The organism is Arthrobacter sp. SIMBA_036 (assembly GCF_046535135.1).
GTDB lineage: Bacteria > Actinomycetota > Actinomycetes > Actinomycetales > Micrococcaceae > Arthrobacter.
The window spans coordinates 113,698-171,368 of record NZ_JAWRXG010000010.1 but is presented as its reverse complement, the minus strand read 5'-3'; the positions used below and the strand labels follow the sequence as shown (position 1 = coordinate 171,368).

The 57,671-nt window shown below is 61.3% G+C and carries 47 protein-coding genes (2 of these 47 only partly in view); 17 read left to right on the top strand and 30 right to left on the bottom strand.

The features are described from left to right. The 8 genes from SB659_RS14820 to SB659_RS14785 form a co-directional block, all read right to left on the bottom strand. Positions 1–309, bottom strand: partial view of an ABC transporter ATP-binding protein gene (locus SB659_RS14820; protein WP_284975447.1) — the beginning only. It extends 423 nt beyond the left edge of the window; the window shows 309 of its 732 coding nt (coding positions 1–309); the start codon lies at positions 307–309; its stop codon lies off the left edge, out of view. 37 nt (positions 310–346) lie between these two features. Next, positions 347–1,498, bottom strand: a complete 1,152-nt coding sequence (locus SB659_RS14815; RefSeq protein WP_410550897.1) for an ABC transporter substrate-binding protein — start codon at positions 1,496–1,498, stop codon at positions 347–349. Between the two features lie 203 nt (positions 1,499–1,701). Continuing rightward, a complete protein-coding gene (gene mmuM / locus SB659_RS14810; RefSeq protein WP_410550896.1) occupies positions 1,702–2,655 on the bottom strand; it encodes a homocysteine S-methyltransferase in 954 nt (317 codons plus the stop codon). A gap of 18 nt (positions 2,656–2,673) precedes the next feature. Then, on the bottom strand, positions 2,674–4,104 hold the full coding sequence (locus SB659_RS14805; RefSeq protein ID WP_410550895.1) for a sulfate adenylyltransferase subunit 1: 1,431 nt from the start codon (positions 4,102–4,104) through the stop codon (positions 2,674–2,676). Continuing rightward, on the bottom strand, positions 4,105–5,064 hold the full coding sequence (gene cysD, locus SB659_RS14800) for a sulfate adenylyltransferase subunit CysD (RefSeq protein ID WP_410550894.1): 960 nt from the start codon (positions 5,062–5,064) through the stop codon (positions 4,105–4,107). Continuing rightward, on the bottom strand, positions 5,061–5,807 hold the full coding sequence (locus SB659_RS14795) for a phosphoadenylyl-sulfate reductase (protein WP_410550893.1): 747 nt from the start codon (positions 5,805–5,807) through the stop codon (positions 5,061–5,063). The genes cysD and SB659_RS14795 overlap by 4 nt, the downstream gene beginning before the upstream one ends. After that, positions 5,804–7,546, bottom strand: a complete 1,743-nt coding sequence (locus SB659_RS14790) for a nitrite/sulfite reductase (protein WP_284975453.1) — start codon at positions 7,544–7,546, stop codon at positions 5,804–5,806. Before SB659_RS14790 ends, SB659_RS14795 begins: the two co-directional genes overlap by 4 nt. Before the next feature lie 100 nt (positions 7,547–7,646). Then, positions 7,647–8,408: a sirohydrochlorin chelatase gene (locus SB659_RS14785; RefSeq protein WP_410550922.1), complete on the bottom strand. Its 762-nt coding sequence runs from the start codon at positions 8,406–8,408 to the stop codon at positions 7,647–7,649. On the opposite strand from SB659_RS14785, the gene SB659_RS14780 reads away from it, so the two are divergent. Continuing rightward, positions 8,409–9,080: a trimeric intracellular cation channel family protein gene (locus tag SB659_RS14780; protein ID WP_284975454.1), complete on the top strand. Its 672-nt coding sequence runs from the start codon at positions 8,409–8,411 to the stop codon at positions 9,078–9,080. 13 nt (positions 9,081–9,093) lie between these two features. Beyond that, positions 9,094–9,516: a hypothetical protein gene (locus SB659_RS14775; RefSeq protein WP_284975455.1), complete on the top strand. Its 423-nt coding sequence runs from the start codon at positions 9,094–9,096 to the stop codon at positions 9,514–9,516. A gap of 181 nt (positions 9,517–9,697) precedes the next feature. Here SB659_RS14775 and SB659_RS14770 read toward each other — a convergent pair whose 3' ends face one another. The 4 genes from SB659_RS14770 to SB659_RS14755 all read right to left on the bottom strand — a co-directional run bounded on the left by SB659_RS14770 (position 9,698) and on the right by SB659_RS14755 (position 14,336). After that, positions 9,698–10,567: a type IV toxin-antitoxin system AbiEi family antitoxin domain-containing protein gene (locus tag SB659_RS14770; protein WP_410550892.1), complete on the bottom strand. Its 870-nt coding sequence runs from the start codon at positions 10,565–10,567 to the stop codon at positions 9,698–9,700. A gap of 522 nt (positions 10,568–11,089) precedes the next feature. Beyond that, positions 11,090–12,193: a polyprenyl synthetase family protein gene (locus SB659_RS14765; protein ID WP_284975457.1), complete on the bottom strand. Its 1,104-nt coding sequence runs from the start codon at positions 12,191–12,193 to the stop codon at positions 11,090–11,092. A 9-nt stretch (positions 12,194–12,202) separates the two neighbouring features. Then, positions 12,203–13,546, bottom strand: coding sequence for a geranylgeranyl reductase family protein (locus SB659_RS14760; protein WP_410550891.1), 1,344 nt, complete (start codon positions 13,544–13,546; stop codon positions 12,203–12,205). 28 nt (positions 13,547–13,574) lie between these two features. Beyond that, complete coding sequence (locus SB659_RS14755; protein WP_284975459.1) at positions 13,575–14,336, bottom strand: demethylmenaquinone methyltransferase; 762 nt, start codon at positions 14,334–14,336, stop codon at positions 13,575–13,577. A gap of 91 nt (positions 14,337–14,427) precedes the next feature. On the opposite strand from SB659_RS14755, the gene SB659_RS14750 reads away from it, so the two are divergent. The 4 genes from SB659_RS14750 (at position 14,428) to SB659_RS14735 (ending at position 18,686) form a co-directional block, all read left to right on the top strand. After that, on the top strand, positions 14,428–15,759 hold the full coding sequence (locus tag SB659_RS14750; protein WP_410550890.1) for an isochorismate synthase MenF: 1,332 nt from the start codon (positions 14,428–14,430) through the stop codon (positions 15,757–15,759). Between the two features lie 196 nt (positions 15,760–15,955). Further along, positions 15,956–16,909, top strand: coding sequence for an ABC transporter substrate-binding protein (locus SB659_RS14745; protein WP_410550889.1), 954 nt, complete (start codon positions 15,956–15,958; stop codon positions 16,907–16,909). A 35-nt stretch (positions 16,910–16,944) separates the two neighbouring features. Beyond that, complete coding sequence (locus SB659_RS14740) at positions 16,945–17,913, top strand: amino acid ABC transporter permease (protein ID WP_410550888.1); 969 nt, start codon at positions 16,945–16,947, stop codon at positions 17,911–17,913. Next, complete coding sequence (locus tag SB659_RS14735) at positions 17,910–18,686, top strand: amino acid ABC transporter ATP-binding protein (protein WP_284975463.1); 777 nt, start codon at positions 17,910–17,912, stop codon at positions 18,684–18,686. Before SB659_RS14740 ends, SB659_RS14735 begins: the two co-directional genes overlap by 4 nt. Before the next feature lie 13 nt (positions 18,687–18,699). Here SB659_RS14735 and menD read toward each other — a convergent pair whose 3' ends face one another. The 3 genes from menD to SB659_RS14720 form a co-directional block, all read right to left on the bottom strand. Then, positions 18,700–20,409, bottom strand: a complete 1,710-nt coding sequence (gene menD / locus SB659_RS14730; protein ID WP_410550887.1) for a 2-succinyl-5-enolpyruvyl-6-hydroxy-3-cyclohexene-1-carboxylic-acid synthase — start codon at positions 20,407–20,409, stop codon at positions 18,700–18,702. 21 nt (positions 20,410–20,430) lie between these two features. Continuing rightward, positions 20,431–21,453: an o-succinylbenzoate synthase gene (locus SB659_RS14725; protein WP_410550886.1), complete on the bottom strand. Its 1,023-nt coding sequence runs from the start codon at positions 21,451–21,453 to the stop codon at positions 20,431–20,433. 74 nt (positions 21,454–21,527) lie between these two features. Continuing rightward, positions 21,528–22,133, bottom strand: coding sequence for a hypothetical protein (locus SB659_RS14720; RefSeq protein WP_284980217.1), 606 nt, complete (start codon positions 22,131–22,133; stop codon positions 21,528–21,530). Positions 22,134–22,236: 103 nt separating this feature from the next. Between SB659_RS14720 and SB659_RS14715 the strand changes: the two genes are divergently transcribed. Together SB659_RS14715 and SB659_RS14710 are read left to right on the top strand one after the other, a co-directional pair. Further along, positions 22,237–22,938 (top strand): DUF2510 domain-containing protein, encoded by a 702-nt coding sequence (locus SB659_RS14715; RefSeq protein WP_410550885.1) that lies wholly within the window; start codon positions 22,237–22,239, stop codon positions 22,936–22,938. A 50-nt stretch (positions 22,939–22,988) separates the two neighbouring features. Next, entirely contained in the window at positions 22,989–23,900 is a 912-nt protein-coding gene (locus tag SB659_RS14710) for a phosphatase PAP2 family protein (RefSeq protein ID WP_284980215.1), read from the top strand. A gap of 48 nt (positions 23,901–23,948) precedes the next feature. Here the strand turns inward: SB659_RS14710 and SB659_RS14705 are convergent, their stop codons facing one another. The 3 genes from SB659_RS14705 to SB659_RS14695 form a co-directional block, all read right to left on the bottom strand. Beyond that, positions 23,949–26,744 (bottom strand): S8 family serine peptidase, encoded by a 2,796-nt coding sequence (locus SB659_RS14705; RefSeq protein WP_410550884.1) that lies wholly within the window; start codon positions 26,742–26,744, stop codon positions 23,949–23,951. 143 nt (positions 26,745–26,887) lie between these two features. Further along, complete coding sequence (locus tag SB659_RS14700) at positions 26,888–28,105, bottom strand: MFS transporter (RefSeq protein WP_410550883.1); 1,218 nt, start codon at positions 28,103–28,105, stop codon at positions 26,888–26,890. A gap of 97 nt (positions 28,106–28,202) precedes the next feature. Beyond that, on the bottom strand, positions 28,203–28,817 hold the full coding sequence (locus SB659_RS14695) for a hypothetical protein (protein ID WP_410550882.1): 615 nt from the start codon (positions 28,815–28,817) through the stop codon (positions 28,203–28,205). Between SB659_RS14695 and SB659_RS14690 the strand changes: the two genes are divergently transcribed. After that, the gene (locus SB659_RS14690; RefSeq protein WP_410550881.1) at positions 28,798–29,844 is read left to right on the top strand and encodes a hypothetical protein; all 1,047 of its coding nucleotides are present in this window, start codon (positions 28,798–28,800) and stop codon (positions 29,842–29,844) included. The two genes, SB659_RS14695 and SB659_RS14690, sit on opposite strands and share 20 nt — an antisense overlap. Positions 29,845–29,925: 81 nt before the next feature. Here SB659_RS14690 and SB659_RS14685 read toward each other — a convergent pair whose 3' ends face one another. The 3 genes from SB659_RS14685 to SB659_RS14675 all read right to left on the bottom strand — a co-directional run bounded on the left by SB659_RS14685 (position 29,926) and on the right by SB659_RS14675 (position 33,601). Continuing rightward, the gene (locus SB659_RS14685) at positions 29,926–31,008 is read right to left on the bottom strand and encodes a hypothetical protein (protein ID WP_410550880.1); all 1,083 of its coding nucleotides are present in this window, start codon (positions 31,006–31,008) and stop codon (positions 29,926–29,928) included. Positions 31,009–31,119: 111 nt separating this feature from the next. Further along, entirely contained in the window at positions 31,120–31,995 is an 876-nt protein-coding gene (locus tag SB659_RS14680; protein WP_284975474.1) for an MBL fold metallo-hydrolase, read from the bottom strand. 112 nt (positions 31,996–32,107) lie between these two features. Continuing rightward, complete coding sequence (locus SB659_RS14675; RefSeq protein WP_410550879.1) at positions 32,108–33,601, bottom strand: polysaccharide pyruvyl transferase family protein; 1,494 nt, start codon at positions 33,599–33,601, stop codon at positions 32,108–32,110. A gap of 141 nt (positions 33,602–33,742) precedes the next feature. On the opposite strand from SB659_RS14675, the gene SB659_RS14670 reads away from it, so the two are divergent. The 3 genes from SB659_RS14670 (at position 33,743) to SB659_RS14660 (ending at position 35,926) form a co-directional block, all read left to right on the top strand. Beyond that, on the top strand, positions 33,743–34,321 hold the full coding sequence (locus SB659_RS14670) for a copper resistance protein CopC (RefSeq protein ID WP_410550878.1): 579 nt from the start codon (positions 33,743–33,745) through the stop codon (positions 34,319–34,321). Between the two features lie 85 nt (positions 34,322–34,406). Beyond that, entirely contained in the window at positions 34,407–35,024 is a 618-nt protein-coding gene (locus SB659_RS14665; RefSeq protein ID WP_410550877.1) for a hypothetical protein, read from the top strand. Between the two features lie 110 nt (positions 35,025–35,134). Continuing rightward, the gene (locus SB659_RS14660) at positions 35,135–35,926 is read left to right on the top strand and encodes a YcnI family protein (protein ID WP_284980206.1); all 792 of its coding nucleotides are present in this window, start codon (positions 35,135–35,137) and stop codon (positions 35,924–35,926) included. 89 nt (positions 35,927–36,015) lie between these two features. Here SB659_RS14660 and SB659_RS14655 read toward each other — a convergent pair whose 3' ends face one another. From SB659_RS14655 to pdhA, 3 genes are read right to left on the bottom strand one after another with little or no spacing between them, the layout of a single operon-like run. Further along, positions 36,016–37,470 (bottom strand): dihydrolipoamide acetyltransferase family protein, encoded by a 1,455-nt coding sequence (locus SB659_RS14655; protein WP_410550876.1) that lies wholly within the window; start codon positions 37,468–37,470, stop codon positions 36,016–36,018. Positions 37,471–37,472: 2 nt separating this feature from the next. Continuing rightward, positions 37,473–38,573: an alpha-ketoacid dehydrogenase subunit beta gene (locus SB659_RS14650; RefSeq protein ID WP_410550875.1), complete on the bottom strand. Its 1,101-nt coding sequence runs from the start codon at positions 38,571–38,573 to the stop codon at positions 37,473–37,475. Further along, a complete protein-coding gene (gene pdhA, locus SB659_RS14645; protein ID WP_410550874.1) occupies positions 38,570–39,796 on the bottom strand; it encodes a pyruvate dehydrogenase (acetyl-transferring) E1 component subunit alpha in 1,227 nt (408 codons plus the stop codon). Before pdhA ends, SB659_RS14650 begins: the two co-directional genes overlap by 4 nt. 172 nt (positions 39,797–39,968) lie before the next feature. Here pdhA and SB659_RS14640 point away from each other — a divergent pair, with 172 nt between their 5' ends. The 5 genes from SB659_RS14640 (at position 39,969) to SB659_RS14620 (ending at position 45,711) form a co-directional block, all read left to right on the top strand. Then, a complete protein-coding gene (locus SB659_RS14640) occupies positions 39,969–40,433 on the top strand; it encodes an Lrp/AsnC family transcriptional regulator (RefSeq protein ID WP_284975482.1) in 465 nt (154 codons plus the stop codon). Positions 40,434–40,494: 61 nt separating this feature from the next. Next, complete coding sequence (locus SB659_RS14635; RefSeq protein WP_410550873.1) at positions 40,495–41,073, top strand: YdcF family protein; 579 nt, start codon at positions 40,495–40,497, stop codon at positions 41,071–41,073. Between the two features lie 228 nt (positions 41,074–41,301). Then, a complete protein-coding gene (locus SB659_RS14630; RefSeq protein ID WP_410550872.1) occupies positions 41,302–42,951 on the top strand; it encodes a hypothetical protein in 1,650 nt (549 codons plus the stop codon). Positions 42,952–43,361: 410 nt separating this feature from the next. Further along, positions 43,362–44,504 carry a non-hydrolyzing UDP-N-acetylglucosamine 2-epimerase gene (wecB, locus tag SB659_RS14625; RefSeq protein WP_410550871.1) on the top strand — a complete coding sequence of 381 codons (1,143 nt, stop codon included), beginning with the start codon at positions 43,362–43,364 and terminating at the stop codon, positions 44,502–44,504. 31 nt (positions 44,505–44,535) lie between these two features. Further along, complete coding sequence (locus SB659_RS14620) at positions 44,536–45,711, top strand: DUF6270 domain-containing protein (protein ID WP_410550870.1); 1,176 nt, start codon at positions 44,536–44,538, stop codon at positions 45,709–45,711. A 98-nt stretch (positions 45,712–45,809) separates the two neighbouring features. On the opposite strand, the gene SB659_RS14615 is transcribed toward SB659_RS14620, so the two are convergent. The 6 genes in view from SB659_RS14615 to SB659_RS14590 are tightly spaced (at most 52 nt apart) and all read right to left on the bottom strand, a layout consistent with a single transcriptional unit that may run on beyond the window. Continuing rightward, complete coding sequence (locus tag SB659_RS14615) at positions 45,810–50,972, bottom strand: FkbM family methyltransferase (RefSeq protein ID WP_410550869.1); 5,163 nt, start codon at positions 50,970–50,972, stop codon at positions 45,810–45,812. A 2-nt stretch (positions 50,973–50,974) separates the two neighbouring features. Then, positions 50,975–52,261: a UDP-N-acetyl-D-mannosamine dehydrogenase gene (gene wecC / locus SB659_RS14610; protein WP_284975488.1), complete on the bottom strand. Its 1,287-nt coding sequence runs from the start codon at positions 52,259–52,261 to the stop codon at positions 50,975–50,977. A gap of 16 nt (positions 52,262–52,277) precedes the next feature. After that, positions 52,278–54,191 carry a glycosyltransferase gene (locus tag SB659_RS14605; RefSeq protein WP_410550868.1) on the bottom strand — a complete coding sequence of 638 codons (1,914 nt, stop codon included), beginning with the start codon at positions 54,189–54,191 and terminating at the stop codon, positions 52,278–52,280. Beyond that, positions 54,188–55,012 carry an ABC transporter ATP-binding protein gene (locus SB659_RS14600; protein WP_410550921.1) on the bottom strand — a complete coding sequence of 275 codons (825 nt, stop codon included), beginning with the start codon at positions 55,010–55,012 and terminating at the stop codon, positions 54,188–54,190. The genes SB659_RS14605 and SB659_RS14600 overlap by 4 nt, the downstream gene beginning before the upstream one ends. A 52-nt stretch (positions 55,013–55,064) precedes the next feature. After that, positions 55,065–55,952, bottom strand: a complete 888-nt coding sequence (locus tag SB659_RS14595) for an ABC transporter permease (protein WP_284975490.1) — start codon at positions 55,950–55,952, stop codon at positions 55,065–55,067. Next, positions 55,952–57,671, bottom strand: partial view of a glycosyltransferase family 4 protein gene (locus SB659_RS14590; RefSeq protein ID WP_410550920.1) — the 3' portion only. Its footprint extends 17 nt past the window's final position; 1,720 of the gene's 1,737 nt are visible here — the last part of the coding sequence; its start codon lies beyond the right edge, outside the window; the stop codon is at positions 55,952–55,954. The genes SB659_RS14595 and SB659_RS14590 overlap by 1 nt, the downstream gene beginning before the upstream one ends.

Genomic DNA, 57,671 nt, shown 5'->3' with positions numbered 1-57,671 from the left:
CCGCCGGCTCGCTTTGGTGCTGGACTTGTCCGCTAGTTGCAACGCCAGTTCGATGTTGCCGCGGGCGGTCAACCACGGGAACAAGGACGCGTCCTGGAACATGAAAGCCGCGCCGTCGCTGGGCACCTCAAGGGCGCCCGACGTCGGCCGTTCCAGTCCCGCCATGATGTTCAGCAGGGTGGACTTGCCGCAGCCGGACGCACCGAGCAGGGCCACGAACTCGCCCTGCTCGATGGTGGCGTTGACGTCGTCCAGCACCGGGGCGCCGTCGCCGAAGCGCTTGCCCAGGTTCTCGAGTACGACTGGCATGGTCCCGTCCTTCGTGGTGATTGGTGGAGCGTGGTGCTTAGTCTTGGCCGAGTCCCGCAGCGGAGGTCTTTTTGCCCTGTACTTCGTTCAAGGCGCGGAGATCGAAAATTCCGTTGATGTCAGCGGCTTTGGTAGTGCCCGTGTCCACGCCGTCCTGCAGCAATTTCTTGTACGTTGCGGCGAGGGGGTCCGTGGTGAACGTGATGTTCTTCAAGGCCCGGTCAATCACGTTGGCCGCGAGCGGCTTACCCGCTGTGTCCTTGAGGACTGCGTTGATAGTGCTGGCTTTCTCGCTGGCCGAAGCGGTGTTCAGCCAGTTCACGGACTCAACGTGGCCCTTCAGGAGTGCTTTCACAGTCTCGGGGTGTTCAGCGGCGAACTTCTTGTTCACGATCAGGATGGTGGTGGTGAATTCGCCCTTGTCCCACAGATCCTTCTCGTCCACCAGGACCTTCGCCCCGGCTTCGAGGACCAGGCGGGAGGCCCATGGTTCCGGCAGCCACGCGCCGTCGAGCTTTCCGTCTTGGAACAACTTCAGCGTCTGCGCGTTGTCGGTGGGGTTGATGGTCACATCGCCGCTGCCGTCCGGGTTGGTTTTGTAGCCCTGGTGGCCGAGCCAAGCGCGGAGGGCCACGTCCTGGGTGCCACCGAGTTGCGGCGATGCCAGGACCTTCCCCTTGAGGTCGGCGGCCGAGTTGATCCCGGGCTTGACCACCAGTTGGGCTCCGCCTGAAGCTGCGCCGGCGATGATGCTGATGGACTGGCCGTTGCTCTTGACGAAGGAGTTGATGGCCGGGTTAGGGCCGATGTAGGTCGCGTCGATAGCGCCGGCGTTCAACGCTTCCACAGCGGCTGGGCCTGCGTTGAAGACCTGCGTGGTGAGCTTGGTGCTGCCGAGGTCCTTGGCGATGATGCCCTTGCTGATGCCAACCAAGGCCGGAGCATGGGTGACGTTGCTGAAGTAGCCGAGCCGGAGTTCGGCAGCCGGTGAAGTGGCCGCGCTCGGGGCGGCTTGGTTGTTCTGGGAAACGGCGGAGGCAACTGCGGCGCCTGCACCGATCAGCAGCACAACGCCCAGTGCGATCGCGATTTCGATGGTGCGGCGGCGCTTGGCCTTGGGTGCGGTCTCACCGGCGACGATGCGGGTGGTACCTGACCCGGGTTTCTGGGGATCGGGGGTGTTCGACATTGAGGCTCCTAAGGAAGATGGAGAATGCTGGGGGCGGGGTTCAGGCCTCGCGACATCGCCCGTCGAGGGCAAGCAAGGACCAGTCCGGAGAAGTCATGCCTTCACAGTAGGGACTGTCATATTTCCGCTTCAATCCCGCAGAAACCAAGGTTCACGCAGGGTCACCTGGCGTCATAATCGCTTCCGGGGGGTTCCATCTGCGTTCACGCACGGTCACCTGAGGTCATAGTGGCGGCGAGGGCCGCAATGTCGCGCGGTGTGGTGCGGCAGCAACCCCCGATGAGCCGGGCACCACGGTCCAGCCAGTCGGCGGAGTTGCCTGCCAACGTTCCGTTGCCTTGGACACCAGCTGAGGGGCCCCACGTCTTGGTCACGGCGTCGTAGGTCTCCCCCGAGTTCGGGTACGCCACCAGGGGCGCATCGGTGGCTTCCTGCAAGGTGCCCAAAGCCGGCGTCACGAGCTCCAGGGGCACGCAGTTAACCCCGACGGCGGCCACGCGCGGTTCCGCGCGCAGCAGCGCGGCCACCTCCGCCAACGGGGTTCCATCACTGATGTGGCCACCATCCCGCAGCGTAAACGTGAACCAGGATTCGACGTCGAACTCCGCCACGAGGGACAGCAACGCCTCCGTTTCGGCAAACGAGGGAAGCGTCTCGCAAGCCAGGAAATCGGCACCAGCCCCTACCAGCGCGGCAATGCGTGGGCGGTGGAAGTCGCGGAACTCGGCAGGCGAGAGGGTGTAGTCGCCGCGGTACTCAGAACCATCGGCCAGATAGGCGCCATAGGGGCCTACGGAACCGGCCACCAGCAACCGACGCCGGGTTTGGTGAACGGCGAGGTACTCCTGCCGTGCTTGAACGGCCAGCCGTACACTTAACGCCACCAAATCCAGGGCCTCTGCCTCGGTGAGCCCGCGCCGTGCAAAACCCTGCGGCGTGGCCTGGTAACTGGCTGTAATCGCAACGGAAGCACCGGCGTCGAAATAGTCCCGATGGACCTGTTTGATGAGATCGGGCTGTTCCAGGAGGACCTTCGCGGACCACAGCGCGTCCTCCAGATCGCAGCCGTGGGCTTCGAGCTCGGTGGCCAAGGCACCGTCCAGGACCAGGTCGTTCCCGGCTGACAGGAGAGTGCTGAGGGTGGTGTTCTGTGGCATGTGCGCTACGTACGGACCCTAGATGACGTAACGTTCGTCTTCGTGGTCCCCGGGGTGGTCCTTCACCAGGCCTGCGGCCAACGTGTTGCCGTCCAACGGGTCGATCACCAGGAACGCCCCCGTACGGCGGTGATGCAGGTAGTTCTCCAAGGGCAGCGCAGCAGAGAGTCGCAGCTGGGCGTGGCCGATGTCGTTGAGCTCCAAGCTGGACGCGGGTTCCACGTTGAAGGTGGCCAAATCCAGCTTGCCGCTCACTGCACGGACCAACGCCTGCACGGTACGGGTGCCGTGCTTCACCAAAACTTTCTGGCCTTCGCGCAGCGGCTTGGGCGAGAGCCAGCAGAGCGAGGCGTACAGGTCCGCGGTGCTTTCTCGGACAGTGCCTGCGGCGGCAATCGTGTCACCACGGGCGACGTCGATCTCGTCGGCCAAGCGGATGGCGACGGACTGCGGAGCAGCAGCTTCCTGGAGGGAGCGGCCGGCGAAATCGATGCCGATCACCGACGTCGTGCGCGGTTCGTGGCCCGGGGTCAGGACGGTAACTTCGTCTCCGAGCTTGACCGAGCCCTCAGTGATCTGGCCTGCGTAGGCACGGTAGTCGCGGTACGCCTCGACGTCGAGCCCGGCTGCGACGGCGTCAGGAGCCAAGGCACCTTGGGGACGGATCACCAGCTGCACCGGGAAGCGGAAGCTCTCCAGGTCGGCCTCGAGCTCGTCGGCTGCAGGAAGGGTTTCGAGGACCTCCAGCAACGCTGGGCCGCTGTACCAAGGGGTGCGCTCGGAGCGATCCACCACGTTGTCGCCGTCCAGCGCCGAAACGGGCACCACAAATAGATCCGTCACACCGCTCGCGTTTGACTGTTCACGGCCCAAGCCAAGTTCGCGGGCCACCTTCTGAACATCTGCTTCGATGTCGCGGTACACCTGCTCGCTGAAGTCCACCAGGTCGATCTTGTTCACGGCCACAATCACGTGGGCAACGCGGAGCAACTGCAGCACGGAAAGGTGCCGGCGGGTCTGCTCAAGCACACCCTTGCGGGCGTCAATGAGCACGACGACGGCATCCGCGGTGGACGCGCCCGTCACCGTGTTCTTGGTGTACTGAACGTGGCCGGGGCAGTCCGCCAGGATGAAGCTGCGGCGGTCCGTGGCGAAGTAGCGGTAGGCGACGTCGATCGTGATGCCCTGCTCGCGCTCGGCGCGGAGGCCGTCGGTGAGGAGGGCAAGGTCGATCGCCCTTGTTCCGGTGGCGTTCTCGCCGCCGAAACCGCGGTCCGCGGAGGTGCGGGCAACGGCGTCGAGCGTGTCGGCAAGGATCGCCTTGGAATCGTGAAGGAGCCGGCCCACCAAGGTGGACTTGCCGTCGTCGACCGATCCGGCGGTGGCGAAGCGGAAAAGGGTGGTGGGCAGGGCTGTTTCCAGCCCGGAAGCCAAAGTTTCGGTGCTCATTTAGAAGTAGCCGTCCTTCTTGCGGTCTTCCATGGCGGCCTCGGAGATGCGGTCATCTGCTCGGGTGGCGCCACGTTCGGTCAGGGTGGAGGCAGCGACTTCAACAACGACGTCGGCCACGGTGCGGGCGTCGGACGCGACGGCACCGGTGCAGGACATGTCACCGACCGTGCGGTAGCGCACCAGTTTGGTGATGACTTCCTCGTCCGGGCGCGGCTGGGAAACTTCGCCCACTGCGCGCCACATGCCATCACGGGCGAAAACGTCACGCTCGTGCGCGTAGTACAAACCGGGGAGCTCGATGTTCTCGCGTTCGATGTACCGCCAGATGTCCAGCTCGGTCCAGTTGCTGATGGGGAACGCCCGGACGTGCTGGCCCACGGTGTGGCGGCCGTTGTACAGATTCCACAGCTCGGGCCGCTGATTGCGCGGATCCCACTGGCCGAACTCGTCGCGGAGGCTCAGGATGCGCTCCTTGGCGCGGGCCTTGTCCTCATCCCGACGACCACCACCGAACACGGCGTCGAACTTGTTCCGCTGGATCGCGTCCAGCAACGGAACTGTCTGCAGCGGGTTGCGGGTGCCATCGGCCCGCTCGGCCAACTCGCCGCGGTCGATGAACTCCTGCACCGAGCCGACCACCAGTTTCAGGCCGAGGCGCTCAACCGTGCGGTCACGGAAGTCGATAACTTCAGGGAAATTGTGGCCAGTGTCCACATGCAGAACAGGGAAAGGCACCTTGCCCGGCCAGAATGCCTTGGTGGCCAGGTGCAGCATGACCACGGAGTCCTTGCCGCCGGAGAACAGCAGCGCGGGCTTCTCGAACTCGGCGACGACTTCGCGGATGATGTGAATGGCCTCGGACTCGAGCGTGTCCAGGCTGCTCAGGCGGGTCGACTGCAGAGCCGCAGCAGCAGCTACCGCCCCGGGAGTGGGCGCATTGGTTGTTTGGGTGCTCATGTGTGTAGTCCGCATTCTGTCTTGTCGGATCCTGCCCATCGGCCTGCGCGGGGATCTTCGCCCGGGGCCACTTTGCGGGTGCAGGGCTGGCAGCCGATGGACGGGTAGCCCTGGCTCAGGAGGGGGTTGACGGGAAGGATGTTGTCCTCGGAGTACTCCACCAAGTGGTCAAACGTCCAGTCGACCATGGGGTTCACTTTGACCAGGCCGAAGCCCTCGTCCCAGGTAACCACCGGAGTGTTGGTGCGGGTGGGGGCTTCATCGCGGCGGACACCGGTGAACCAGGCCTCGTAGCCGGAAAGCGACCGGCGGAGCGGCTGCACCTTCCGGAGCGCGCAGCACTGGGCGGCATCGCGGGCGAACAAGTCCTTGCCCAGCAGGCGGTCCTGCTGTTCAACCGTGGTCTCGGGAAGGACGTCCACTACGTTGACGCGCAGATTCGCCGCAACTTCGTTGCGGGTCTCGTACGTTTCCTTGAAGTGGTAGCCCGTGTCCAGAAACAAGACGTCGACGCCGGGAAGCTGGTCCGCGACCAAGGCGGGCAGGACGGCGTCGGCCATGGAGCAGGCGACGGTCACCGCGGGCAGCTCGAAGTTACGGGCTACCCACGCGATGACGTCCCTCGCCGGGGCGTTCCAGCCGAGCTCTGCGGCGCCGGCTTCGGCCAAGGCCTTGAGCTCTTCGTGTGAACGCAGTGCGGACCGGGGTGCCGGAGTCGGGGCGACGGCCCGGGAATGGGTCACTGAAGGTCTCCTTCATCTGCGGCGAGTGCCCACTCTGCGAAGGTCTGGCCCTCGGCGCCGTCGGCCACGAACTTACGGACAACGCGCTCCACATAGTCGGGCAGGTTTTCCACTGTGACCTTGAGGCCGCGGACGGTACGTCCCAGGCCGGCTTCCTCGCGCTCGTTGTTGGCCAGCCCGCCACCGAGGTGGACTTGGAAACCCGGGGTGGGGTCGCCGTCGGGCGTCGGCAGCATCATGCCCTTGAGGCCGATGTCGGCGGTCTGGATACGAGCGCAGGAGTTCGGGCAACCGTTGATGTGGAGAGACAGTGCCTGGGGCAGTTGCTTGGTCTCCACGAGATCGGCCAGCCGGCGTTCCAGTTCAGCAATGGCAGTTGCCGCGGTGACCTTGGTTTCCACGATGGCCAGCTTGCAGAACTCGATGCCGGTGCACGCGATGGTGCCGCGGCGGAACACGGAGGGTCGGGCCGAGAGGCCCAAGGTGTCCAGCTCGGCGACAAGCGGTTCCACCTGCTCTTTGGCCACGTCAAGGATGACGAGCTTCTGGTGAGGAGTAGTGCGCAGGCGGTAGGAACCGTGCTTTTCCAAGGTATCGGCCAGCGTGACCAAGGCCTCGCCGGACGTCCGTCCCACGGTGGGCGTCACGCCGATGAAGAACTTGCCGTCCTTCTGCTCATGGACGCCGATGTGGTCACCGGGAGATGTCGGCTTGGGAGCGGCCGGGCCATCAGGAAGCTTGAAACCGAGGTATTCGTCTTCAAGGATCTGGCGGAACTTGGCCGGACCCCAGTCGTTCATGAGGAACTTCAGGCGTGCTTTGGTGCGCATGCGGCGGTAGCCGTAGTCGCGGAAGATGCTGGTGACACCGAGCCACACTTCAGCGGCGACGTCGGCTGAGACGAACACGCCGAGCCGTTCCGCCAGGCGCGGGTTGGTGGAGAGGCCACCGCCAACCCAGAGGTCATAACCGGCACCCAGCTCAGGGTGGATGACGCCCACCAAGGCGAAGTCGTTGATCTCATGGACCACGTCCTGGGACGGGTGCCCGGTGATGGCCGTCTTGTACTTGCGAGGCAGGTTTGCCAGCTCAGGATCGCCGATGAAGCGCTCGGCGAGTTCGTTGATGATCGGCGTCGGATCGATGATCTCGTCCTTGGCGATCCCGGCAACCGGCGACCCCAGGATGACGCGGGGAACATCGCCGCAAGCCTCGGTGGTGGACAGGCCGATCGATTCCAGGCGGCGCCAGATCTCCGGCACATCCTCAACGCGGATCCAGTGCAACTGGATGTTTTGGCGGTCAGTCAGGTCTGCAGAGCCGCGGGCAAAGTCCACGGAAATTTGGCCGATGACACGAAGCTGCTCAGTGGTCAGCGCGCCGCCGTCAATGCGCACACGCAGCATGAAGTACTTGTCTTCGAGCTCGTGCGGTTCAAGCGTTGCGGTCTTGCCGCCGTCGATCCCGGGCTTGCGTTGCGTGTAAAGGCCCCACCACCGGAAGCGCCCGTGCAGATCCGTGCCTTCAATGGAGTCGAAACCCTCTTTGGAGTAGACAGATTCAATGCGTTCACGGACGTTCAGCCCGTTATCGTCCTGTTTCCACGTTTCGTTGGCATTGAGGGGCGTGGTGCCATCAACCTTCCACTGGCCGTGGGGCTTGGCGGCGGGACGGGTGCGCGCCGGGCGGGACGGGACTGCGGTGTCCGCCGACGCACCGGCTACAGCTGTATCTGTCATGCATCGACTGTAGGTCCGGCCAGATTTCGTCAGCAAAGGTCCGGAAACGCTAAGTCACCTAGGGAAACATTTCGTCATGAACGCGCCCGAGGCCTTGCATTTACGAAGTGACCACGCCGTCAAACCGTTCCAGCGCGATCTCCGATAACACCAGTGAGGGCAGCAGCGGAGCAGTCACGACGTCGGCGCCGGCCTTGGCCAACTGATCGTGGAAATAGCCTGTTGCCAGGAGGTAGGAGGCGATGAAGACCCTGCCTGGTGTGCCGTCGGCGGCGAGTTCGGCACGCAAGGCGGCGACGCCGTCGGGCACTGTTGGCTGGGCACTGGCACCATAGGCGACGCGGACCTTGTTGGGCAGCAGCTTGGCCAGGAGCCGTCCTTGCTCCTCCGAGTCCACCGAGCCGTCGGGAAGTGACGATCCGGCGGCAGCCAGCAGCACGCCGTCGTTCTCCCCCAAGCCGGCAGCACGCAGGTGGCTGGCGAGCAGCTCGGCCAAGCGCGGGTCCGGACCCAACGGCCTGGCGGCCACGACTTCCGGGCGGCCGGCAATCGCCTTGGGGACGTCCACTTTGACGTGGAATCCGGTGGACAGCAGAAGCGGCACGACGACGGCGGCTGTCCCCTCGGGCAGGGCCGCGACCACGGCGGAAAGCTCCGGTTCCTGCACGTCCACGTAGGCCTCCAGGACCTTCAAACCGGGACGCGCGGCCTCAATCTCTGCCATCACCTGACGGATGGCGGCTTGGCCGGCGGCGTTCCGGGTTCCGTGGGCGCAGGCGATCAAAACGGGGCTGTTCATGGGAGCTAGCGTAACGTTGAGCAAGCATCTGTTCAGAGCCGCACCCAGAAAGAACCCGTTCAGTTGATTCCCATTGACATTGTCCTTCTGTGGCTCGACTTGGTCGGCGTCTTCTTCTTTGCGGTGTCCGGTTCCCTCCTTGCCGCCCGCAAACAATTCGACATCGTGGGCTCGGTGCTGTTGGCATCCCTCGTGTCGCTGGGCGGCGGCGTCATCCGGGACATCATTCTCAATGCCGGGCCGCCAATTGCCTTCACCAACCCTGCGTACCTGGCCCCGCCCCTTTTGGCCGCGATGCTGGTGTACTTCCTTTTCTCCTCCGTCCAGCGGTTTACGTCCCTTTTGACCCTGTTCGACGCCGGCGGGTTGGCCCTGTTCTGCATCACCGGGACGCTCAAGGCGCTAACCGCCGGCATGAATCCTGTCGCCGCGATCCTGCTCGGCGTGACCACGGCGGTGGGTGGCGGCATGCTGCGCGACATCACGGCCAACGAGATTCCTACCTTGTTCAACAACCGGGACATCTACGCGTTGCCTGCCTTTGTGGGGGCCGGCCTGACCACGTTGTTGTGGCATCTGGGCCTCTTCAGCGGAGTGACCGCTTGCGCCGTGGCCGCCGTCGTCTTCGCTTTCCGCGTCACGGCTTGGCGACGCAGTTGGTATGTGCCGTTGGCTGTCCGCGGATGGCACCGCACCGGCAGCGGTCCCAGCGCAATTTCGGGTGCCCGGGATTAGCTAGGATAAGAGCATGACTGACATGTTCCTCGAGAAGTTCCGCGCGCTGGTCCCAAAGTATCTCGAGGATGAATGGCAGGAAGAAGACGGCCTGACGCCGGACGAACTCGATGACGCCCTCGCCGAACACTCCTTCACCATCCCCCTGGTTTTGCGCGAGTTTTACCAGGCCTTGGGTGGCTGCGAGGATCTCATGGAGGCTTACCACTACTTCTGGGACCCCGAAGAGCTTGAGGTGGACGACGAAGGCTTCCTGATGTTCCTCGAGGACGAGGACGAGCAATTCACCTGGGGCTTCCGCACCGCCGATCTCAGCATCCCGGACCCCATCGTTTGGCGCCGTAACAACGCCCGTGGCCAGTGGAAGAGCGAAGAAGGAACGTTCTCGGAATTCGTGTTCGATATGTTCGAGTGGGCGTTCAACGACGAAGACTAAGTTTCACTTTTTCAGCAGCCCCTGCGCGCCCTTTACCGGGTTGCCGGGGGCTGTTTTGCTGGGGGCCCTTGTACGGCCACCACCCACTTTGATTTTGACCCGGCCCCGACACGCGGTTCAGGGTGCGTGTCGCCAGCAGTTTATGGCCAAAGTTGGTGGTGGCGGTACGGAAGCAAGGGATTTACGACGGCGGAACCCACCCGGGCGCGTATCTCGCCGGCGCGTAGCGTCCACCCTCCCTGTTGCGAAGAACTGCGAGGACCTCGGCAACCATCCGCTCAGGATGATGAACGACGTCGGCGTAGTAGTACCGGAGGGTCAGCAGGCCGCCGCGTAGGCCCGCGTTATTCCTGTACTGGTCCTTCTTGACCTGTTTCCCCTCAAGGTGCGTGCCGCCGTCGAGTTCAACCACCAGGCATTCGTTGACCAAGCAGTCCACCTCCCCCACCCCGGCCAATGGCACGTGCATGCGCACTCGCAAGCCCGCCCTTGCAAAGTGGGCGTGGGCCAGCACTTCCAAGAGGGAGTCGGCCCGGGGCAGGACCAAGTCCATGGTTTTTCGGATCCTGCCATTCCTGTTGCCGGGCAGCTTCGACTTCAGGAATTCCGTCGACAGGAGTGCCCGGCTGATTGCGCTCTGCACCATCACGAGCGATTCCAGCTCCGGAAGGCACCTGAGGGCGTGCAGCAAGACATCGGCCACCCCGGCGACGGGCATGTATGGGTGGCGCGGGTGTAGGCATGCTCCATGATGGATCACGTGCCGCCGCTTCTTGCCGGCGCTGCAGCTGAGGTGCAGATCTTCGTCCCCGTGCAAGGTCCACAGTCCGTAAAAGCGTGCCGCGGAAAGGCATGTGATCAAGCCGTCCGCCCTAAAAGCAGCAACGACGTCGGGCGCTGCGCCTTCAACTACGTAGACGCCGCGATGCAGCCTAAGAATTGAACCTGCCTCCAACGCGGCTGCCACGGTCCGACGAGTGAATCCCGCCCTTCGCAGCGAGTCCATGGTGGCAGCGCCGTGCCGAGTACGCAGGAATTGTGTGATGTCCATATGCCAAGGCTTGGGTCCTGAGCAGCCAGACGGGGACGAGAATCGTCGTATGTGGACAACCGCCGTGTACTTCCACCACCAACTTTGAAGGCCAACCTGGCTGCGACACACCCTTGGCGCGGCGTGTCCTTGGCACTCGAAATTCAAAGTTGGTGGCCGGGGATTTGCGTTTTCAGTAAACCCCCTGCGGCAGCGAAAGAATTGTTGACCCACTGAGTTGCATATGTGACAGGACTGTCATAAGCTTTTCACGGATCCACTAAATGCCTCCGGTGGTTCTGATGCGAACGGAGATTGTGGTCCCGGTTCGGTGCAGCGTATGACTCGTAACGTTGCAGCGACCCGGGGCCATTCCGTTTAAGCGCCATCAAAGAAGCGCCATCAAAAGAAGCGCCACGAAAAGATAGGTCCAGCCCAAAGGACCCAGGATCCTTGCAGACAGAAAAACAGGCGCCCGGCCCATGGGTGGGTCCGGACGCCTGCCACGTCAAAGTTTGCGGGAAATCCGCGTGAAAAAGGGGACTAGCTGCTGCGGTCCACCACTGCGTGCGCAAAGTTGGTCAACGACGCTTTGACAACGCCCTCCGGCAACGGCGCCAAAGCGGCGACGGCCTCGGCGGACCACTGGCGGGCGATCTTCCAGGACTCCTGGGTGACTGGGTGCTCGCGTAAACCGGCCACAGCTTCGGCCAGGGCCTCATCGGAGGACAGGTCGCCATCGATCAGTCCCAAGAGCGCAGTTGCCGAGGCATCTCCAGCGGCGGCGTCGCGACGCAGCAGCAGCACAGGCAAGGTTGGCACTCCCTCGCGAAGGTCGGTGCCCGGGGATTTACCGGACTTGACCTTCACACCGGTGACGTCGATGACGTCGTCGGCGAGTTGGAAGGCCACGCCTACCTTTTCCCCGTACTCCACCAGCAGGTCTTCGAAGTCAGGATCGGCCCCGGCGAAGATCGCACCCAGCTGTCCCGAGGCAGCGACCAGCGAACCAGTCTTGTCTGCGATGACGGACAGGTAGTGGTCCACGGGATCTTCGTCTTCTCGAGGACCCACGGTTTCATGCAGTTGGCCCAGGCACAGCCGCTCGAAGGTCCGGGCCTGGATGCCGAGCGCGCGGGATCCGAGCTCGGATACCAGAATGGAGGCGCGGGCAAAGATGAGGTCTCCGGTGAGGATGGCCACCGAGTTGCCCCACACTTCATGGGCAGTGGGAGCGCCGCGACGGAACGGCGCGGAATCCATCACGTCGTCGTGGTACAGCGTGGCCAGATGGGTCAGTTCAACCACGACCGCGGCCTGGACTACCTCGGGACGCGAGGCATCGCCGAGGTGTGCGCAGAGCAAGGTCAGCAGTGGACGGATGCGTTTGCCGCCAGCTTCCACCAGGTGACGCGACGTTGCATCAGCCAGGGGGTCGGAGTTGGAGATGGCTTCGCGGAGCTTCTTTTCCACCCGTGCAAGGTTGGTGGTGATAGCCGGACCGAGCTCGGCATCCCCGGCGATGGCGGCAAAACCCGCGGGTAGCTGGAGGCCCGTGGCAATCGCAGTGGTGTTGAGGGAAGGCTCATTGGACTCGGGCAGGCCGTGCCCGGCATGCGTCCAGCTGTGTTCGGCAGAATTCGTCACGGCTTAACCCTAACTAGTTGTTGCGGAAACCGCGGTGTCGGAGCCGGCTGCCTGAAAAGAGCGGGCTGAAGAGGTATTGGAGGTGGGCGGCACCAGTAGCTCAAGAACCCTGATGACCCGGTCTTCGAAGCCCTTTGCGGAAGGGTCCGTGAGGTTGGCGAGCATGCGCACCACAAAGCGCATCAACACAGGAATGGGCATGCCCGTGCGCAGCGCAAGCTTCATCACCGCGGGCTTACCAATGAGTGAGGCGAAGAGCCGGCCCAACGTGAAGTGCGATCCCCACTGGTCCCGCACATAGTCCGCGTACCGCGCAAGGTGCGCATCGGCGTCGTGCGTGGTCCAGCCGGCCGACACCGAACGGGAGGAAGCGTCAATGATGAACTCTGCCGCGAACCGGGCCGATTCCATCGCGTAGGAGATGCCCTCGCCATTGAACGGTGACACCATGCCGCCGGCATCGCCCAACAGCAGCAGCCCGGGCGAGTAATGCGGCGTGCGGTTGAAGCCCATGGGCAGCGCAGCGCCGCGGATCTCCCCCACTTGGTTCGCGGGCGTGAAGCCCCATTCAGGGGGCATTCCGGCGGTCCATTCGCGGAGGACCTGTTTGTAGTCGAGCTTGCCGAATTCCTTGGAGGAGTTCAGGATGCCGAGTCCCACATTGGACGTGCCATCGCCCACCCCGAACACCCAGCCGTAACCGGGCAGCGGTTTCCCGGACTTTCCAGGAAGCTCAAGCCACCCTTCCATCCAGTCGTCGTCATGCCGGGGCGAGGTGAAGTAGGTGCGGACGGCCACGCCCAGCGGGCGGTCGTCGCGTTTTTGCATCCCGAGCGACACTGCGGTCCGGGTTGAGTTTCCGTCTGCGGCGAGTACGACGTCGGCATGGAAGTCCCGCGTTTGCCCCGTCTTACGTCCGGACTCATCGAGGATTGCGGCACGGGCACCGATCACCCTGCCGTCTTCATCCTGCAAGGCCGTGGTCACGCTGTGGTGTTCAAGCACGACGGCGCCCGCGGCCTGGGCGTGGCGGGCCAGTGACTCGTCGAAACCGAGACGGGTGCGGATCAGGCCATACGTGGGAAAGTCGGCGACTTCCGGCCACGGCAGTTCGATGGTGCGGCCGCCGGCAATCAGGCGCAGGCCCTTGTTCCGGCGCCACCCCTCCTCCGCAGCGTGGGGCAGCCCGAGCTTTTGGATCTCGCGGACCGCGCGCGGCGTGAGGCCGTCTCCGCAGACCTTTTCACGGGGAAAAGCGGTCTTCTCCAGCACGGTGACATCTATGCCGGCCGTCGCAAGGTAATACGCAGCGGTGGACCCGGCTGGCCCGGCCCCAACAATCAGTACTTTCACGTCGTCCTAAATCAGCAGGCGAAAAAAGTCATCCGGCCTGGTGGCGCGGCTTGATGTGGCGGCGCAGTTTGGCCACCGGAACGCTTTCACGATGCTCGGCAGGCTTCTGCGCCCGGTGCACGGCAACGATTCCACCACTGAGGTTGCGGTACGTAATGTCCGTCCAGCCGGCGTCACTGAGCCATTGGGCAAGGTTGTCCTGGTCCGGCCAGGCGCGAATGGATTCGGCCAGGTACACGTAGGCGTCCGGGTTGGAGGACACTTTGGTTGCGATGGCCGGCAGCGCACGCATCAGGTATTCGGTGTACAGGTTGCGCCAGAGCGGAACCACGGGATGGGAGAACTCGGCGATGACCAGCCGGCCGCCGGGCTTGGTGACGCGCAGCATCTCTTCCAGGGCCTTGCGGGGTTCCACGACATTGCGCAAACCGAAGGAGATGGTGGAGGCATCGAAACTGTTGTCAGCGAACGGCAGGTTCGTCGCGTCCCCGGCGATGAAGTCGATGTCCGGCCGGCGGCGTTTACCCACCTTGAGCATTCCGAGGGAAAAGTCACACGCCACTACGTCTACGCCGGCGTCCGCATAGGGTTCGCTGGACGTGCCCGTTCCGGCAGCAAGGTCCAGGACCTTTTGGCCCACCTTGACATCCATGGCGTCCACAACGATGCGGCGCCAACGCCGTGTCTGCCCCATGGACAGGACATCATTGACGACATCGTATTTTGGGGCGACATCATCAAACATCGTCGCAACTTCGTCCGGACGCTTTTCCAAGGATGCTCGGTTCACCCTGCAATTGTCTCAGACATTCAGCGGACTTTGCTGCGCTGTAGAAGAAGGGTCAAGTTCTTCCTGAACCCGGGAGTAGTGTAGTTCCATCATGACGAGCACGCTCCGCACTTTGACAGTCCCCCTCGATGTTGATTCATCCTCCGGGGGGCTGCCGTCGTTTCTGGTCCGGGACGACGTCCTGTGCTGGTCCAGGCGGGAGAACGGACTGGTGGGATTCGGTGAGCTGGCGCGGTTCACAGCCTCCGGTCCTGACCGTTTCCTTGAGGCCGATATCTGGTGGCGCCACCTCGTGATCGAGGCCGACGTCACTGATGCCGTGGAACTGCCCGGCACCGGCCCGGTGGCCTTCGGCTCCTTTGCCTTCTCCAAGACGTCAGCGTTCGAATCGGGCCTTGTCCTTCCTGAAATCGTGGTCGGGATCCGGGACGGGAAGTCCTGGCTCACGCAACTGACCCTCGACGACGTCGAACTCACCGAGGCGGGAGCCCTCGCCGCTTTGGCTGGCTGGCTTCGCATTGACCAGGACGACGACGCGTCACCATTCGAGGACCTGTCACCTGTAACTGCGGACGGAACCGCCACCTTGGCGAGCGGTTCGCTCAGCGAAGCGGACTGGAAGCAGGCGGTCGCTGACGGTGTGGCGCAGATTCGCACTGGCAAGCTGGAAAAGCTGGTGCTGGCGCGCGACGTCGTGGCAACCCTGCCTCACGGTGTCAAAGCCGCCAAGGTCCTGCAGCAATTAGCCAGCCGATACCGCGAATGTTGGACGTACGGTGTGGACGGCCTCGTGGGTGCTACTCCGGAAATGCTCATCCAGGTGGAGGGCCGGACCGCACAAGCACGCGTCCTGGCCGGAACGTTGGATCGGCGCGACGCTGAAGGGATCGACGGCTCACCCATGGAGTACGCGGAACGCGTCTTGGCAGGGTCGGAGAAACAACGCCACGAGCATGAGATTGCGATCCAATCACTGACCACACAGCTTGCCCCTTTCTCTGAGGCGATGAACGCGCACAGCGAACCGTTCATTCTGGAACTGCCCAACGTGTGGCATCTGGCCTCAGACGTCAAGGCCGAACTGGCCGACGTCGAAGGGCATGTCCCCACGTGCCTGGCACTGATTAACGCCCTCCATCCCACAGCCGCAGTGTGTGGAACACCCACGCTGGTGGCAGGTGAACTGATCCGCGAACTGGAACACATGGACCGCGGCCCGTACGCGGGGCCGGTAGGTTGGCTCGATGCCGCGGGCAACGGCGAATGGGGAATTGCCCTGCGCGGTGCCATCATCGAAAGCCCCACCAGCGTCCGGCTGTATGCGGGATGCGGAATCGTTGAAGGCTCAGTTCCCGAGGCCGAACTCGCCGAGACGTGGGCCAAATTCCGGCCGATGCTCGAATCGCTGGGCATCAACAGCTGAATTACGCCCCACCGGAGCCTGTCTCCGGCCTGCGGAACTGTCTGGAATGCGAGACAATAGCCTCGTCGTGGGTCTTGATTTTTCACTAAGCTAGTTATCCAATAGTAAAACTTAGTTTTCTGTGACGCACATCTCACGTTCGGCGTTACACTATGAACCGATTAGTTTCGCATCCGCTGCAACAAAAGGTAAGAAAATGCAGAAATCCCGTTCGCTTCCGGTCACTTCGACGCTCAAGGCTGCTGCAGTCATTGCAATCGGTGCTCTGGCACTGACCGGCTGCACCAATGCCTCGCAAGCTGGCCCTTCCAGTGCCGCTTCGGCTTCCGGTAGCGCCAACGCAAGCTTCGATCCCACCACCATCACCAAGGACGATGCTTTGGCAGCCATGGTCCCTGCGGCCTTGAAGTCCAAGGGAACCCTGACCGTTGGTTCGGATACCTCTTACGCTCCGGCGGAGTTCCTCGGTGCCGACGGACAGACTCCGGTGGGTTACGACGTCGACATCGCCAAGGCGATCGGTGCCACCTTGGGCCTCAAGGTTCAGGTGCAGACCGCAGAGTTCACCGGCATCCTTCCGGCCCTTGGCCCTAAGTACGATCTCGGCATTTCTTCCTTCACGATCAACCCTGAGCGCCTCGGGGCCGTCAACATGGTGAGTTACTTCAACGCCGGCACCGCCTGGGCTGTGCAGAAGGGCAACCCGAAGAAGTTCTCCCTCGATGACGTCTGCGGCAAGTCCATCGGCGTCCAGACCGGCACCGTCCAGGAAGACCCTGACCTGTCGGGCCGCAACAAGAAGTGCGCAGCTGACGGCAAGCCTGCCATCAACATCGTCACCCTCAAGAACCAGACCGACGTCACCACGCGCCTGGTGAACGGCAGCATCGACGCCATGGCAGCGGACTCCCCCATCATCGGCTACGCCTTGGCCCAGACCAACGGCCAGCTCGAAAAGCTCGGGGATGTCTACGACGCCGCTCCCCAGGGTATTGCCGTGGCAAAGTCCGACACCGCCCTCGCCGCCCTCATCCAGAAGACGCTGACCAAGCTCATGGCTGACGGTTCCTACAAGAAGATCCTCACCGGCTGGGGCAACGCCGAAGGCGCCATCACCACCTCCGAGGTAAACCCGGCGGTCAAGTCTTGAGTATTCCCGCCACCGATCACAAATCAGGTGCACACATGGACCACCATGGAGGCAACAAAGCCCCGGTACTGAACGATTCAGTCCCGGTCAGGCACCCGGGGCGGTGGATCAGCGCACTGGTCATCCTTGGCCTGCTGGCCTTGATGATCCAGAGCGTGGTCACCAACACCAACTTCCGTTGGGATGTTGTGGGCACGTACATCCTGGACACCAAGGTGGTACAGGGCGTCGGCTGGACGCTCCTGCTCACCGTGGCCTCCATGGTCATCGCAATCGTCCTCGCCATCCTGCTGGCCGTCATGCGCCAGTCCGACAACCCGGTCCTGCGGTACACCGCATGGCTCTGGGTCTGGTTCTTCCGCGGAACCCCTGTGTACACGCAGTTGGTGTTCTGGGGCCTGGTGGCCGTTCTCTACCCGAAGATCAGTGCCGGGGTGCCGTTCGGTCCCGAACTGTTCAGCGTTGACACCAACACCGTCATCACCGCCCTCGTGGCTGCGATCCTGGGCTTGGGCCTGAACGAATCGGCGTACCTGGCGGAGATTTTCCGTGCCGGCCTGAAATCCGTGGACAAGGGACAGACCGAAGCCGCCGAAGCCCTGGGCATGAGCAATGCCAAGATCATGTGGCGGATCATCCTGCCCCAGGCCATGCGCATCATCGTCCCCCCGACGGGCAACGAGACCATCGGCATGCTCAAGACCACCTCCCTGGTTCTGGCCGTGCCGTTCACCCTGGACCTGACGTTCGCCACCAACGCATTGGCCAACCGGATCTACCTTCCGGTGCCGCTGCTGATCGTGGCCGCTATCTGGTATCTGGTCATCACCAGCCTGCTCATGGTGGGTCAGCACTACATCGAGGCCTACTACGGCAAGGGTGTAGACAACCTGGCCCCTGCAGTCATCAACCCTGCAGCAGCAAAGGCTTCAGCCGCGATGGCACCCAGCGCCGCAGCAGAACCGTCTTTGATGATGGACGACCCCGAGGATGAGGCAAAATGAGCACCACCACCGACAAACCCCTGGTGCGCATCGAAGGGCTCCACAAGTACTTCGGCCCGCACCACGTGCTCCGCGGCATTGACCTGACCGTCAACCAAGGCGAAGTATCGGTAGTCATCGGGCCGTCCGGTTCCGGCAAATCCACCATGCTCCGCTGCGTGAACCTCTTGGAGAGCATCAGCGCCGGACGCATCTCCGTTGGCGATCAACTGATCGGCTACCGCGAAGTCAACGGCCGCCTCCATGACCTGAAAGTCAAGGAGATCGCTGCGCAGCGCCGGGAGATCGGCATGGTGTTCCAGCGTTTCAACCTGTTCCCGCACAAGACAGCGCTGTACAACGTCATGGAAGCTCCCGTGCAGGTCAAGGGAAAGAACAAGGGCGCCGCCAAAAAGCAGGCCCTTGAACTCCTCGACCGGGTGGGCCTGGCTGACCGCGCCAACCACTACCCCGGCCAGCTTTCAGGTGGCCAGCAGCAACGTGTGGCGATCGCCCGGGCCTTGGCCATGGAACCGGAACTGATGCTCTTCGACGAGCCCACCTCCGCACTGGACCCCGAGCTGGTGGGCGACGTCCTGAACGTGATGAAAGACCTGGCAAAGTCCGGAATGACCATGATCGTGGTAACCCACGAGATCGGCTTCGCCCGCGAAGTAGGCGACCGGCTCACCTTCATGGACGGCGGGGTGGTCGTCGAATCCGGTGACCCCCGGGAGATCATCGCCAACCCCCAGCACGCGCGGACCAAGGAATTCCTGAGCCGCGTTCTGTAGCCCGCTGCCGCGGCTATGCCCCGAGCAACACTTGGGAGACGGCCGCGGCAACAGCATCCTTGATGCGCGAATGAAGGGTGCGCAGGCCTGAACGGTCTGTGCTCACTTCCACAATGGTGCGGCCTTTCAAAGGCCCGGTAAGCACGACGGCGAGTTCCTCCGTCGTGCTTACTTTTTTGTGTCCGACGCCGTAAGCCGCAGCCAGCGCCGCAATGTCCACTGTGTGGGGCGTGCCGAAGAGGCGCTCGACGGCGGTGCCGTAGGCGCCTGAATCCTGGACGGCGCCGTGTTCGAGGAGCCCGAAGATGGCGCCCCCGGAGTCATTGAGGACCACGATGCGCAGATCCGGCACCGGTTCGCCTGAGCCGAGGAGGAGGCCGCCGACGTCGTGCAGGAAGGTTACATCGCCGAGCAACACCGTTGTTTCCCGTCCACTGCCAAGCGCAATCCCGGTCGCTGTGGAGACAGTGCCGTCGATCCCCGCCAACCCGCGGTTGGCGTAGACAGTGGCCGCGGGTTCCCTTGGTGGCCGGCCGGCAAGGTCAACGTCGCGGATGCCGTTCGATGACCCAAGCACAAGGTGTCCGCGCGCATGCTCCCACACAGCGGCTCCCACGCCAGGACCGTTCGCATCCTCCTCCGAAGCGAAGACGCCGTCCATTGCATGCTGCGCGGCTGCCCCGGCGAGGAGCCAGGCATCCAACCATTCCGGAGCGCCCCGGCCCGCAAAGTCAGCCAGTTCGTGGAGGGTCTCGATGGGGGCCTCGCGCCGCCGGCCGGCCTCGTACCACGCCACGGGAACGGGCTGGTAAATCGCTGATTCCACGGATTCACGGGCCAACAGCGTTGTTACGGGCCGGGAAAGCGTTGCCCGGCCATAGAGGACAACGCGCTCAATCGGGGTTGGTGACCCGGGCCCGAAGTGTTCGAGCAAGAGCCTGTAGGGGCCCACTGCGTTCGGGCCGAAGCGTGCGTTGGAGGACGGTTCGGCGAGCAGGGGCAGTCCGTGGGCCCGGGCAAAGGCCTCGGCTATCGGGCCCGCATCGTGGCCGGCCAGGACCACGGTCCGTCGCTCTGCGAGTTCGCTGGAAGCCGCCGGCAGATCCAACGCTTGCGGGCCGGCGTCGTAATGGAAAACACCGTGTCCGGTAGTGGCGGGCAAAGCATCGCCGTTCCCTGGGACCAGTGGCTCACGGAACGCCAGGTTTATTTGGACCGGTCCGGGCGGTGTGCCTTCGAGGGCGCCCGTGGCGGCGTAGAGGGCAGTGGCAACAGCTCGCGAAGGATCCTCTCCGGCCGGAACGTCGACGGCGAAACGCACGTGCTCACCGAAAAGGTCCAGTTGCGCGGTGGTTTGGTTGGCTCCGGTGCCATGGAGTTCCTGGGGCCGGTCGGCGGAGACCACAATCACCGGAACGGCGGCGTGGTTAGCCTCCATGACGGATGGAAGGAGGTTGCCCACAGCCGTTCCCGAGGTTGTCACGACGCCGACGGGGGCTTCGGTGGACAGGGCAAGTCCCAAGGCCGTGAATCCGGCGTCGCGCTCGTCGATGCGCACGTGGAGGCGAACCCGCCCGGCCGCCTCGGCCTCAGCGAGGGCGTAGGCCATGGGTGCCGAGCGTGAGCCGGGCGCCACCACCACATGGCGCACACCGCCGTCGAGCAGCGCAGTTACGGCGATTCGTGCGGCGGCGATAGAGGTGAGGGAGTCCTGGGAAGTCACCGTTCCAGTCTATGGGCGAGTCTATGCACGACCGTGCGTGCCCGTAGCTGCCAGCACGGCGTGCACTCGGCGGAGCCGCTCCAGCCACCAGTCGCGGCGTTCCCCCGTGGCCGCGTACCGCTCTAGCAGTCCGGGATCGGCGACGGCGTCGCGTAGCCGGATCGCGCCGTCGTCGGCCACCAGAGGATGGGCCGTCACGTCGGAGGCGAACAGTGAGACCGTGCCTAGCCCGCAGGCGTAGGGCAACGAAGGCAACGCCGCGGCCAAAGCCAGTCCGGCACGGATGCCGATCGAGGTATCCAACGCCGAACTTACGACGGCGGGCAGCCCGGCTTCGGACACGATGTCCAGTGCCCGCCGCACTCCGCCGAGCGGTGCCACCTTGACCACGATGAGGTCGGCGGCCCCCGCGCGGGCAACGCGAAGGGGATCGTCCTCTTTACGGACGCTCTCGTCTGCAGCTATCAGTACAGGAGTGCCTTGGGCTGCGAGACGTTGCCGCACTTCGGCCAGCCCTTCGATAGTGGGTACGGGCTGTTCTGCATATTCAAGCCCGACGTCGGCCAGGGCACCCAGCGCTGCCACGGCCTCCTCCACGTCCCATCCGCCGTTGGCATCGACGCGGATCGCAGCGTCCGGTAGGGCCTGCCGGACGGCGGTGACGCGGGCGACGTCGTCCGCCAGGGATTGCCCCCGTTCAGCGACTTTGACCTTGACGGCATCTACGCGTCCAAAGCGGGCCAGCACCTCGGGGACACCCTCGGCGGCGACGGCTGGAACAGTTGCGTTGACAGGGACGCTCTCGCGGAGCGCCGGCGGGAAGCCGAGCCACCCCGCTTCCAAGGCCGCCGCCAACCACCGCGAGGATTCGTCGTCGTCGTATTCGGGGAAAGGGCAGAATTCGCCCCAGCCCAGCGGACCTTGCACGAGCAGTGTTTCCCGTTCCGTGATGCCGCGGAACTTGACCCGCATGGGCAGCGATACAACGTGGGCGGAGTCGAGGAGTTCCTCGATCGAGGGCATGGCTGGAAGTGGCTCTGGCATAGAGCCACTCTAAACAATGACTATTGGGACCAGGACGACTATTCGGACCAGTATGACTATTCGGACCAGTACGTCTATTCGGACCAGTACGTCCGGATGTTCGCCAACGCGGCACTCAGTTCTTCCGCGGACAGCGTGAGGGAGCTTTCAGGCACCCCGAGCGCTTCCCATTGGGCCATGATCTGCGTGTCGGCCTCCACGGGCAACGGCCACAACCAGTACCGTGCCGATGCTTGGACCATCTCATCGTTGGCGGCGCCACCACCGCCGCCCAACACGGCAAGAACCGGCCCGGCCACGCCTTCATGCCGGGGAGCGAACGGGACGTCCTGCGTGGCAATCGCTTTGCCCCCATCGGCGTAGGAGATGCCCACCATCAGGCCGCTATCCCCTACTGTTCGCGACCCTGGATGGTTAAAGCCCTGGTCCATAACCTCACGCCATTGGGTGTCCGACTCTTCACGCCGCCGGACCGTCCATGTGAGGTCCAGCAGGCAGCCCGTGGAATACACCTCCACGAGTTTCACTGCCAGGGCCATCCGCTCACTGCTGTGGAGGAAGTCTCCAACGTGCACTACGCCCGGCAATTCGTTCGACGGCGGACCGGCCCAAGCTGGCCTGACCGGCTGGGGTTTGCGCGACCCTTGGGGCGATTCAGGCATGTCGTCGAAGAACGTCATAACCTATCCTTACACCGTCCCGCCGACGATGTAGAGGGCCACTTACAAAAGAGATGACACCGAACACGATATCCTCGACTTCACGACTCACTTTGGGGGACGCATGACGCAGCCTATGCCCGGTTCGACGACGCCAGCCGGTTGGTACCGGGACCCTGCTGATCCGCGCCAAGTCCGGTGGTGGGATGGGCAGGCATGGACTGCCCACTTCCGGCCTGCCGCACCGCAGCAGGGCCAATTCCAGCAGGGGCAATTCCCACAGGGCCAGTACCCGCAGGGGCCATACCAGCAGGGCCCCTACCAGCCGGCGCGCTACGTCCAGCCGCGAAACCAGCTCAGTGACAAGACCCCGGTATACAACCCCTTCATCTGGGTCATCACCTTCCTGCCATTGATCTCCATCTTGATACTGTCCACGTGGCAGCCACAATTCAGGTACATCACCACCCGCCAAGGCGTGCACACTATTGACCCTCTGTCGATGTACACCCCGGGCTACTTCCTGACCCTGATCTTTAGCTTCCTGGCTTGGGGGCTGATGGTCTTCTTGGCCTACCTGGACCACCAGCGGTTGCTGAAAATCGGCGTCGTACGACCATTCCACTGGGCTTGGGCTTTCCTGAACGGGGCGGTCTACGTGGTGGGACGCTCAGTGATCGTGCATAAAGTGGCGCCCAAGCGCGGGTTGCTGCCGGTGTGGGCGCTCATCGCCGTCTACGTGGTGGACATGGTGGCTGTGTCCATCTGGGTGTCCACGATGTTGCACTCGATGATGGCAGCGATGGGCTACTCGGTCGCAGCCTAGGGCGCCCGACGTCGTCCGGCGTCCCCCGTCTGTGTGGCAGTCTTAAGAGAATGAGTTACCAGCAATTCCGCGTGAGCGGCAGGTCGAGCAAACGGCCGCATCGGGAACGCGAGGCGGGCGCGGGTTCGGGCGTGCTGTTTACCTTGGCCACCGCGGCAAGCTTCCTCGGCATCGCCGCAACGTACTATTTCTTTGTCCGCACCACCGCCGGTCAATTCATCGACGAATCCGCATTGGTCGAAGCCACCGAATTGAGTGGCTCTGCGGGAAGGGCCTCCACGGAGTTCCTGGACCTCTTGCCCATGCTGTCGCTGGCGATCGCCGCCGTCGTGGTTCTTTTCGTGACCGTGGCCCGACGCCGTTGGAGGGCGGCGGGAATCGCGGTGCTTGCCTGCGTCGCCGCAAACCTCGCCACGCAGCTGCTGAAATTCGTCATCCCGGACAGGCCCGATCGGGGCGTCCAGACCCTTGAGCTGAACTCACTTCCCTCGGGGCACACCACTTTGGCGGCATCCGCGGCTGCGGCGGTTTTTCTGATGGTGTCGCCCCGATGGAGGCCCTTGGTTGGTTTCCTCGGAAGCACGTTCGCCGTGGCCACGGGTGTCTCTACCCTGATAAACCAATGGCATCGCCCGGCCGACGTCGTCGCTGCCTTCTTGGTGGTGGGCGCCGTCATGCTCCCCGCAGGGTGGCTCATTCTCCGCTCGGGCAGCAGTTGGAACGTGTGGGACGGATATGGCGAACACTGGGCAGCCTCGCGGCTCTGGGTGTGGCTTAGTGTCACATCGCTGCTTGCCGGCGTGGTGGTGGCAGCGTATTCGCTGTTCCAGATCCTTCCTGGGCTCAGCCAAGACAGTACCGTGGACTATTTCTGGGCCGGGACGGCCTTCATCGTAGTGGCAGGCTACGCAGCCGCCCTGGGTGGCACGTGGTTGTTTGGCAGGGCAGCACGCCGCATATAACTGACCCTGCGGCGTGCTGGCCCTGCCGGCTCGTCCCGACCGTGAGCCTTACGGCATCCGGTAAAGGAATGCAGCCATGGCATCGCGATTGATCGGGGAAAGCGCGCGGTAGCTCTTGGTAGTCGGCGTCTCCTGCCAGCCGGTGGAAATCTTCTGGTCCGCCAGCCATGTCATTTCCTTGTAGAACAGCTGGCCGGGGCTCACATCAAAGAATGGCGAGGTTGCCGGTGGAACGAAGTCCGGTTTGTTGGCCAGACGGTACAGGAAGGCAGCCATGGCATCGCGGCTGATCGAAGTCAGTGGCCGGTATGTGTGGGACCCATTCGATTCGATCCAACCGGATGAGATTCCTGTCTGGGCAAGCCACGACATTTCCTTGTAGAACGGCTGGGTGGTAGCGACGTCCGTGAACGGCGAGACAGCCGGCGGTGTGTAATCGGGAGAGCCTGCCATGCGGTACAGGAAGGCTGCCATGGCATCACGGGTGATCGAGGCCGAGGGGCGATAGGTCACGGATTTGTCAGCTTCAACCCAACCGGTGGAGATCTTCCGGTCGGCCAGCCACGCCATCTCCGTGTAGAACGGTTGGGTGGTGGTCACATCCGTGAACGGCGACTGGGCCGGTGCCGTGAAAGCGGGTCCCTTGGTGCTGAAGTACGCAGTCCACGCAGATTGGGCCCCGGCCAACAGCGCGAAGCCGCTATGTACCTTGGCCACCACCTTCACCTGGCCGCGCGCCGGGTAAGTTCCTGCCGGCGTCGTTGTTCCGTCCACCTGGTAGTCGAAGTTCGCCGAGGCAGGGATGGTGTACTTGTCGTCGGCCATGTACGGGGCGTCGGTGAAGGTCACCGGCTCGGGAGCCACGGCCTTGTCGGCAGTCACGACTTCTGCCGTGGCGTCGCTAGTGACCGACGTCGGCTGGTAACCGTCCTTGGTCGCGGTCACTGTTGCTGTGACCGTCGCGCCCGTGTCGGCTTCAGTCAGTGTGTACTGAGCGGCGGTAGCACCGTCGATGGGAACGCCACCTCGGGACCATTGGTATGCCAGGGATACGGGAGCCGGACCCCACGTGCCGGCGTCCACCGAGAGCATATTGCCCACATAGGCCGAACCGCTGATCACCGGAGTGGCCCGGGTCAGGGTTCCTGCCTGCACAGGAGACGTTGCCGCCGACGTCGCCGAGACCACCGGGAAATGGCTCTTGGTAGCTGTCACCGTCACGGAGATGGCCGCGTTTACATCGGCGGGGGCCAGCGTATAGGCGGGGCTGACGGCGTCGGGAATGGCTACCCCGTCCCGCTGCCACTGGTAGGCAACCGTTGCCCTGTCGATTCCCACCCAGTCTGCGGCGGTGGTGGACAGCGTGTTACCAACGGTAGGTTGCCCGTCGATGACAGGGACCTGCGATTGGAGAGGGGTAGCGTCCTGGGCCGTATTGCGCAGAGCCAGTCCTGCATTCACAAGGTTTACGCCGCCCGCGGTGGAGGCGGTGACCAGCATGGTCGCTCTGACTTCATCCGGTGTGTAGGCGGGGAACTTGGAGAGCATCAGAGCCGCGACGCCGGCCACATGGGGTGCGGCCATGGAAGTTCCGGCCTTCAGGTAATAGGCTTCGGCTCCGGCAGTGTCCGTGCCGTCATTTAGCGTGGAGACGATGCCATCAACGACATTGTTGGTCATGTCTCCGCCGGGAGCGTAGATATCAACTTTCGGGCCGAAGTTTGAGTAGTAGGCCTTGACGTTTGTCCGGGTGCTGGCACCCACTGCCATGACGCCCTGGCAATTCGCCGGGCTGATCTGGGAGGCGTCGATGTTGTCGTTTCCTGCCGCTGCCACTACCACTGCGCCTTGGCTTCGAGCGAAGTTCACGGCGTTCTGGTACGTGGAGGAGCAGGTTGCCTGGCCTCCGAGGCTGAGGTTGATCACACGAGCTGGATTGGCGTTGGCGGGAGCTCCGCTCACCGAACCGCCCGCGGCCCACCTGATGCCATCGGCGATGTCGGACGTGTAGCCACCACAGGTGCCGATAACCCTAACGGGTACGATCTTCGCCTGGGGCGCCACGCCGGCAATGCCCTTTCCGTTCCCGGCAACTGCCGCGATGATGCCTGCAACGTGGGTGCCATGCCATGAGGAATTCCGGGCAGCTTCACCGGACGCGCACAGGCCGGCCGACGTCGCGTCGCCCTCGTCCCGCGGGTTGGGGTCGCGGCCATCGCCGTCACGTGCCACCGCGGGGTCGCTGATCATGTCATAGCCGGGGAGAACGTTGGCGTCCAGGTCACTGTGCGGAAGAATCCCGGTATCGACCACGGCCACTACGCTGCCCTGACCTTGGCTGACATCCCACGCGCCAAGGACGTTGATTCCGCCTGTCCCCGCACCGAGGTTCCACTGATACTTGAACAGCGAGTCGTTCGGTGCAAGCGCCAGGGGCCTCATGATGGCGTCCGGTTCTGCGTATTGCACGCTGGGATCGGCTGCCAGGGTCGCCACCAACTTCTTGGCTTCCGGGCCGCCGAGCTTGCGGTCAGTGCGCACCACTTGCTCGCCCGAGCCCGTGGTGCGTACCTTCTTTACCGGCACGCCCACCGCATTTGCGGCCTGGTTGAAGGACTTCTGAGGATCGACGGACTGAATGCCGGCCCGGTCCTTGAACTTCACTATGAACTGGTCCGTAGGAATGGTGGTTGAATCAGTCCCCGGCGTCACCGGCCCCGCGCTCGGCGTGGGAGCCGGCGTTTCGGTTGCCGCCGCCGGGAGGGCGGGAAGTGCCGTCCCCAACAGGGCGGCCACACTGACAAGAATGAGACGTGAGCGTACTGCTCTCCGGTGGTCTCGCATATATTTTTTCGCCCTTTTGCTCTAGCGCCCCCAAAGAGCACCGAAAAATGGCCGCGAACGCAGCTTGGTTGAGTTTATCCAGAGAGGTGACTTTCCTGTGAATCTCCGGTGAGTTTCGTCACCGGTGAGTCGCAGGGGTCTCCTCAGTAGTTCCGTCGGTGCTTGAGGCGGGGAATTGCGACGGCGAACACGGCCGCCGCGGCAAACCCTAGGACGCCCGTGGCCCAGATCCCTGCGGAGAGCGAGACTGCAGCCGTCAGCCCGGAAAGCAACACCGGCCCACCCGTGGACCCGGAGTCGGAGATGAAGCGCCAAATACCCAGAAAATGACTGCGCCCGTTATCCGGCGAGAAATCGGCACCCAGGGTCATAATCAGTCCGGAACTGATGCCATTGCCGAACCCGATCAACAGCGCAGCGAGCAGCAGGGACACAAATCCCCCGGTAAAGGGGATCAGTATCAGGGCTGCACCCATGATCAGCGTGGAAGGAACGGCCACCCACTGCCGGCCCTTGCGGTCCATGAGCTTGCCTGCCGGGTAGAAGACCAGCATGTCGATCGCCCCGGAAAGGCCATAGAGCAACGACGCGTGCGTAGCGTCGAGCCCCAGGTTGTCAGCCCACAACGGGATCACCACTTGCCGCGAAGCACGCAGCGCACTGAGCAGAAGGATGCCGAAACCCACCGTCAGGAATACTCCTGCATGGGAAACCGCCACGCTCTTCAACGTCGACGCCGGAGGCCGGGGGCCGCCGTCGGACGCGTCAGGGATCACTAGGTCCGGGATGGTGAGCGACAATATTGCCGCCGCCATCATTCCCACGAATCCCACCCAATAAGCCCCGCTGATCCCCGCGAACTGCATCACTCCGGCGCCGATAAACGGTCCAATGAAGATACCGATCCTGGTGACGCCGCCCAGCGTGGACAGGGCCCTCGCCCGGAACATGACCGGAACTGCCTCAGTCAGGAACTTCTGCCGGGCCAGGTTGAAGACACTGGCGGACATCCCCACCAACGTCATGGCGACGGCCAGTAACCAGATCCCGTTGCCCATGTGCGGCGCGAACGCAGCCGCACCGAGTGCGATCGCACCTGCAGCACCGGCTCCGAAAATTGCCCACCGTTCACCGAACTTCATGGTGATGATGGACGCCGGAATGTTGAAGATCCAGGAACCGAGACCTATCAGTGTCACGACCAGGGCAGAGACAGCAACCGAAGCTCCGAGGTCCCGAGCCGAAAGTGCGATGATCGGAAGCACCGCCCCCTCGCCTATACAGAACAAAAGCGCGGGCCCGAACGCCGGGAGCGCGATGCTGCGGAGGCTGAAGTTTTGGTTCGCTTGGGTGGTGGTCATCGCCTTCATCCTATGACCGCGGCGTCACCGGCCCGTAGTTGCCGCGGTTCCGTTTCCGGGACCGCGGCAACTTCAGTGTGGAACGGTTACCCAGGAATCAGGCGTTGGCGGCTGGCTTCCTCTGGCTGGCGGCCGCGAAGGCCAGGCCCAGGAGCAACAAGCCGACGGCCCAAGCGATCACTGCGGCATTCAGACCGGTGCTGGCCAAGGCGCGGGAGCTTCCGACGACGGCGGCCGCGGGCGCTGCCAGAACGGCACCTTGGGCGGCGCCGGTGATAGCGGCAGCAGCCTCCACTCGAATTCCGGCGTCAGCCGCGCCGGTGCTCAAACCTGCTGTAATAACGCCTTCGGTGAGCCCACCCATGGCCGGGGTGCTGATGACGTTATCGGTCGGAGCGCCGCCGTTGCCAGCGCCGCCGTTGTTCGAGCCGCCGCTGTTGATGCCGCCGCTGTTGGTGCCGCCAGCAGGAGGGGTGGCAACCGGGGGCGTGGCTACTGGAGGGATGACTGCCGGAGGGGTCACTCCACCGGCGGAGGCACCACCGATACCAAGGGTTGCGGAGCCGACGCTCACGGGAACAGTAACCGGGATGACCAGCTGGGTGCCGGAGACGACTCCGTTATCGCCGGATGTTGTGCCCCCGTTTGAACCAGCCGGAGTTGCTGCGCTGGGAGTTCCAGCGGAACCCGCAGTGAGTACCGAATCACCCAAGGCGCTTGCCGACGTCGAACCCACGCCCACAGGAACCGTCACCGGAGCAACTACCTGCGTCCCCGAACCGATACCGCCGGAGCCACTAGTTGTGGCCCCGGAGCTTGAGCCTGTTGCCGGAGCAGTGGACGAGGCTGGACCCGCCGCAGTGGAGCCCCCCAACACACCCACTGACGACGAGCCCAGGTTTACGGGCGCCCCAATCGGCGCAGCTACTTGCGTTCCTGAACCGATGCCGTTCGAGCCGCTAGTCGTTGAGCCAGCCGGGGCCGAGCTTGAACCTGCTGCCGGAGCGGTGGACGAGGCCGGAGCTGAACTAGCCGACGAATCCCCCAAGACACCCGCCGACGTCGAACCGACAGTCACGGGAACGGTCACCGGAGCGACCACTTGCGTGCCCGAACCGACGCCCTTCGAGCCATTGGTCGTGGCCCCTGCCGGAGCCGAAGCTGCCGGAGCAGTGGACGAGGCCGGAGCTGAACTAGCCGACGAATCCCCCAAGACACCCGCCGACGTCGAACCGACAGTCACGGGAACGGTCACCGGAGCGACCACTTGCGTGCCCGAACCGACGCCGCCCGAGCCACTGGTCGTGGCGCCCGCCGGAGCCGAAGCTGCCGGAGCAGTGGATGACGATGCCGGGCCCGTCGCAGTGGAACCCCCCAACAAACCCACTGACGACGAGCCCAGGTTTACTGGCGCAGTAATCGGAGCGACTACTTGCGTACCTGAGCCAATGCCCTTGGAACCGCTGGTAACGGCTGCCGGCGCGGCTCCCGACGTTCCCGATGGGGCGGCGGTGCTGGAAGTCGCTTTCGAGGTGCCGAGGACTCCCAGCGAAGTGCTGTTGACGTTGACTGGAGCGGTAACTGGCGCCACCACTTGGGTGCCGGAAAGGGTTCCGTTGTTACCACTGGTGGTGTCGGCGGCATTGGCCGCCGTCGCGCTGAGGACGATGACGCCCCCAGCAAAGCAGGTGCCGATCAGGCACGTGCGGATGGTCGTATTCATGGTGGTCTTCTCCTGAAGTTTTAGGTTCCAGAGACGTCCGGTTCCGGAGCGCCCAATGTGCCTTATGCCGCGCAACAATCAGCGGCTGGCTGGGAACCTAGTCAGGAGAGGAGCCAGGGTCAGAGAAGACCGGGGCTGGTGATTCTTGGTAGCTGGCCGCGTTTGGGCCGGTAAGTAGGTCTGCAGGAATAATCAGTGCGCCGTGAAGGAAGGCAGCTGCGGGGCCCGGAGGGCCGTTCTGCGAACTGCTGAAGCCCGCGCCAGTGGCACCAACGGGTACTGTGCCGGGGCCGACCGGAAAGTTTGAGGGGTCTGCCGGCGTCGGCTGTGCCCACTCCGCATCGAGAACGGTGGTGATACCGGCGGCCGCAAAATTGCTCCCGGCCTGGGATGTCGCAACCTTGCCGAACCCAGAAGTCCGAGCCGTCGCGCCACGTCCCGCTGCCGCTTCGGTAACCGCGATGGCGGCGGAACTTTCGACGCCGTCACCGGTCGCCTTAACCGCGTCGGGCAGCGCCGGGAGCAGCGACCCTGGGTCCGTCGTCGTCGGAGGAGTAGCAGTCATTGGCGGAACAGTAACCGGGAGGATCGCAGCGGGCGGCGTCAGTGAACCAACCGGCGGAAGAACGGCGCCGATCGCACCGACAACGGGATCAACAACCGGGTTCACACCATCAGTCACCGGGGTCAGCTGGACGGGTTCCACTGCCTGGTTGACCGGGGGAACCACAACCTGCACCGTGTGGTCTATTGCACCGGCGGCAGGAACCACCACGGTATTGACCACGCCGCCAACCGTACCGGCGGGAACGACGCTGCCTACCGCCGGGGCCGAACCCGCCAGGTGGTCCACGCTGTTGCTCACTTGGTGGACGATGGGTGCTACTGCCGGCACGGGAACGTGAACCGCTCCATTTGTCGCCGCTTCCTTTGCCACCAGGGCCTTGACGGGCGCGGGCAACGGAACATTGGGCACAGGGATACTGATGGCAGGACCGGAGGAGACAGTGGACGAAATGGTTGCGGTCAGTCCATCCGTGAGCGAGTGCTTGCCTGACGTTCCTGAGTCAGCGCTTGCGGCTGTGGCTGAGAGGACCATCCAGAGGGCCGTCCCAGCGCCCGCGACCATGACAGAGCGGAGAATGCTGGTAGCACGCGGGAATGCGCGTGAACCCGTCATCTCGACACCCCCAGGTAGTCGCGAAACCGATGGTCGCCTTCATCCTAAAACCCCTGGCAGCAATTAGTCCATGGTTAGGAGGAACCAATCACGAAAATTGTAAGGAACCTGTCATGAGGGGTAGGAGCCGGTGGAGCTAGGGCCGAAATCCGGTGTGGCCAAGGAAACCCGTCCGTGTTGGGCGTTGGTTTCCTGGAGCCTCTTGATGAACCAGCGCGACTGTTCAGGACCGTAGGGCAGCACCGGAATGGCCTTGGTGGCATCGGAGGGCATGTCACGTATGGACTGGGTGGCTTGGCGTACGGCTGTACCCATGGTGTCCGCCATGGTCTTAACAAAACTGTCGCTGGCTGGTTTGCCGTGTCCCGGGACCAGGAATTCGTAGCGGTGCCGGAGCGCGGAGATGTGCCTCAGGGCATCAGCCCACTCCTCGGGATAGGAATCCTCGAAGGACGGGTAAGCGCCGTGCTCCACCACATCGCCCACGTACAGCGTCGAGGCGGTGCCCACCATCAGGTCTCCGTCGGTGTGCGCGCGGCCCAAGTAGAAAAGGGTCGCCGTGATTCCACCGAGGTCCACGAGAACCGGCTGGTCACGAACAAGGGCGTTAGGGACCACAATCCCGACGGCGTCGCCCTCCCCCGCGGCCATCTCGGGTTCGTTGGTGGCTACGAAGCGGCGCTGATTGTCGCCGTCGCGTTCGATTGCCGCTGCACAGTTGGCGTGGGCCCAAAACTCCGTGACGCCGTCGTCCGCGAAAACCGCGTTCCCAAAGAAGTGGTCATAGTGGGCGTGGGTGTTCACCACCACCAGCGGCAGCTGCGTCTTCTCGCGGACAGCAGCGAGGATCTCCCGGCCCTGACGTGGGCCGCAACCGGTGTCTATCACCATGGCAAGCTCAGAGCCCACCACAAGCCCGGTGTTAAGTAACGATCCCTCGGTTTCCAAGACGTAGTTGTCCGGTCCAAGTTCGAGCCAAGCTGACAATGAGTTCTCCGTATCAGTGCAATCCGGCGATGTTCAGGCCTCTACTCTACCCACGGAACCCTGCTGGCTGATGGAAGACCGGCTGTGCGTTGGCTAGGGATTGGTGCCCGGCTCAGTGCCTCAGCAACCTCAGCCACCGCGCCAGCCGGACTACCCGGCTGGACTCCAGGGCCCCGAGTTGTAGCCGGAGTTGAGCGGTTTCAGCCTCAACGGCAGCCAAGGTAGCGGTGGTGTCCTCGAGTGCATGGGTCAGCCGGAACAATTCCACGGACTGGTGGCCAATATGCGATTCGTTGTTCGCTGTCAGCTTGGCTGCCACAGGGTGCTCTCCGGAATCCAGTTCCGGAAAAGCCGGCGCCAAAGTGGCCAGGACCGGAGCTTCTTCGGACGCACCCCTGAGGGCACGGACGACGCCGTCCCACCAGTTGCCCTGGAAGCGGCCTTGCGCCGGGGCCAGCTCTAGAAGGTATGCGCGGATCTGGTCCCTTCGGCTCCAGAATTCATCCACGAATTCGTCAAATTCTGGGGTCACCATATGACGCAGGGACCTCAACGTGTGGCCGAGGCCCCAGTTGGCCAGCGCACCGCCCAGCCGGACTTCTCCGTAGTAATCCACAGCGAGTCCGAGGCATGGCACACCCGCCGAGAGGGCAAAGACAATCGGGTGGTACCGGCTCGCAACCACCAATTCGGCCTGTGCGGTCAGGGCGGCGGCCTCTTCCGCCGTGAACTGCCCGCACACGGTGACCCTGTCCCACGTCATGCGACGCCGGATATCCTCGTGAGTTTCGATGTCCAGATCCGCCTTGCCGGGATGCGACATGTGCGGAATCATCACGACGTCGAGATCGCCGGCCTTTGCGATTCTGTCCAGCAGCTCTGCCACACGCTGGTTGAAGTCATCCTTGTCCATGGCGCCGGTTCCGCCTGCGAAGCTGGCCACGACGAATGGCCGCTCCGGACTGGGCGAATACGTAGGCGACGCTGAGGACGGCTCGGGGCGGCTGGTCGGATCGCTGATGAGGAAGCTGGCATCGTCCAGGGTGAGGCCTGCCGGGACTCCGGCGTCGCGCATCATCTGGAGGGACGTGCGCTCGCGCACGCTGGACAAGGCCGCGGAGCGGAATAGCTCCAGCGCTGTGTCGTAGTCCGGCCCGGTAAGCACGGGGCCAACAGTTTGCCCGGAGATGACTAACGGCTTACCCAATGCCTTGGCGATTGCTCCCACCGCAGCACGCTCATAGAGCAGCCAACCGTACGGCGAGTTCATGTTGCCGCCGCCGGCGATCACCACGCCGTCCGAGGATGCAATCGTCTGGATGAGAGGGTGGACCTGGTCATCGGAGGGCAGCGCAGTGGAGTCCCCCGCGAGGACGGACTGAATTTCCTTGAGGTACGTTTCGCGACGGTTGGGGGGCCACGGGAATTCCAGCGTCTTCACGGCGGCAGTGCCGTACAGCCGGGTGCTTTCCTCGGGATTTCGGGACAGCAGGGTTATATCCCTGATTCCCCTGGACTGGAGCTCAGCCACTGCGGCGTGGGTCATCGCCTCGTCGCCAACGTGGTAAACGGGCTGGCCAATATCTCCAAGAACTACGATTCGCACGATTCCCCGGTGGTAGAAGGCAAAAGCAGTACCAAGCTTAATGGGTGTATCGCGTTCCAGTTGACCACGTGCCGCTCTCCTGGACGCCCACCGTTCTACACTGGGTAGAAAGATTGAAGTGGTTGATGCGGAGGAAACGTTATGGGTCGTTGGTCCGCTAAGAGGCCGTTGAGGGGTCTGGCGCTGGTGATGGCACTGTTTGGTGCGTCGGTGGCGCTGGCCGTGGGCTCTGCTGCTCCGGCATTGGCACACGACGTGCTTGAGGCTACAGATCCGGCAGACGGGTCTGTGCTGACCCAGGTCCCTTCGGCGGTGCACCTGACATTCGACCACACCCCGCTCGCCCTCGGTTCCGAAATCCTCGTCAAGGATCAGTCCGGGACCAACCAGTCCGATGGTCCCGTGAGCATCGTGGACAACAACGTCACGCAGAACATCAAGTCCGGCGCACCGGCAGGCAAGTTCACCGTGGTCTGGCGGGTCGTATCCTCGGACTCGCACCCCATCGAGGGGACGTTCACGTTCACCGCGGGAACCCCGAACGCTTCATCGGCAGCCTCGACGGCAGCGACTTCGGCGTCCACGGCGGCATCCACGACGGCGGCGCAGTCACCGCAGTTCCCTTGGGGCCTCGCCGTGGGAGCTGTGGTGGTGCTCGCCGGCCTCATCGCGGTGGGCGCATACGTACGGCGGCGGCTCCGCACTGAGGCCAATGATTAAGTCGTTCGGTGGAAACGCCTCCACCGGATTGTAAGATCTTTCAGATGCCTGTTGGCTTTTCGATGATTCCCTGAAAGGAGCGCCGGTGACTGCACGCGCTTCTTTCCGAATGCTCCGTACGGGGGTCATTGGCTCAGTCGTCTTGGGTTTGGCGGCCGGTGGTCACTTGGCCGGCGGCGGAGTCCTTCCCGAGCCTGTCATTTTGACGGCGTTGTGCGCCCTGACGATGGTCCCGGTGGCCGTCCTTACCCAGTTCCGGCTGTCCTGGCCCGCGCTGATCGGGCTCCTGGGCGCCGGGCAGTTGTGGCTTCACTGGTCCTTCAACGCGTTTTCCGCCTCGCTTGGCCCCGCGGATTCGGCGACGCCGGTACTCACCGCGCACGCGGACCACTCCGCAGCCTCGACCATCCAGGCCCTGCACACCATCATGCCGACTCACAACGTCGACGACGGCGGACTCCTCATGCTGGCTGCCCACGTTCTGGCCACGCTCGGGACAGCACTGGTGCTGGCGCGAGGCGAAGAATCCTTGTGGGCCGTGGCCGCGTGGCTGCGCCCAATCATCCGCCTGCCACGCCCGGTACCCCTCAGGACACCCCAAGTCGCGCATCCGTTCCTTGCACCGCCGGTTCCGCTCCGCAGCCGGCTCGGCCTTCGCTTGCCCTCCCGGCGGGGACCGCCGTCAGTGCTGCACGCCGCCTGAGCCGCTTCTCACTGTGGAGAAAGTCCGCCGCGGCAACGCGCTGCAACAGCGCAATGATTCAACAGCACACTTCATTACCCTTTACTCCTTGTGAAAGGCACATCCCTGCCATGAAAAACTCCATCCGACGCACCATCAAGACCACCTCGGCAGCCGTCATGGCTGCCGGCCTGTTGGCCTTCGGCGTCTCCGCCGCGTCAGCCCACGTCAAAGTGGATCCTGACGATCCCGCAGCTGGCGGGTACACGCACCTGACCTTCAACGTCCCGAACGAATCCGCCAAGGCCAAAACCAGCAAGATCCAGGTATCGCTCCCCACCGATACACCGTTCAACTCGGTGTCGGTTAAGCCCATCGACGGCTGGAAGGCCAGCCTCGTCACCACCACCCTGCCCAAGCCGGTCACAGTATCCGGAACTACCCTGACCAAGGCTGTCACTTCGGTGGTCTGGACTGCTGACAAGGCGCACGAGATTGGCGTGAACGAGTACCAGTCGTTCTCCCTTTCCGTTGGCGTCCTGCCGGCCGAAGGCACCACCATCACGCTTCCGGCAACCCAGACCTACACTGACGGCACCGTAGTTAAGTGGGACCAGAAGGCCGTTGACGGCCAGCCTGAGCCTGAGCACCCCGCGCCGTCGTTCGTCACCACCGCAAAGGACGGCGCGACGTCGGCATCCACCACGGCCGCTTCGGCGTCCACGTCGGAGAACGGCGGCCGTACCGCAGGCTGGGTTGGATTTGGCGCCGGCCTGCTCGGTCTTATCGCTGGCGTGATCGCGCTCATCCGTACCCGTCCGGCCAGCAAGCGAACCCGTAAGAACGCGGGCACCGCTGCTGACACCGTAGATGCAAGCAACCAGACGGTGAGCTCAGAGAGCCCGGAGCACGCCGCCAAGTAACGGTAGCAAGACGCGTTAAACATCTGTGACCAGCTGGAAGGCTGGTCACAGATGTTTAACTCTCTTTTTTAGTGTCAGGGCTCTGGCACTTACATATCCGCGAGCGCCCCGCCCGGGTTTTCGATAGCGTCCGCAACGTATCGCAGGAAGCCCGCGGCCGTTTCGCCGTCGCAAACCCGGTGATCGAAGGCGAGGGTCAGTTCGGTGACCTTGCGGACGGCAAGTTGGCCGTTGACCACCCAAGGTTTGTCGATGATGCGGCCCACTCCGAGCATGGCGACTTCGGGGTAGTTGATGATCGCGGCTGAGCCGTCGACGCCGAACACTCCATAGTTGTTCAGCGTGAAGGTGCCGGAGCCCAGTTCGGTGGGCGTCGCTTTGCCTTCACGTGCGACGGCGGTCAGGCGGCGGATCTCGGCGTCCAGTTCACGCGCACTGAGGGTGTGGGCGTTACGGACGGAGGGGACGACGAGCCCGCGATCTGTTTGGGCTGCGAAGCCGAGGTTGATCCCGTCGAAGCCAACAATTTCCTGGGAACCGTCCGCAGTGGTCTCAAAACGCGTATTGAGCGCCGGGTACTTTTTTAACCCAGCCGTGACAAATCGAGCAATGAAAGCCAGCAGGCCGGGAGTGTCCTGCGGCGCGCGCTTCTTGAGTTCGGCGCGCATCTCGAGCAGCGCGGTCGCATCGACGTCCACCCACACTGTTGCCTCAGGGATTTCGGAGCGGCTGCGGGTCATGTTGGCCGCAACGGCTTTCCGGACACCCCGAACAGCCGTCCGGGAGGAAACGGCCAACCCTGTGCGTCCGTCCAGCGAACCCTCGGCAGCTGCTTGAGCCGCAGCGGCAGGTACGTTCGGAGCAGCCGCTGGAGTCTCCGGCGTGGAGATCGCAGCTTCCACGTCGCGGCGCATGATCAGCCCGCTGGCACCGGAACCATTGATGGCATCCAGCGACACACCGTGGTCCCGAGCCATCTTCCGCACCAGCGGTGAGATCACGGCACTGAGCTTTCCCGGGACTCGTGTCCGGGACACCAGCGGTTCAGCTGGCTCAGTCACGGCAGGTTCGGGCGCGCGGTCGACGACGGCGATGCTCCCCTTCCGCGGGCGGGTCCGGCCGCCGGTTGCTCCCCCAGGGGTGCCATAGCCGATGAGCACGTTGCCGGAGCCCGCCTTCTCCTCGGTCCGGTAGGTCTCCGCTGCAGCGTCGGCGGCGGGTGTTACCTCGACTCCCGTGGACACAGCGGACGGTCCGTCGGAATAAGCCGCAGGAGTGGCCGGAGCCTGGGCGGCACCTACCCGGGCAATCGAGATCAGCGGCTTGCCGACGTCGAGCGTTTCGCCGGCCGCTCCGTGGAGCTCGGCCACCGTGCCGGCATAAGGTGAGGGCACCTCAACCATGGACTTGGCGGTCTCTACTTCGGCGATGGGCTGGTCCACACGGACCTCATCGCCCACAGCGACGAGCCAGTTGACCAACTCCGCCTCCGTGAGGCCTTCTCCGAGGTCCGGCAGCCGGAATACCTGCAGATCTGAACTCATGGCTAGTCCTCCCACTGGAGATCGTCGACGGCGTCGAGGATACGGTCGACGCTTGGCAGGTAGTAGTGCTCCAGCTTGGGAGAAGGGAACGGAACATCGAAGCCAGTTACCCGGAGGATGGGGGCGGCGAGGTAGTGGAACGCCCGCTCCTGGACCCGGGCCACGATCTCCGATGACACGGACGCGAACCCGTGCGCCTCGGCGATCACGACGGCGCGGCCGGTCTTACGCACGGACGCGCAGACGGTCTCGTCATCGAAGGGGACGAGGCTGCGGACGTCGATAACTTCCAGCGAGCGGCCCTCTTCGGCGGCGGCAGCGGCGGCGGCGAGGGCTGTAGGGACGGAGGGACCGTAGGCGATCAGCGTCGCGTCAGTCCCGGGACGTGCGACGGCGGCGCGGCCCTCGGTGGAGGTCCCGGCGTCGTGCTCTGCGCGCAGGGCACCCAAGTCCACCTGGTCCTTGGACCAGTACAGCTTCTTGGGTTCCATGAACATGACGGGATCATCGGAGTCGATGGCTTCGCGGAGCATCCGGTAACCGTCAGCCACGGTGGCCGGCGTGTAAACCTTCAGGCCGGCAGTGTGTGCGTAGTAGGACTCGGAGGAGTCGCAGTGGTGCTCCACTCCCCCGATGCCGCCCGCGTAGGGGACGCGGATGACCATGGGCATTTTCAGGGCGCCCTTGGTGCGGTTATGCATCTTGGCCACATGGCTGACGATCTGTTCGAAGGCCGGGTAGGCGAAAGCATCGAACTGCATCTCGATGACGGGGCGCATGCCGTTGATGGCCATGCCCACTGCCATGCCCACGATGCCGGATTCTGCCAGCGGCGTGTCAAAACAGCGCTGTTCCCCGAACTCGGCCATCAGCCCGTCGGTGATGCGGAAAACTCCGCCGAGTAGGCCGACGTCTTCACCGAAAACGAGGACGGACGGGTCTGCCCGCATCGCGTCGGCCATTGCCGTGTTGAGCGCCTTGGCCATGGTGAGGCTCTGCGGTCCCGTTGCCTCGGCAGTTGCTGCCGCGGATGCTGCCGCGCTGGCCGTGGCCGCGCTGACGTTTGCCGTGGTGGTGCTGGTGGCAGTGGTGGTGACGGTCATTTTGCGCTCTCCGTTCCGGAGTTATCGGTGTTACCGGCGCTTTCAGCGCGGGCGAGTTCGCCGGCGAGCATGTCGGACTGTTCCTTCAGCTGAGGTGTGGGCTTGGAGAAGACGTATTTGAAGAGGTCCAGGGGCTGCACCGGGACGTCCTCGGCCAGGCCTTCACGGAGCTGCGTGGCCACGGATTCTGCGTGCTCGGCGATCCGGTCCGATACGGCGTCATCCAGCAGGCCTTTGTCCGTGAGATACGCCTTCATCCGTGTCAGCGGGTCCTTGGCCTGCCATTCGGCCACTTCGCTGTCGGGACGGTAGCGGGTGGCGTCGTCGGCGTTGGTGTGGGCCTGCATGCGGTACGTGTGGGCTTCGATCAACAGTGGTCCGGAGCCTTCCCGCGCCAGTTTCACGGCCCGGTCCATCACGGCCATCAGGGCCACCAGGTCGTTGCCGTCCACGCGCTCCCCGGCCATGCCGTAACCCACAGCCTTGTGGGCCAGCGACGGCGCCACGGATTGGTGGCTCAGCGGTACTGAGATGGCGTACTTGTTGTTCTGCACGAAGAAGATGACAGGGAGGCGGAAGACAGCGGCGAAGTTGAGGGCCTCGTGGAAGTCGCCTTCGCTGGTGGCGCCGTCGCCGCACATGGCCATCACCACGGTGTCTTCGCCGCGTAGCTTCGCAGCATGCGCCACCCCGACGGCGTGCAGCAGCTGGGTGGTCAACGGCGTGCACTGGATGCCGACGTTGTACTTCTTGGGGTCGTAACCACTGTGCCAATCCCCACGGAAGATGGTCATGGCCTCCACCGGGTCCACGCCGCGGGTCATGACGGCGACGGCGTCGCGGTAGGTGGGGAACAGCCAGTCACCCTCCTGGAGGCACATGGCAGCAGCGACCTGGCAGGCTTCCTGCCCATGGCTGGACGGGTAGACGGCCATCCGGCCCTGCCGGACCAACGCCGAGTTCTGGTCGTTGACGCGACGCCCGACGACGAGCCTCTCGTAGGCGGCCATCAGTTCAGAGTCGCCGGGTGTGGGGTACTCGTGGCCAGGTTCGGTGCCTTGCTCATCTTTGGAACGGAGGGTGCCATCCGGGTTCACCATCTGGATCTGGTGCCGGGCGGGAAGCATGTAATCCTCAACGCTGATGCCGAACTTTGCCCGAACGTCACCAGCTTGGTCCCCTGCTTCCGTTTCCGGCGCAGAGTGATCTGCGTGGATCGTCATTGGTCCATCCTTCTCTAGCCACTATGTGCTTCCAGTATGTTCCTCGAGGATGTTTCGTATCCAGCTTTCGGCAGAATCATGGAAAGCCTTGGAATATTTGACTACTCTGAAAGACGAATTGTATTTGTGAGCTGGGTAACGTGCCTGAGCTGTAGACGAATTGGAGGCAGCCGTGAGTGAGGCCGAAGCAGAGCAGGGCGCCGTACCACTGGACACGGTGGATCGGGACATCATCCGTGAGCTGACCGCGGACGGACGCATGTCCATCACCCAGGTCGCTGAAAACGTCCACATCAGCCGGGCCCACGCCTATACGCGCATCGCCCGGCTCACCGGTGAAGGTGTCCTGACCAAGTTCACCGCGCTGGTGGATCCCATCAAAGCAGGGCTTCGCTCCTCGGCCTACGTGACGTTGAAAGTCCAGCAGCACTCTTGGCGCGAACTCAAAGAACAGCTCAGGGCCATCCCAGAAATCCATCACATTGCGCTGGTAGGTGGCGACTTCGACGTCATTCTCCTGGTCCGCGCCACGGACAATATTCACCTTCGACGTGTGATATTCGACCAATTGCAGTCCATGGACGGGGTTCTGGATACCCAGACTTTCCTTGTTTTTGAGGATGTTGACACGCGCTAGGGGCGAGCGGGCAGTCACAAGCTGGAGGCAAACCCACATTGAGGAACCTTAGACTGGCCCCATGCCCATCAACACCGCCTCCTCCGCGCGTGGGCTCAGCATCGCAGCAATATGCATCTTCCTGGGGCCTGTGCTCTGGCTGATCGCGTCAATCCAGTTCTTCTACAACCCTCCCCAGGTCCCTCCGCACCAGAGCGACGCGATCGTGGTGCTCGGCGGCCTCAGCAGGGAGCGCCTGCCGGCCGCGCAGCAGCTCCAAAGCCAACTTGGCATCCCCGTCCTGGTTGTCTCCACCACGGGCCTTTCAGGAAACGCTGAAAGCGACGAGCTCTGTAACGATGAACAAGGCCAGCCCGGCTTGATTTGTTTCCGTCCGCAGCCGCTCAATACCAGGGGCGAAGCCGATGCCTTGGCTGCGCTGATCAAGGAACATGGCTGGAAATCGATCACCGTTGTCACCTCTGACTATCACGTCATCCGCGCCGGGACCCTGATCCGGCAGTGCACCGCCGTCGAGGTCCAAATGGTTGGTTCTGAACCCGATCTCTCCCCGGCCGCGTGGCTGGACAGGTTCGTAGTGGAAACCGGCGGGTTGTTGGACACGTGGGTGCGGCCGGAGTGCTCTACTCAGTCAGGCTGACCAGGCCCGGAGGCTCTCGGCCCATGTGACTTAACCAGTAAAGACCCATGTGACTTAACCAGTAAAGATATGCCGTTGAGCTGACACACTAAATTCACTTTTAGCACTTCGATTTCGGCTGTGTTTTACGCGTGAAGATATCAGTCAAAGTATTGAGTTTTACGCCGCCACGGCGCCATCCTTTCCCCATAGGTCCAAGGTCTCACCCTACGAGCCCAAGGATCCCCCGTGGCAAAGTTAAAGGTAGAGACGCCCTCCCGCACCACTAACCCTGCCCCACACATCACCGCCACCCTTTTGGCCGTGTTCGCACTGCTGGTCAGCATCCCGACTGCGCTCCCTGCCCAGGCCGCAGGCGCACCGCCCGTCTATCCAATTAGCGGCTATTTCATCTATGGCAGCACCAACGATGCCACTAACATGTCCAAATTGACGGATATAAAGTCAGTAGGCGGGGACACCATCATTACGTTCGGATCGCTTTTGAAGCCGGCCACCCTAGCCTCAGTCCCCGCGTCCTGCACCATCGGGGGCGTCAACTGCGCCACAGCGGCCACGTCCGGCGTCAAAGTGAATCGGTACTTCACGTACTCAGACGGGAACTCCTGGGGCGCGCCGGCGCTAATCTGCCCTCGCGACAAGACGGTCACCAGTGGGAACACCGTTTACACAATCCTCGTATTCCCAACCGTGGGCACAACCTGCACATCTTCCAACGGCCTGTACGACGTTGTCGTCATCAACGGCGGAACCACTTCCATCTCAGTCTCTGTGGCCAAGGCGGCAACAACACTTGGTATGAAGTACTACACGGGCATGCCTGCACCTGTGAAGAGAGCGGACATCACCTATCTCGTTGATCTCTCGTACCAGTCAACACTCACCGCATTCACTAACCGCTTTCTCCAGTACGAAGGCAAAGTCAACAACGTTCCCGGGCTAGCGGGGTTCTACCACCACACTGAGATGCCACTCAGTGACAGCCCCATCTGGGCACCGGTCCTCGACGTCTACAAGCTCCAGAACGCGGCGATAAGGAAATACATGCCTACGCGTGCCGCCGTCATAAGTCCGTATCTGGACACTCGGATAGCTTCCGCAGCGAACATCACGCCGGATGAGGCTGGCCGGGCGATTGCCGACATTGCAGCTACAGCCAACGGAGTTTCACTGGCTATTGCCGTACAGGATGGGATGGGGACTGGGAAAACCGGAGCCTTCTTCGGCAATGAAAGCGGTAGTAGCGTGGATCAGTACGCAGCGTCCGTAGTTGGCAGCGGCTCATGGGGAAGCAAGTATCTGGCACCCAACCGGGATTATTTTGCCGCGATGGCTGACGGCGTCGACGGAACCGGGACGCAGCTGTGGGCAAACTTGGAAGGCATGGCGCCAGCGACCTCGCAGAACCCCTGTGACACCAGCCTTCGGGGCCAGACGACCAAGCCGCGTGTTGACAGGCAACTCCAGCAACTCGGCAACAGCCCCACGAAGATCATCTCTTTCATGTGGGACCCGTATTACACGTGTACGGGAACGTTCACACCCATGTTCCAGCGAATGAAGACTGCAAGCGCCACTCCGGTCATTACGGACTCAATCTTCTATGGAAACGGGGATGTTCTCGTCACGGGGGAGAATTTGAGCGGAGGCACCGTTCAGGTGAGGTGGACAGACGTCTATGGCCAAACCTTTAACAAGACAGCTCCAGCAACAAGCTACAACCCGAATTACGGCACGCAGCAAGGCATAAATCCTCGGATTGAATCTGTGATGGCATCGCTGGGCAACACATCGCTGGGATCCGGTAAGTACTACCTGATCGACGTACTCAACGGTGCAGGCATGAAAAACGACGCACCTTATTCAGATCAAGGCTGAGCAGGCCGGGTAAAGCGCCCCAGCCCCCTCCTCCAGGATCGTGAGGGTGGTTGCAACCGTTCCTCAGTGTAAGAATTGATTGGTCGACGCGTCATGGACGGAACTGAGGAGCGAACGGGTGGCGAATCTTATGGGGCGACCTACCACCCTCTTGCCATCTCCACGGCACATGCGGAGACACCGCTTCCTAGGACGCGGGACCCCGGGCTCACTTGGGCGGAGTGCGGTAACCTTTCGGCAGAAACGCAGGGTCGCCCTGGCCCTGGTGGCTCTCATTTCCCTCAGCATCCCCCTCCTCCTGCTGAGCTTGATATTGGCCGGCTAGTCAATTCCTAACGTCACATGGATTAATCACCTCGATTGACTGTGCGATAGCATCGGCTGGTCAGCCATTGCTATTGGGGGAATCCATGCCCAGCGTCATGCCAATTTTCGGTACCCGTCCGGAAGCCATCAAAATGGCTCCCATCGTCATTGCTCTCCAGCAGTCAGACGACTTCGATTGCGTCGTCACTGTAACCGGCCAGCACCGTGAGATGCTCGATCAAGTCAACGATCTTTTTGGAATCGTCCCAGACCATGATCTAAACATCCTCCAACAGCGCCAGTCGCTGTCGGCAATCATGACGCGAACAATCGATGGCCTGGACAAGCTTTTTACCATCAACAAACCGGACGCAGTCATCGTCCAAGGAGACACCACCACCTCCACTGCAGGCGCTATTGCAGCGTTTTACCACGGCATCCCTGTTGTTCATGTGGAAGCGGGCCTTCGCAGTGGCGATCTGTTCTCCCCTTTTCCGGAAGAGGCAAACAGGAAGATCACCAGCCAGATCGCTAGCCTCCACTTGGCGCCAACCAGCACAAGCAAAGCAAACCTCCTAGCCGAAGGAATTGCTGAGGAAGACATTGTCGTCAGCGGAAACACCGTGATTGATGCTCTCCTCACCACCGTTGACAAGAATGTTCCCTTCTCTGACTCTCGTTTAGAGGAGTTGGCCGCATCCGGGCGGAGGATTCTGTTGGTGACGACTCACCGTCGTGAAAACCAAGGGGACGCCATGCGCGGGGTTGGCCGTGCCCTCGCCCGGATCGCCGAAAATGAACCCGATCTGCTCATCGTCCTGCCCGTTCACAAAAACCCTGCCGTTCGCGAAGCGGTCCTGCCTGCCATCGAAGACAAAGCGAACGTGATCGTCACCGAGCCTCTTGCCTACGGTGAGTTCACCCGCATGTTGTCGCTGGCGCACGTTGTACTGACGGATTCTGGCGGCGTCCAAGAGGAAGCTCCCAGCTTGGGCAAGCCGGTTCTGGTCATGCGAGAAAACACCGAGCGGCCCGAAGCGGTCTTTGCAGGCACAGTCGCGTTGATCGGGACGGATGAAGAAAGAATCGTTAAAGAGGTTGACCGCCTTCTTAATCAGCCGGATGCTTTCGACGCGATGGCCAACGCTGTTAATCCATATGGCGATGGCAGGGCAGCGGCACGAACAGTTGCCGCCGTTGCAGAACTACTGGGTGTCGGCAATCGAATCGCCGATTTCTCTTCATAGGCAACCGCACACGAGTTAGAGCGAGTAAATAATGGCACGAATCTATGTTTACGGTAGTTGCGTATCTCGTGACTCCTTTGATTTTCTCGACAAGACTAAGCATTCGCTGATCGGATATACCGCACGACAGTCGCTGATCAGCGCAACGGGCCTTCCATACGTTGCAGAAGCCAACTCAGGCGCCTTGGAGAGCCGCTTCCAGATCCGCAACTTGCAGGGGGATTTCGACGGCAGTATCTTCACCACGCTTCGAGACGTGTCAGCTCAGTCCGATTACATTTTCTGGGATCTCACCGACGAGCGTCTCGGGGTGATTCGGGTTGCCGAAAACAGCTACATTACGCGTTCAGTTGAACTAATCCAAAGCGGACTCCTCGATGGCCTTGGTGACTCGGAGTGGATCAAATTTGGATCTGAGGAGCATTTCCGCCTGTGGGAAAGTGCCGTCATCACGTTTGCCAAGTACTTGGAAACGAACGCGCTAACCTCAAAGATCGTTCTGTTCAACGTCCCGTGGTCCATGTATGACAACGAGGGACGCCCTCTGCAAAAGTCGTGGAACATGATGCCTGATGAAGCCAATAACCTACTGGCCAGGTACGTCGCCATTGTAAGGCAATACATGAACGTGCCATGCATCGAGATTCCCTGGGAGCAGGCGCTCTCAGATCGGAAGCACAAGTGGAGCCTCGCTCCCTATCACTATCAAGATTCTGTTTATGAGTCCGTGGCTAAACAATTTGCTGAGATAGAAGAGGCGGTGGCTCTTGGAGCCTCGGCGCAGAAAAACCTTGATGAGGCCACGAGCGTGGCTTCTGGCAACTCGTGGCATGACTCAGTTCTCAGTCCCCAAGGATTCACCGTCTCTCCGGAAGTAAGATCATTTGGCTTACAGTTCGACGCTAGATGTCATGTCTCATCCGGCCGGCGGCTGCTCTTATCGCTCCAGTTAGACGGAGCGGAGGACCTTCAACTCTCTAAACAGCGCCTCACGAAATCGGTCATTCCAAACATCGGCCACTTTCGTTACGTCGATGTCGACGCCGGGGAGCGGACGTACTTCGCCGGTTTCGAACTTCCCGAGGGTGTTTCGTGTACCTCCATCAAGGTCATGGGATGGCAGGTTGCAAAGGGGCAGGTCGACATCGGCAGAGTGAGCATGTTCTCGCGGATAGCCGCCAGCGAGCCCCTCGAGACGCTCATCTAAGCGACACGAAAGCACTCGGGATCGTCTTTCTTGCCATAACGCAGGGTGAGCCGATGGCCCTCAGACGCTGTAGGGGCCATCGGCTCATCTTTTGCCTTTCACCTGGTCTGTGAGTATCCCAAGATTTGAAGTTCTTTCGGAATTACAGTCCCAGCTGCGCTTTGGGATCTAACGCGTTTCGCGGCAGCAGCCGACTTCCTGCGGAACAGACGTGCCGATCCAGCCAATCGACTCAAGGCAGCGGCAATCTCGGCCGCGTTTTCCGGCTCAACCAGCTCTCCACATGATTCGTCCGCGAATTCAGGGATCGCAGCCACACGCGTCGTCACCGGCACAAGACCCGACGCCATAGCCTCATCCCTGGACACACCTTGGGTGTCCATGCGGGATGGGCAAAGGAAGACACCATATTCTTGGTGCATTTTCGCAATCCGCTCTTGACTCAGGAAGCGCTTATCAAGGATGACATTTGGAAAGATCTTTAATGGCTCAGTGAGCTCATCAAAAAGCGGGCCGTCCCCAACGAGACGGAACTCCATTTCGGGAAATATCGGCAATTCGGACAGCAGCAAGATGGCTTCGACGGAGAGATCATTTGCATAGACGGAAGACGCGTATGGCCTTATGGAAAGAACCTTTAGACGCTGATTAGGATGTTTCTTTCGATATGCGAATCGCTCGGTATCAATCGGATTATGAATGACTTCATGTGTGACCTCGGATGCCGCTACTTCAAGGTCTTCAAAGGCAGTCATCGCCAGCCACTCAGAAACGAAGACGATCGAAACCTTTGATGTTGCCTCGCTGAAAATTCGACGCCAGAGGGCGATTCGCTGCTGACTTGCTTCCTTTGCCTTCCGGACTTCATCATCCGTTTGATACAAGAACCCGCGCCGCGACCACTTTTGAATATCAGCGCCGTGCGCCCATATCGCAATACGTGGCTGCTGCGGAAGATCACGGATGGCGTCCCACATCGCTTCGTTAATGAAGTGAAGCGAAATCGACTGGTGATCTCTTTCTTCGAGTAAAATCCGGAGTGCCCCACTTGAACCAGTAATGACATTGACGCCGTCGAATTCCCTAAAGCTCAACGACGAATTCTCCGCCAATACGAATACTTCGGTTGGCACACCAGCATCGATGTAGCGACGGACCCTGCTGTGCACGAATGCGTTTTTGTACAGGTCGTCATACGACGGGTATCTGTTCGTCAGTACCAAGTTCTTGGCACGTGCTGCTATGAATGCGGGTTCAACGTTCTTGTGCTCCCATAATATTCTGCGAAGAATTGTTGCACCTGATGAGTAGATTCGAACCCCGACCTTCACGGCCACCACGTTTTCTGGGACGTGAAGCGTGTGATTCTGGTTCGGCGCCCGAACCAGGCCGTCAACGCGATCGTTCTCCTGCCCGTAATAGATGATGGCAATCTGAAGATTCAGCCCTGGGTCAACTTCAACATGGAGGTCCAACCTGCCGTCAGACGATATTTTGTCCAAAGAGATAAGATCAGTGGCATACAAGTAGTCATGCACGCCATCAGCCAAAGTGGATTCGAACGCCCAGCCATCACCGCCGATGGAAGTGCTCACGCCGGGACGGGCGCGCGTTACGAACAACTCAGCCAGTTCAGCACCAGTCATGGCCCGATCGCTGGACTGGACGAAGTCGGACGCCTCAATTCGGTCCGCTCTGCGAGCTAATTCGCTGAATGGAAGGCCCTCGTCCAGAAAGCTACTGGACACAGACGCTCGGGCGGAGTCAGACAAATTCCTGCCGTCCCGACAGTAGTCGAAGGCCTCAAGGTTGAGCATCGAACTGTGCTCGTAGCTGGAATGAAGGGCGTTCGCCAACCACTCACCGAGTGGTCTCTGCAGAATGTCAGACTCGAGCACAAGGCTTGCCCTCACCGGCAAAGCACCCGCGGATGTGTAGGCGGTAGCAGACCCATCGAGACGGACGCCATCCCGGCGAGTCATAAAATAAGTAGCCTTGCCTACAACCGCGGCCGACGAGTAGCGCTGAGCAAGCGCCATATCGAGGAGGTAATTTTCCCCGTAATAGTCAGTAGGCACCATGACGGCCACCAAGCTGCTCGACGCAACCAAATTCTTCGGCGTAAGTTCGGCAACGGTCGATAGAGGTTCAACTGTTTCCATGCCGTCGGAGCCCGCAAAACGTGTTTCGGAATCGGCATAGAGGTGCAGCACTACGTTGACCCCTACCTGGCGCGCTACAGCGGATCTAACAGCCGCAACATCGGCAGGATTTGCCACGAGACTGAAGACCTCAATAGTTGGCTCCGCCACCGTCCCGGATCGATTTTCAACAGTCGCCATGACATGCTCCAGCCTGTGGCTGTAGGTGTGCTCTCGCATAACCTTCCGCAGGCCCGCAAGTCGACGCCGGCGATCATGCAGCTTATCCTTGTACGTTGCCAGTTCGCTGACAACAACCGCCCCACTATCGGCCACCACAGGAATGCTGCCGAACATGAGCTGGAGACCGCGAGAGTAGTTGCTTACCACGGTAGTGTTGGATGCCAGAAGCTCAAAAACGCGTCGGGCGAACATTGACTGCGATTCCTTCACCGAATTTAGGTTAATAGCATAACTATAGCCCTTATATGCTAAGTCTATCTCCGCACTATTGAGAGTCCCTACTATATACCCTTGGTATTCTTCCGGGAACATATACTGTTCGTCAGTTTTTCCAAAGTTTCGGTCGAATATTTCCAAAGGTGCGAAGTCTGGAATGTGCTCCATGAACGATTCGAGATCACGCGTCCGGTCCGGGTATCGTCGATAGTATGCCCCAGCAAAGCAGAAAGCAGGTTCTCGATCAAAGATCTCGAGAGGGTTGTGGAGCGCCGGCTGGCAGGCAAAAGGAAGGAAATGGACTCGGTCATGGCCTAGGTCACCCTTGTATCTCTGGATGCAGTCAATATCTGTGGTAAACACATGATCCACCAACTTAGCAGTATTCAAGAAGGTCGAGTAATGAACCGGGTCTTCCTTATTCCATAACACGACAGGAACACCAAAGAGTTGAGCCCAAGCAATGATTTCTCGCACCTCATTGGCAGTCTGCGCCACCTTGTTGCCCCACTCATTGTCCTTACCACGCCAGGCAGACTCTAGGAATACCAAGGATGGTTTAAAGGAGCGAAGTTCCTCAATGTAGTTAGCTACACTGAGTTCCAGCAGATCACATTCCGGGGCGAACGATTGAACAGTGAAGTCATCCATGATCGCTGCCACTCGCAATCGTGACTTGCGTTGATCCGCTGTAAGTTGCAAGGTTGCCGTGGCAGTTCCGGGCAGCCGTCGCGCTGCCCTTAATTCCGCGGCCCTATTGCGGGGAACCTGGGACACGTCCAAGGACAAGTCGGCGGATGCCGATGGCCCAAAGGTCGTTTCGGGCACAACCGCTCCTTGAATGACCTGCCGGCGGCGCTGCTCGGTAGCTAGCGCGCTGAGTGCAACCGGAAGCCTTAACATCAGGGTCGGCGACTTAACCGACTCCCTGAGGGTCTGACCAAGGCGGTAAGTGACGCTTGCTCTGAGTGCCTTCGTTTTTAGCTCAGCAGCTTCTAGCTGCGACTCAGCTTCGTCGAGTGCGGCCTGAAGTCGCGCTACTTGTTGCTCAAGTGCGTTCGACCGTCCCTCAAGGTCGCTGGTTTTCTCCTTGGTTGCATTCAACTGGCCGGTTGCAAGATCGAGGGCGTCCTGCCAGTTCTTCTCATCGGCCCTAGAGTCCGCGAGGGACCTCTCGAGCCGTGAAACCAAACCACGTTCGACGGTGACACGGCGATTGGCCTCTCTTGCCCTCGCGTCTGCCTCGCTGAGCGCCGCATTTGCGTCCGCAAGTTGTGCTGATGTCTCCTCCAAGCGGGCCGTCACGGCCTCCAACCCGGTCTCAGAATCCGCAAGTTTGGAGGCCACGTCCTGAAGCCGGGAAGCAGTTTCGGCTTCCTGATTAACCGCAGCGAATGCCTTGGCCCAAGCAAGATTCGCCTTGCGGCGCATTCGTTGTAAGCGCTTTCCTGACAACTCAAGCCTAGACTCGAGCCCCTGCCGTTCCTCGAACCACTGCCGGGACTGGTCGGCGTTACGCGCCTCCAGTTCGAGACTCAGGGCATTTGATTGCGCAGTCAGCCTCTCCAGAGATTTGACTCGATTGCGTTCCGACTCTAGGCTTCGGCGCACTTCGCTCAGGATGACAGAATGGGCCTTGGCACTTTCTGTCAGCTTGTCGGTCGCTTTAGCGCTGGCGTCCAGCTTCGCTCGGAGCTCCCGGTACTGCCTTTCGGCGGCCTCTGCACGACGATCTGCCTCCGATGACCGCCTGTCGGAATCCACCACGCGGTTCTTGAGCTGCTCCACCAGTTCTGCCTGGCCAGCATGTGATTCAGAGGCAATACGCAGCTGTTCAGTCAGCGGCACAATCTTGGCAGTGGCACCCCTATATTTGAGATTGGCTTCGGTAAGACTTTTCCGCAGCCGGCTTATGAGCTCTTGGTCATAATAGGTAGCGGCAACTTGCTGCTTAACTATCTGCTCGAAACGGTCCCTACCGTCAGGTGAACCCGTCGACCCGAAGTGGTGGGTGGGGGTCGCATTGAACGTTGATAGATACCCGTAGCCCAATGATGCGAGCCAACTGTGGATTCTTTCGAAGTCCGTACGCGTCTGGCATTCGACGTAGAGTTCTGGGCGATCATGCTCGATAAGCATGCGCGCACCGTTCAACACGTCAAGTTCCATACCCTCGACATCGATCTTGATGGCACGGATCCGCTTCGGGAAGGTTAAATCATCCAGTCGGACAATTCGTGCTGCATCATCACCGGAGGCAACTCGTTGAAGTCGCTGAGCCCCCCTGTTGTTCTCAGCCGTCTGCACTAACTGACCAAATCCGTCTGCGTCACCGACGCCGACATCGTGGACAGTGACCAGATGCTCGACTCCGTTCAACGAAAGGCTTTTCCGAATTGTTGAGCAAAGCTCCGAATCCGGTTCAAATGCGTGCACTTCTGCGCCAGCGACACAGCTCAGGTACAGGGTGTGGTTACCGCAGTTCGCTCCGATATCGAGCACAAGATCACCGGGGGAAAGCAGGCCTGCGATGTCTATCAACATCGCTTCCTCATACGGCCGGAGAGTGGTTGCTATGGTCTTTTGTATATAGTCCTGCTCCGCATCCGGAAGATCCAGGCGATATGTGGTCCCACCGGCGGTGATCTCGATTGGTTTCACAGCTACCGGATACCAACCTCTAGTGCGAGAAGATCCAAGGAACCTCGTGTGTCAATCACGTATTTTCCCTCGAACTCAGCTGCAGGCAACGCCTTGAACTCATCATGGTCCACCAGCAGGACCACAACTTGGGACCGCTCGACAGCGTCTTCTGAAAGGTGAACGTTCGTCAGAGCAGACAAGCTCTTGGGCAACTCACCGATGTGCGGTTCCGAGACGTTGATCCTGCGGCCACCGAGCTCGGCCGCCAATGTCTCAGTGATTGCTATGGCCGGTGATTCGCGGAGATCGTCAATGTTGGCCTTGAAAGCTAAACCAAGTAGCCCTACTTCCGCATCAGCTGGCAGGCCTTCGAGCGCATGGAGTACTTTGTCCACGACCCATCTGGGCTTGGCATCGTTAACTTCCCGCGCGGTGCGGATCAGACGCGCTTCTTCGGGCGCCGCAGCGACAATGAACCACGGATCGACTGCGATGCAGTGGCCACCGACCCCTGGCCCCGGCTGCAAGATATTCACTCGGGGGTGGTGGTTCGCCAGCCGGATGAGCTCCCACACATCGATGCCCAACTTGTCACTGATCACGGACAATTCATTCGCGAAGGCGATATTAACATCTCGATATGAGTTCTCGACAAGCTTTGCCATTTCGGCGGTGACAGCATCCGTGGTGAGGATTTCACCTTGACAAAATACACCGTAAAGGTCTTTGGCAGCTTCAGCCGCAGCCATCGTTATTCCGCCAACGATCCGATCATTCGTTACCAGCTCAATCATGACTCGACCTGGCAGCACTCTCTCGGGGCAGTGCGCGACCAAGATCGCAGCCCGTCCGTCAGAGTCGTCCAAGCTCAGGTCCGGACGAAGGTCCAAGATGTACCGTGCCAGATGCTCCGTTGCACCCGGCGGGGAGGTCGACTCCAGAATCACGAGTTCCCCTCCCTTGAGCTGGGGGGCGATGCCTCGCGCTGCCGCTTCAATGTAGCTCAAATCCGCCGAATGATCGTCCCTAAAAGGCGTCGGCACGGCCACAATGTAGGCCTCCGCTGACGGCGTGCTAGTCACAGCCCTGAGCTTGCCTTGGCTGACGGCGCCCGCCACGTGAACGCCGAGGTCCGGCTCGACGAATGGAACCTCTCCTCGATTGACGGCGTCGACAGTTTTTTGATTGACATCGACGCCAACCACATCTAAACCATTCGTTGCCAAAATCGCGGCGGTCGGAAGACCGATGTATCCAAGGCCTATTACGGCAACTCGATTAATATTACTCAATTTAATGCTCCCCATATTTTTCATTTTTTCTTTAAAGAGTCAGATGCTTTTCAGGATCGCCCCAGAACTGAACCTCGCCGGATGCAAGGAGCTCATCATCCGAGGCGGACCATGTATGTCCTGAACCGCCCCTAAATTGGTAGTAGTTATAGCGATCAGAGGAATAGATCTTGCCGCCAGCATCAGTGACTGACCTCAAGAACGCAGTGTCCTCGCCTCGGCCAAGATTTTCGAAAGGGTGCTGCTCGAAAGTCGATCGTTCCGCCATGATGGTAGGGCCCATGACCATGTGACTAAAGCGATGCTCCATGTGTCCAAACCTGAGCAGCGCTGCGTTCGCACTGGATATATACATGAAATGCGCGAGCTTGCCCACGACCTGCGCCCCGGAATACATAAGTGCATTCACCTGGTCCCGCAGATAATGGGCGCCATAGTAATCATCGTCATCCATCTTGGTTAAAATGGAGCCGGTGGAGGCGGCTACACACTGGTTAAGGCAATCACCCAAACTGTCCGTCGAAGGCGCGTGGAGAAGCGTCACCCGGCGGACCCCGTACCTTCGCCGTAGACGCCAGATCTTAAGCCAGCTTGGCTTGAACCCGTGAGTCAGCAGGACAAGTTCAACAACAACGTTCCTCTGGGAACCAATCGTTTTGAAAATGTGCTCCAATTGGTGCGGACGAATGGTCGACACCAACGCACTCACCAAGCCCACTTGAACCGGTCGTGACCGATGTGGAAGGACCGCTCCGACGACTTTTTCCGCTCGGTGAGCGTAGGTGTGCTCCGCCCAAATCTTCCTCTGCGCCAAGTGCACTGATCTGTCGTTCAACTCCGGGCTCCGCATCAGCGCCCGGGTGACTTGTTTCGCTTGCTCGGTACTCGATACGGAATGAATCTCCCCGTTCGGAAAAAAGCGCGGGATGGCAGGACTAGGAGTCGTCACCACAGGGGTACCGGACGCAGTAATCTCAAAAATCCGGCGTGCACACATACTGGGCGAGTCGACAACCGAATTGACGTTCAGGAAGACTTTGTAAGCCTTATACGCCGTCAGCATCTGGTCGTAATTCAGGGTCCCAACAACATGTCCGTCATAAGGTGCAGGGAACTGATACTCGGGATCCCCGCCCAACTGTCGCGAAAATATCTCAAGCCCGTGCTTGACTTTATCCGAGCCAGCGATGGCCCCGTCCAGGAGGATCCGCAGTTGCTCCCTGCGCTCAGGGTACTTGTGGGCGAAGTACATCCCCGCAAAAGCGACATCACGCGCATGCCGGCCACTCTTAGGGCGGATCGGATTGTGAATAGCTGGTTGAGCCGCGAAAGGGAGAACGTCCACCCTGTCGTGTCCAAGTGCCTGACGATAATCCTGCAGCTTGTTCTCATCCGACGTGAACACAACATCGAATTCCTTCGCCGCCGCCAAGAAGTCCTCAAAGTGCGGCGGATCTTCCTTGTTCCAAAAAACCGTCGGGATCCCGTTCTCCCGGCACCAGCGCATCAAGGCGAGGAACTCCGGCTTGGGGCCGCTTGTGCCCGTGAGCTGGTACCGCCAAGAACCCTCGTTACCGTTCCAAGCAGACTCGATGAATAGGAAATCAACATTCTGATCTTGCAGCTGTCGGAGCCATCTGTCCTTTTTGAGGAAGACGAGATTCCATTCAAATGCATAGGCTTTGGCGGAGAAATCGTCGAGAACAACACCCACCGTCAGATCACTTCTACGCGGGGGGACCGACGGATAGTTGTACGCAGCAAAAGACAACTGCTTCTTCTCACTGGCGGGCTTCTGGGCTTGCGGACGGGCCTCCACGCTGTTGCTGGACCTATTTCTAGTCGCGAGTGCACGCTGACGCGAATACCAAGTTTGGACTTGGGAAAACCCACCGGCTCGAAAGTGCCACGCTGCCGTACGTACGTTTTTCACGGAAAGGATCATGGTCGGCTCCTACGAGTCTTGCCTCTTGTCAGCACTTCAGTCATTTGCAAGGAAGCGCGTGCCTCATCGCGGATTCGAACCGCGGATATGTTGTTCCCCTTAGCCAAATGGCCGGTGAAATCGCGGTACGTCTGCACAGTTTCGGTAGGATCACCGTCCATGATGAGATGCCCTTTGTCCAACCATATGACGCGACTGCACATTTTGATGACGGTATCCAGGGAGTGGCTTACCAGAAAAACGCAGCCTGCTTGCTCCCGCAACTGGTCCATTCGTTTCATGCTGCGGTCACCGAATTGTGCATCTCCCGTATTCAGGGCTTCGTCCACGAGAAGTATCTCGGGGTCGATACTCGCAGCAATGGCAAAGCGTAGCCGCGAAGCCATACCTGAGGAATAGGATTTCATGGGGAGATAGATTGAATCCTCTAGACCACAAAGTTCCACGATGCTCGAAAACTTAGCGTTGACTTGCTCCAAGCTCATGCCCATTGCCAAGCAACCCAAGACCACGTTTTGGTGACCGGACAGGTCGGGCATAAGCGCTGCGTTGACCCCCAGCATGATAGGCGTGCTTGACGCGAAGACGGCCCCTGTTGTGGGTCTTTCCTGCCCACTAATAAGTCTCATTAGGGTGCTTTTGCCCGATCCGTTCCGGCCAATGATCCCCAATGATTCACCCCGCTCAACAACGAGGGAGAGCTCATGGAGCGCTCTTACCGTCACAGTGTTGCGTCGACGTCCTAGTCGTCTCGCGAAGCTCGTGCCCTGGCGTTCCAACGCCACGGCCGCTGAGTCACTAGTCACCACTCTGTACTGCATGGCAGCACGGTCGACCACTACGCATGGGTGACCCTCGACTTCCAAGGTCTGTTCAGCCCCGACCATATGATTCCTCCCCTTGCCAGAAGAAGACTATTCCGACAATAAGCGCACCCAGCGCCCAGACTGCCAGGGTGGCCCACGACTGCCATGTGGGTGCTTGCGCATAAAGAACGCAGTTACGAATAATATCGATGACATTAAAAAGCGGATTCATCTTCATCACGGCTAATATATCCGGATGCTTGATAAAGCGCTCGTAAGAGTAAAAAATAGCGGAACCATACATCCAGGCGCGCATAACGAATGGCAGTAGGTGGGTAACATCATGAACCTTGGATATCACGCGCGCTAAGACAAAGCCAACACCGAGGTTGAAGATTGATTGCAACAGCAGCGCTGGGATAATTAGAAACCAAAGCCAGGTGATCTTCTCGACCGGCGGTATTAGAGTTATAATTAAGAGCATTGCAATTATGAGAGGAACATTAGACATCATTTCCCGAAGGTTCATGCCAATCGGGAGGGTCGCTCGCGGAAAATTGAATGCTTGAATTACTGCCTTGTTGTTATGGATTGATCGAGCACCGCTGGTAATAGCACCAGCACTTCCCTGGAAGACAAAGATGCCTATCACCAGATAGCCTACGTAATTCTCAATGCCGCCGCTGGTCTGCAGCAGCAGCCCGAATATTACATAATATGTGAGTCCATTGAAAACAGGATTAAGCAGAAGCCAAGCACTTCCGAGGCGATCCCTTCGCGTGCCGCTCTGAACTCTTGCCCTAGCATCGTAGGCAATGAATTCTCGGAAGTCCCATAGCTGCACCAAATAATCCAGAAACCGCGGCCGTGCCCCGACTCGAGTCAAACGGCGCATATCTACAGCCAACGGCTGAACGACCGCCGGTTCGGGCAAAAAAGCCTTTTTGGCGGACATCAACTGATCCTTCTCATGTATTTGGACCCTAAATTCTCATAAGCCCGGCCCAGGACAGCGGCATTCGCCGGCCACGTCCTCTCGGCCAAAACCATCTCCCTGCCGGCGGATCCGAGTCGGCGGCGTGCGCTCTCATCTTCGAGCAATTCCATCAACACCTCAGCCAACTGTTCCGGGGCCTCGGGCTTACTTACCCTGCCGTTCACGCCGTCGATAACTATCTCACGCAGGGCCGCTAAATCGCTCACCACAACCGGCCGTCGCGACGCCAAAGCCTCCACCGGTTTGAGTGGCGTGACGGCCCTCGTGACTGCCATATCCTTCCGCGGGACTACAAAAACGTCCAGCGACGCGTGGTATAGCCGAGCCTTTTCCGGTGGAACGCGGCCCGCAAAGACAGTTCGATCCGCGAGTCCCAACCTCTGGACTTGGTCGTGCAGCATCGGTGCGGCAACGCCGTCTCCCACGACAACAAGCTTCAGCCCCGGCAGGCGAGGCGCCAAGTAAGCAAAGGCCGTGACAAGATCGTCAAGTCCTTCGTATCCCACGAGGCTACTGACCGTGCCTATGTATAGTCCATCCGGATCCAGCCCAAGAAGGAGCCTCGCCTGCCGGGGCTCCATCGGCTCTTCCAAGTAGGCCCCCCCGACGGCATTCGGGCTGATCAGGATCTTGTCCTCGGGAACGCCCATGGCCGCGATGTTCCTTTTCATGGCTTCCCCGAGCGTCACCACCAGATCAGCTGAGCGCATGACATCGCCTTCACAATTCATGAAGAGCTTGTAACGTTCGCTGCTGCGTGCGGTCTCACCTCGGGTGGATGCCCATGTGTCAGCCAGTTGGCCCCTGACTTCATAAACCCAAGGAATGTTGAGGGCTTCGGCTACCTCCCGGGCGACCAAACCATTCACAAAGTGTGTCGTCGTGTGAAGCACCGCCGGCCTGAAATCACTGGCAATCTCGAGAAGTTCGCGCGCTTGCTGCTGCAATCGACCGTCCATGGTCCGCGCCATCCGAGAGGGAAGGATACGCATGTAGCGGACTCCGTCTACGGTGTCCTGCTTTTTTGCATCCAAGGCCCCTACTTGGACCGGATACCCGAGCCTGGTCACGGCCAAAGGTTCCCATCCTGCCTCTCGCTGGGCAGTGAGAATGGAATGGGCTCGCCGGGCGTAACCGCTCGCCGTATGCGGGACGGAGTTTGTAAGTAAATGCAGTACCCGCTGAGGCTCAGGGATCATATCCACCTGCGGCAGCGACGGACGCCAGCCCTGGAATACGAGCAACTCAGCGTGGAGCCTGTTGTGCAGTTTGGCTGCACTGCCGGAGCCGCCGTCGAGAACAGCGACGGCACGGCTCATCTCGCCCGCGTACCACTGGCGCCTCGCAGTAGTGGAGGCATGCCGTGCAACGTTTGAGTTTGCAGCCAGCTCCAGGAAAGTATCCGCCCATTCCGGCAGGCCTGCAGCAATAGCTACTTCGGCGCCGTTCCGCGCCCGCTCACCCTTGATTTTGTTTTCAAAGGACCTCTCGAAGCGTCGAATAAGGCCTTTGTGGTCACCCGCTGAGTGGGCGGCCAAGAGGAAAACCGGGTGGCCGCTCGTGGGCCGCAACCCAGAAATGAATCCAGCAATCGGACGGACGATACGCGATGGCATTTTGCGCAATAGGAGGAGCACAAGCACGAACGGAGACTCGGTCAGGTGCTCAGAGACAGTC

Coding starts and splice junctions, on each gene's coding strand:
- SB659_RS14815 (WP_410550897.1), bottom strand. CDS start 1,498: ATGTCGAACACCCCCGATCCCCAGAAACCCGGGTCAGGTACCACCCGC.
- mmuM (WP_410550896.1), bottom strand. CDS start 2,655: ATGCCACAGAACACCACCCTCAGCACTCTCCTGTCAGCCGGGAACGAC.
- SB659_RS14805 (WP_410550895.1), bottom strand. CDS start 4,104: ATGAGCACCGAAACTTTGGCTTCCGGGCTGGAAACAGCCCTGCCCACC.
- cysD (WP_410550894.1), bottom strand. CDS start 5,064: ATGAGCACCCAAACAACCAATGCGCCCACTCCCGGGGCGGTAGCTGCT.
- SB659_RS14790 (WP_284975453.1), bottom strand. CDS start 7,546: ATGACAGATACAGCTGTAGCCGGTGCGTCGGCGGACACCGCAGTCCCG.
- SB659_RS14775 (WP_284975455.1), top strand. CDS start 9,094: ATGACTGACATGTTCCTCGAGAAGTTCCGCGCGCTGGTCCCAAAGTAT.
- SB659_RS14770 (WP_410550892.1), bottom strand. CDS start 10,567: ATGGACATCACACAATTCCTGCGTACTCGGCACGGCGCTGCCACCATG.
- SB659_RS14750 (WP_410550890.1), top strand. CDS start 14,428: ATGACGAGCACGCTCCGCACTTTGACAGTCCCCCTCGATGTTGATTCA.
- SB659_RS14745 (WP_410550889.1), top strand. CDS start 15,956: ATGCAGAAATCCCGTTCGCTTCCGGTCACTTCGACGCTCAAGGCTGCT.
- SB659_RS14740 (WP_410550888.1), top strand. CDS start 16,945: ATGGACCACCATGGAGGCAACAAAGCCCCGGTACTGAACGATTCAGTC.
- SB659_RS14735 (WP_284975463.1), top strand. CDS start 17,910: ATGAGCACCACCACCGACAAACCCCTGGTGCGCATCGAAGGGCTCCAC.
- SB659_RS14725 (WP_410550886.1), bottom strand. CDS start 21,453: ATGCCAGAGCCACTTCCAGCCATGCCCTCGATCGAGGAACTCCTCGAC.
- SB659_RS14720 (WP_284980217.1), bottom strand. CDS start 22,133: ATGACGTTCTTCGACGACATGCCTGAATCGCCCCAAGGGTCGCGCAAA.
- SB659_RS14715 (WP_410550885.1), top strand. CDS start 22,237: ATGACGCAGCCTATGCCCGGTTCGACGACGCCAGCCGGTTGGTACCGG.
- SB659_RS14710 (WP_284980215.1), top strand. CDS start 22,989: ATGAGTTACCAGCAATTCCGCGTGAGCGGCAGGTCGAGCAAACGGCCG.
- SB659_RS14705 (WP_410550884.1), bottom strand. CDS start 26,744: ATGCGAGACCACCGGAGAGCAGTACGCTCACGTCTCATTCTTGTCAGT.
- SB659_RS14700 (WP_410550883.1), bottom strand. CDS start 28,105: ATGACCACCACCCAAGCGAACCAAAACTTCAGCCTCCGCAGCATCGCG.
- SB659_RS14685 (WP_410550880.1), bottom strand. CDS start 31,008: ATGACGGGTTCACGCGCATTCCCGCGTGCTACCAGCATTCTCCGCTCT.
- SB659_RS14670 (WP_410550878.1), top strand. CDS start 33,743: ATGGGTCGTTGGTCCGCTAAGAGGCCGTTGAGGGGTCTGGCGCTGGTG.
- SB659_RS14660 (WP_284980206.1), top strand. CDS start 35,135: ATGAAAAACTCCATCCGACGCACCATCAAGACCACCTCGGCAGCCGTC.
- SB659_RS14655 (WP_410550876.1), bottom strand. CDS start 37,470: ATGAGTTCAGATCTGCAGGTATTCCGGCTGCCGGACCTCGGAGAAGGC.
- SB659_RS14650 (WP_410550875.1), bottom strand. CDS start 38,573: ATGACCGTCACCACCACTGCCACCAGCACCACCACGGCAAACGTCAGC.
- pdhA (WP_410550874.1), bottom strand. CDS start 39,796: ATGACGATCCACGCAGATCACTCTGCGCCGGAAACGGAAGCAGGGGAC.
- SB659_RS14635 (WP_410550873.1), top strand. CDS start 40,495: ATGCCCATCAACACCGCCTCCTCCGCGCGTGGGCTCAGCATCGCAGCA.
- wecB (WP_410550871.1), top strand. CDS start 43,362: ATGCCCAGCGTCATGCCAATTTTCGGTACCCGTCCGGAAGCCATCAAA.
- SB659_RS14620 (WP_410550870.1), top strand. CDS start 44,536: ATGGCACGAATCTATGTTTACGGTAGTTGCGTATCTCGTGACTCCTTT.
- wecC (WP_284975488.1), bottom strand. CDS start 52,261: ATGGGGAGCATTAAATTGAGTAATATTAATCGAGTTGCCGTAATAGGC.
- SB659_RS14605 (WP_410550868.1), bottom strand. CDS start 54,191: ATGATCCTTTCCGTGAAAAACGTACGTACGGCAGCGTGGCACTTTCGA.
- SB659_RS14600 (WP_410550921.1), bottom strand. CDS start 55,012: ATGCAGTACAGAGTGGTGACTAGTGACTCAGCGGCCGTGGCGTTGGAA.
- SB659_RS14595 (WP_284975490.1), bottom strand. CDS start 55,952: ATGTCCGCCAAAAAGGCTTTTTTGCCCGAACCGGCGGTCGTTCAGCCG.